The 57,671-nt window shown below is 70.6% G+C and carries 48 protein-coding genes and 1 pseudogene (2 of these 49 running past the window's edge); 39 read left to right on the top strand and 10 right to left on the bottom strand.

The features are described 5' to 3' along the window. Positions 1–248 (bottom strand): annotated as a pseudogene (locus tag ACZ6N8_RS13020) (ice-binding family protein); its annotated part reaches 280 nt to the left of the window's first position; the annotation flags it as partial. A 404-nt stretch (positions 249–652) separates the two neighbouring features. Beyond that, entirely contained in the window at positions 653–1,306 is a 654-nt protein-coding gene (locus ACZ6N8_RS13015) for a class I SAM-dependent methyltransferase (protein ID WP_466009761.1), read from the bottom strand. 124 nt (positions 1,307–1,430) lie between these two features. Here ACZ6N8_RS13015 and ACZ6N8_RS13010 point away from each other — a divergent pair, with 124 nt between their 5' ends. Beyond that, a complete protein-coding gene (locus ACZ6N8_RS13010) occupies positions 1,431–2,186 on the top strand; it encodes an SDR family oxidoreductase (protein WP_466009760.1) in 756 nt (251 codons plus the stop codon). Between the two features lie 9 nt (positions 2,187–2,195). On the opposite strand, the gene ACZ6N8_RS13005 is transcribed toward ACZ6N8_RS13010, so the two are convergent. Both ACZ6N8_RS13005 and ACZ6N8_RS13000 read right to left on the bottom strand, forming a co-directional pair. Further along, on the bottom strand, positions 2,196–4,415 hold the full coding sequence (locus ACZ6N8_RS13005) for a hypothetical protein (protein WP_466009758.1): 2,220 nt from the start codon (positions 4,413–4,415) through the stop codon (positions 2,196–2,198). A gap of 154 nt (positions 4,416–4,569) precedes the next feature. After that, entirely contained in the window at positions 4,570–5,493 is a 924-nt protein-coding gene (locus ACZ6N8_RS13000; protein WP_466009757.1) for an AraC family transcriptional regulator, read from the bottom strand. Positions 5,494–5,574: 81 nt separating this feature from the next. Here ACZ6N8_RS13000 and ACZ6N8_RS12995 point away from each other — a divergent pair, with 81 nt between their 5' ends. The 20 genes from ACZ6N8_RS12995 (at position 5,575) to mmsB (ACZ6N8_RS12900) (ending at position 30,777) form a co-directional block, all read left to right on the top strand. After that, positions 5,575–6,534, top strand: a complete 960-nt coding sequence (locus ACZ6N8_RS12995) for an SDR family NAD(P)-dependent oxidoreductase (RefSeq protein WP_466009756.1) — start codon at positions 5,575–5,577, stop codon at positions 6,532–6,534. 65 nt (positions 6,535–6,599) lie between these two features. Continuing rightward, positions 6,600–7,826 carry an FUSC family protein gene (locus tag ACZ6N8_RS12990; protein ID WP_466009755.1) on the top strand — a complete coding sequence of 409 codons (1,227 nt, stop codon included), beginning with the start codon at positions 6,600–6,602 and terminating at the stop codon, positions 7,824–7,826. A gap of 46 nt (positions 7,827–7,872) precedes the next feature. Further along, a complete protein-coding gene (locus ACZ6N8_RS12985) occupies positions 7,873–8,400 on the top strand; it encodes a hypothetical protein (protein WP_466009754.1) in 528 nt (175 codons plus the stop codon). Positions 8,401–8,472: 72 nt separating this feature from the next. Beyond that, positions 8,473–9,315 (top strand): DUF4097 family beta strand repeat-containing protein, encoded by an 843-nt coding sequence (locus ACZ6N8_RS12980; RefSeq protein ID WP_466009753.1) that lies wholly within the window; start codon positions 8,473–8,475, stop codon positions 9,313–9,315. Between the two features lie 26 nt (positions 9,316–9,341). Further along, entirely contained in the window at positions 9,342–10,298 is a 957-nt protein-coding gene (locus ACZ6N8_RS12975) for an ATP-binding cassette domain-containing protein (RefSeq protein ID WP_466009752.1), read from the top strand. Continuing rightward, positions 10,295–11,083 carry an ABC transporter permease gene (locus tag ACZ6N8_RS12970; protein ID WP_466009750.1) on the top strand — a complete coding sequence of 263 codons (789 nt, stop codon included), beginning with the start codon at positions 10,295–10,297 and terminating at the stop codon, positions 11,081–11,083. Before ACZ6N8_RS12975 ends, ACZ6N8_RS12970 begins: the two co-directional genes overlap by 4 nt. Positions 11,084–11,144: 61 nt before the next feature. Beyond that, positions 11,145–11,372 (top strand): hypothetical protein, encoded by a 228-nt coding sequence (locus ACZ6N8_RS12965; RefSeq protein ID WP_466009749.1) that lies wholly within the window; start codon positions 11,145–11,147, stop codon positions 11,370–11,372. Between the two features lie 561 nt (positions 11,373–11,933). Beyond that, positions 11,934–13,616 carry a ribulokinase gene (gene araB / locus ACZ6N8_RS12960; RefSeq protein WP_466009748.1) on the top strand — a complete coding sequence of 561 codons (1,683 nt, stop codon included), beginning with the start codon at positions 11,934–11,936 and terminating at the stop codon, positions 13,614–13,616. Then, positions 13,613–14,305 (top strand): L-ribulose-5-phosphate 4-epimerase, encoded by a 693-nt coding sequence (locus tag ACZ6N8_RS12955; protein WP_466009746.1) that lies wholly within the window; start codon positions 13,613–13,615, stop codon positions 14,303–14,305. The genes araB and ACZ6N8_RS12955 overlap by 4 nt, the downstream gene beginning before the upstream one ends. A 127-nt stretch (positions 14,306–14,432) precedes the next feature. Next, complete coding sequence (locus ACZ6N8_RS12950; protein WP_364376115.1) at positions 14,433–15,425, top strand: ABC transporter substrate-binding protein; 993 nt, start codon at positions 14,433–14,435, stop codon at positions 15,423–15,425. Positions 15,426–15,613: 188 nt separating this feature from the next. Then, entirely contained in the window at positions 15,614–17,155 is a 1,542-nt protein-coding gene (locus ACZ6N8_RS12945; RefSeq protein WP_466009745.1) for a sugar ABC transporter ATP-binding protein, read from the top strand. Then, positions 17,152–18,222, top strand: a complete 1,071-nt coding sequence (locus ACZ6N8_RS12940) for an ABC transporter permease (protein WP_364376109.1) — start codon at positions 17,152–17,154, stop codon at positions 18,220–18,222. The genes ACZ6N8_RS12945 and ACZ6N8_RS12940 overlap by 4 nt, the downstream gene beginning before the upstream one ends. After that, positions 18,219–19,208, top strand: coding sequence for a galactofuranose ABC transporter, permease protein YjfF (yjfF, locus tag ACZ6N8_RS12935; RefSeq protein ID WP_387113621.1), 990 nt, complete (start codon positions 18,219–18,221; stop codon positions 19,206–19,208). Before ACZ6N8_RS12940 ends, yjfF begins: the two co-directional genes overlap by 4 nt. Positions 19,209–19,234: 26 nt before the next feature. After that, the gene (gene araA / locus ACZ6N8_RS12930) at positions 19,235–20,737 is read left to right on the top strand and encodes an L-arabinose isomerase (protein WP_387113623.1); all 1,503 of its coding nucleotides are present in this window, start codon (positions 19,235–19,237) and stop codon (positions 20,735–20,737) included. A gap of 340 nt (positions 20,738–21,077) precedes the next feature. After that, positions 21,078–23,171: a family 43 glycosylhydrolase gene (locus ACZ6N8_RS12925; protein ID WP_466009742.1), complete on the top strand. Its 2,094-nt coding sequence runs from the start codon at positions 21,078–21,080 to the stop codon at positions 23,169–23,171. 414 nt (positions 23,172–23,585) lie between these two features. Next, a complete protein-coding gene (locus ACZ6N8_RS12920) occupies positions 23,586–24,572 on the top strand; it encodes a LacI family DNA-binding transcriptional regulator (RefSeq protein ID WP_466009741.1) in 987 nt (328 codons plus the stop codon). A gap of 245 nt (positions 24,573–24,817) precedes the next feature. Continuing rightward, the gene (locus tag ACZ6N8_RS12915) at positions 24,818–26,464 is read left to right on the top strand and encodes a glycoside hydrolase family 27 protein (RefSeq protein ID WP_466009739.1); all 1,647 of its coding nucleotides are present in this window, start codon (positions 24,818–24,820) and stop codon (positions 26,462–26,464) included. A gap of 305 nt (positions 26,465–26,769) precedes the next feature. Beyond that, entirely contained in the window at positions 26,770–27,912 is a 1,143-nt protein-coding gene (gene chvE / locus ACZ6N8_RS12910; RefSeq protein ID WP_466009737.1) for a multiple monosaccharide ABC transporter substrate-binding protein, read from the top strand. Positions 27,913–27,991: 79 nt separating this feature from the next. After that, positions 27,992–29,530 carry a multiple monosaccharide ABC transporter ATP-binding protein gene (gene mmsA / locus ACZ6N8_RS12905; protein ID WP_364372072.1) on the top strand — a complete coding sequence of 513 codons (1,539 nt, stop codon included), beginning with the start codon at positions 27,992–27,994 and terminating at the stop codon, positions 29,528–29,530. Beyond that, the gene (gene mmsB / locus ACZ6N8_RS12900; protein WP_364372069.1) at positions 29,527–30,777 is read left to right on the top strand and encodes a multiple monosaccharide ABC transporter permease; all 1,251 of its coding nucleotides are present in this window, start codon (positions 29,527–29,529) and stop codon (positions 30,775–30,777) included. Before mmsA (ACZ6N8_RS12905) ends, mmsB (ACZ6N8_RS12900) begins: the two co-directional genes overlap by 4 nt. Positions 30,778–30,844: 67 nt before the next feature. On the opposite strand, the gene ACZ6N8_RS12895 is transcribed toward mmsB (ACZ6N8_RS12900), so the two are convergent. Then, on the bottom strand, positions 30,845–32,224 hold the full coding sequence (locus ACZ6N8_RS12895) for a CBM96 family carbohydrate-binding protein (protein ID WP_466009735.1): 1,380 nt from the start codon (positions 32,222–32,224) through the stop codon (positions 30,845–30,847). A gap of 222 nt (positions 32,225–32,446) precedes the next feature. Between ACZ6N8_RS12895 and ACZ6N8_RS12890 the strand changes: the two genes are divergently transcribed. The 9 genes from ACZ6N8_RS12890 (at position 32,447) to ACZ6N8_RS12850 (ending at position 42,475) form a co-directional block, all read left to right on the top strand. After that, positions 32,447–33,721: an MFS transporter gene (locus ACZ6N8_RS12890; RefSeq protein ID WP_466009733.1), complete on the top strand. Its 1,275-nt coding sequence runs from the start codon at positions 32,447–32,449 to the stop codon at positions 33,719–33,721. After that, positions 33,718–34,701 (top strand): TolB family protein, encoded by a 984-nt coding sequence (locus ACZ6N8_RS12885; RefSeq protein ID WP_466009731.1) that lies wholly within the window; start codon positions 33,718–33,720, stop codon positions 34,699–34,701. The genes ACZ6N8_RS12890 and ACZ6N8_RS12885 overlap by 4 nt, the downstream gene beginning before the upstream one ends. A gap of 101 nt (positions 34,702–34,802) precedes the next feature. Next, complete coding sequence (locus tag ACZ6N8_RS12880) at positions 34,803–36,329, top strand: alkaline phosphatase D family protein (protein WP_466009729.1); 1,527 nt, start codon at positions 34,803–34,805, stop codon at positions 36,327–36,329. Positions 36,330–36,342: 13 nt separating this feature from the next. Further along, positions 36,343–37,656, top strand: coding sequence for a hypothetical protein (locus tag ACZ6N8_RS12875; protein ID WP_466009727.1), 1,314 nt, complete (start codon positions 36,343–36,345; stop codon positions 37,654–37,656). Between the two features lie 234 nt (positions 37,657–37,890). Further along, complete coding sequence (locus tag ACZ6N8_RS12870) at positions 37,891–38,304, top strand: RlpA-like double-psi beta-barrel domain-containing protein (RefSeq protein ID WP_466009725.1); 414 nt, start codon at positions 37,891–37,893, stop codon at positions 38,302–38,304. Between the two features lie 16 nt (positions 38,305–38,320). Then, entirely contained in the window at positions 38,321–38,917 is a 597-nt protein-coding gene (locus tag ACZ6N8_RS12865; protein ID WP_466009723.1) for a cell wall protein, read from the top strand. A gap of 83 nt (positions 38,918–39,000) precedes the next feature. Further along, positions 39,001–39,867 carry a MauE/DoxX family redox-associated membrane protein gene (locus tag ACZ6N8_RS12860; protein WP_466009721.1) on the top strand — a complete coding sequence of 289 codons (867 nt, stop codon included), beginning with the start codon at positions 39,001–39,003 and terminating at the stop codon, positions 39,865–39,867. Between the two features lie 27 nt (positions 39,868–39,894). Continuing rightward, positions 39,895–41,064: a M23 family metallopeptidase gene (locus ACZ6N8_RS12855; RefSeq protein WP_466009719.1), complete on the top strand. Its 1,170-nt coding sequence runs from the start codon at positions 39,895–39,897 to the stop codon at positions 41,062–41,064. A gap of 64 nt (positions 41,065–41,128) precedes the next feature. Continuing rightward, on the top strand, positions 41,129–42,475 hold the full coding sequence (locus ACZ6N8_RS12850) for an N-acetylmuramoyl-L-alanine amidase (protein ID WP_466009718.1): 1,347 nt from the start codon (positions 41,129–41,131) through the stop codon (positions 42,473–42,475). Between the two features lie 29 nt (positions 42,476–42,504). On the opposite strand, the gene ACZ6N8_RS12845 is transcribed toward ACZ6N8_RS12850, so the two are convergent. Genes ACZ6N8_RS12845 through ACZ6N8_RS12835 form a run of 3 tightly spaced genes read right to left on the bottom strand, consistent with a single transcriptional unit; the run spans position 42,505 to position 46,234 of the window. After that, positions 42,505–43,083 carry a TetR/AcrR family transcriptional regulator gene (locus ACZ6N8_RS12845; protein ID WP_466009716.1) on the bottom strand — a complete coding sequence of 193 codons (579 nt, stop codon included), beginning with the start codon at positions 43,081–43,083 and terminating at the stop codon, positions 42,505–42,507. A 53-nt stretch (positions 43,084–43,136) separates the two neighbouring features. Continuing rightward, complete coding sequence (locus ACZ6N8_RS12840) at positions 43,137–43,832, bottom strand: PH domain-containing protein (protein WP_466009715.1); 696 nt, start codon at positions 43,830–43,832, stop codon at positions 43,137–43,139. Continuing rightward, positions 43,829–46,234, bottom strand: coding sequence for a PEP/pyruvate-binding domain-containing protein (locus tag ACZ6N8_RS12835; protein ID WP_466009713.1), 2,406 nt, complete (start codon positions 46,232–46,234; stop codon positions 43,829–43,831). Before ACZ6N8_RS12835 ends, ACZ6N8_RS12840 begins: the two co-directional genes overlap by 4 nt. A gap of 122 nt (positions 46,235–46,356) precedes the next feature. On the opposite strand from ACZ6N8_RS12835, the gene ACZ6N8_RS12830 reads away from it, so the two are divergent. Together ACZ6N8_RS12830 and ACZ6N8_RS12825 are read left to right on the top strand one after the other, a co-directional pair. Then, positions 46,357–47,016 (top strand): M23 family metallopeptidase, encoded by a 660-nt coding sequence (locus ACZ6N8_RS12830; protein WP_466009845.1) that lies wholly within the window; start codon positions 46,357–46,359, stop codon positions 47,014–47,016. Positions 47,017–47,088: 72 nt separating this feature from the next. Next, positions 47,089–47,319: a DUF2188 domain-containing protein gene (locus ACZ6N8_RS12825; RefSeq protein WP_466009711.1), complete on the top strand. Its 231-nt coding sequence runs from the start codon at positions 47,089–47,091 to the stop codon at positions 47,317–47,319. Positions 47,320–47,388: 69 nt separating this feature from the next. Here ACZ6N8_RS12825 and ACZ6N8_RS12820 read toward each other — a convergent pair whose 3' ends face one another. Together ACZ6N8_RS12820 and ACZ6N8_RS12815 are read right to left on the bottom strand one after the other, a co-directional pair. Then, complete coding sequence (locus ACZ6N8_RS12820) at positions 47,389–48,411, bottom strand: DUF4331 family protein (RefSeq protein ID WP_466009709.1); 1,023 nt, start codon at positions 48,409–48,411, stop codon at positions 47,389–47,391. Between the two features lie 160 nt (positions 48,412–48,571). Further along, complete coding sequence (locus tag ACZ6N8_RS12815; protein WP_466009708.1) at positions 48,572–49,828, bottom strand: family 16 glycosylhydrolase; 1,257 nt, start codon at positions 49,826–49,828, stop codon at positions 48,572–48,574. A gap of 277 nt (positions 49,829–50,105) precedes the next feature. On the opposite strand from ACZ6N8_RS12815, the gene ACZ6N8_RS12810 reads away from it, so the two are divergent. From ACZ6N8_RS12810 to ACZ6N8_RS12780, 7 genes are all read left to right on the top strand, one after another. Beyond that, positions 50,106–50,504 carry a hypothetical protein gene (locus tag ACZ6N8_RS12810; RefSeq protein ID WP_466009706.1) on the top strand — a complete coding sequence of 133 codons (399 nt, stop codon included), beginning with the start codon at positions 50,106–50,108 and terminating at the stop codon, positions 50,502–50,504. Positions 50,505–50,726: 222 nt separating this feature from the next. Next, complete coding sequence (locus ACZ6N8_RS12805; protein ID WP_466009704.1) at positions 50,727–51,398, top strand: maleylpyruvate isomerase family mycothiol-dependent enzyme; 672 nt, start codon at positions 50,727–50,729, stop codon at positions 51,396–51,398. Positions 51,399–51,514: 116 nt separating this feature from the next. Beyond that, positions 51,515–52,693 (top strand): glutathione-independent formaldehyde dehydrogenase, encoded by a 1,179-nt coding sequence (locus tag ACZ6N8_RS12800; protein ID WP_466009702.1) that lies wholly within the window; start codon positions 51,515–51,517, stop codon positions 52,691–52,693. A gap of 533 nt (positions 52,694–53,226) precedes the next feature. After that, entirely contained in the window at positions 53,227–54,774 is a 1,548-nt protein-coding gene (gene mmsA, locus ACZ6N8_RS12795; protein ID WP_364372023.1) for a multiple monosaccharide ABC transporter ATP-binding protein, read from the top strand. Then, entirely contained in the window at positions 54,771–56,069 is a 1,299-nt protein-coding gene (gene mmsB / locus ACZ6N8_RS12790; protein WP_387113665.1) for a multiple monosaccharide ABC transporter permease, read from the top strand. The genes mmsA (ACZ6N8_RS12795) and mmsB (ACZ6N8_RS12790) overlap by 4 nt, the downstream gene beginning before the upstream one ends. Before the next feature lie 51 nt (positions 56,070–56,120). Then, a complete protein-coding gene (locus ACZ6N8_RS12785) occupies positions 56,121–57,224 on the top strand; it encodes a sugar-binding protein (protein WP_357986089.1) in 1,104 nt (367 codons plus the stop codon). A gap of 121 nt (positions 57,225–57,345) precedes the next feature. Next, on the top strand, positions 57,346–57,671 hold the 5' end (the start) of the coding sequence (locus tag ACZ6N8_RS12780) for an ROK family protein (RefSeq protein WP_466009843.1). The gene runs 925 nt beyond the window's last position; the window shows 326 of its 1,251 coding nt (coding positions 1–326); the start codon lies at positions 57,346–57,348; its stop codon lies beyond the right edge, outside the window.

The raw sequence follows: 57,671 nt of genomic DNA, 5'->3' as shown, positions 1-57,671 counted from the left end.
AGTTCCGCCGGGAGATTGGTGAACGGTGTCCGGCCGGCGGCGTCGTTGTAGGCGATGGTCAGGTCGCTCTGGGCCTGGAGGGCGACCGCGTCGCCGAGGTGGACCTCGCCGCCGATGGTCGCCGTGCCGAAGCCCGACGCGGTGTTTCCGGGGAACCTCCCGAGGCTCTGCGCCAGGAAGCTCGGGCCGGTGTTCGTCGGCTCGGCCCCGGCCAGGACCGAGAAGTTGGCGGCCGTCCCCAGGTTCACAGGTGCTTCCTGGGCGATCGCCGGCGTCGAGTTGAACAGCAGCAGGCTCGCCGCGACGGCGGTGGCCGCGGATGCCGCGAGTGCCGGGAGGAGCCTTCGCCGAAGACGCTGATTGGGTTTTGCTGTCACAGAACACCCTCCGTGGGTACTGCTCGCAGGGAGGCGTCAGAAGCCGCGTCCCGCGTTAAGCGGCGTAGATGGCAGACAAGTGCGCTGACCACCACATCACGTCGAGGGGGCTTATACCGCCAAAACGGGGCAATACGGATAATGCTCGGCTCGTTTCCACAGAAGCCTTCACAATCGTCCGCAGTGCACGGTGGCGGAGGGTGGCTCGCGTCCGCGCGGTAGGGACCGCTGGCACGGGCGCCAGGGGTGGCAGCCGAGCCGTCAGGTGGTCGTCCTCAGCGTGGGCCCGCCGGCGCCGGCAGGACCGCGCGTCCCCGGACGCAGGGCGAGGACGGGCTGTTGCTGGTCGCCGGGAAACGGAACCGCAGCAGCTCCTCGATGACGAAGCCCTGTGCCCCGATGGCGGCGACTGTGTCGCGGCCCGTGTGGCAGCCGGCGAAGAGCGTCGGCCACACCGTCGCGTCGACAAGCCGCTGGACCCGCCGCAGACGGCCGGTCCCGTCGGCGGCGACGTGCTCGAAGAACCGCAGTTGACCGCCGGGGCGCAGCACCCGAACGACCTCGGCGAGCGCGACCGCCTGATCGGGTACGGTGCACAGCACCAACGCGACCACAGCCGCGTCGAAGCCGCCGTCCGGGGCGGGCAGCGCCTCGGCCAGACCGTCGACGACAGTGACCGGCACGAGCGCCGTCGACGCCGCGCGCAGGGCCGCGGCGCGCAGGCGTGGCTCCGGTTCGACAGCGAGGACCTCGGTGACCGCGGGCGGATAGTGGGGGAACATCCGGCCGTTGCCCGCACCGATCTCGATCACCCGGCCGGACAGGCCGGCGACCAGGTCCCGTCGGTGCTCCGCCGTACCGGCGCGGTCCATGGCGACGCTGAGCCGCTCGTAGACCCGGGCGAACACGGGGTGGGAAACCGCGGCCATGCCGACCTCCAGTGGTGGTGGTGAACTCCCCGCACCGTTCTCCGGCGATTGTCACGCATCGGCGCACGCTTTCCGTCTTACTGGTCAGGGGGAGGAGGCCCAGTCGAAAGGGAGCGGATCGACCATGAAGATCGTCGTCATCGGGGGTAGCGGCCTCATCGGTTCCAAGCTCGTGCACCTCCTCGGCGCCCAGGGCCACGAGGCGGTGCCGGCGTCGCCGAAGACCGGTGTGAACACGCTGACCGGCGACGGCGTGGCCCAGGCGCTCGCCGGAGCCGACGTCGTGGTCGACGTGTCGAACTCGCCGTCCTTCGAGGACGCCGCCGTGCTGGAGTTCTTCGAGACGTCCACCCGTACCCTCCTCGCCGCGTCGGCGGAGGCGGGGATCGGGCACTACGTGGCGCTCTCCATCGTCGGTTCCGACCGGATCCCCGACGGCGGCTACATACGGGCGAAGGCCGCCCAGGAGAGACTCATCGCCGCCGCTGCGATCCCGTACTCGCTTGTGCACGCCACGCAGTTCTTCGAGTTCCTCCAGGGCATCGTCGACGCCGCCACGGACGGCGACACCGTCCACCTCGCGCCTGTGCTCATCCAGCCGATGGCCGCCGACGACGTCGCGGCGGCGGTGGCCGAGGTCGTGGTGGGGCCGCCGACGAACGGCGTCGTCGAGATCGCGGGGCCGGAACAGTTCCGGATGGACGAGCTGGGCCGCTCCGTCCTCGCCGCACGACACGATCCCCGTTCCGTGGTGACCGACCCCGACGCCCGGTATTTCGGCGCGAGGCTGGGCGAACGCTCGCTCGTCCCCGCCGACGGCGCCCGCCTCGCCGGTACCCGTCTGCACGACTGGCGGGCCCGGACGGCCGGCGGCAGGTGATCCGGTCCGCTACGGCGGCGGGCCGGTCCGCTCGCGCAGGCGCCGCACCAGCTCCCGCACCGCCCGGGCGAACGGCTCGTCGGACTCGCCCGGCCAGTGCCCCTCGATCGGCGGCGGCACGCTGTCGCTGAGCGGTGTCACCACGTCGCGGGGATCGCGCTGGCGGCGGTCCACCGCGTCCGCCGGGTCGCCTGTGGCGGGCGCGAGCGGCGGCCGGTGGGCGGCGAAGATCCAACCGCCGACCGGGTCCGTGTCGCGCCACAGGTTCACCCAGCGCCAGCCGACCCGCCTGCCGATCTCCCGCAGCGCGGCGTCGTCGACGTAGGCGGGGAAGAGCCGCGCGTACAGCCGTCGCAGCGGCGACCCGTGGGTGAGCAGGGCGACCCGGTTGCCGACGTGCGGCGGCAACTGGAGCACCGTCGCGGCGAGCAGGACCGAGCCGTGACTGTGCCCGGTGAGCAGCACCGCGTCCCCGCGACCCACGAGGTACGTGATGCGCCGGGTCAGCTCCGGCACGGCCCGTTCGGAGTAGCAGGGCGGCGCGAACGGGTGGGCGGCCCGCGGCCAGAAGGTGCCGAGGTCCCACAGGACGCCCACGTGCCGCCGGAACGGGACCGTCCGGTACGCGAAGAGACCCCCGACGATCAGGCCGAGGATGATCGCCGCGATCGCCCAGCTGCCGAACGCGATGCCGAAGGTGACAGCGCCGGCCGGTAGCCCGGCGAACCGCTCGACGACGTCACTCGGGAACTGCCCGAGCAGGCCGATGGTGGTGGTGGCCGTGCCGAGGCCGGCGAAACAGCCGTAGGCGACCGCCAGCGGCACCAGCTTCTCGGTGAACCGGGCGCGGGCGATCGCGTCCCGGACCTGCCGCAGTCGGGGCACCGCCTCCGCCGGCGGATCCGGGTAGTCGTCGGCGACGATCGCCGCCGCGGCCCGGCGCCGGGCGCGTCGGGAGACGAGCACGAGCAGGGCCGCGACGACGAGCGTGAGCGCCACCGCGCGCAGAAAACCGAAGATCGCCCAGGTGTACGCCGGGGGAGGGCCGCTGGCGATGCCCTCCCCGGTCGGCAGGTCGCGGTCCAGGAAGTCCGCCGCCCGGTAGACCAGTTCCGCGGAGTACGCCACCGCGACACTGATCCCGGTCGCCGCGATGAAGAGGGCCCCCAGCCCGAACATCGACGTGACGCCCCGCCCGCGGTCGCGGCGCCACAGCAGCACCACGCCGAGGGCGGCCAGCAGCGTCGTCTGCGCCACGAACACGCCGGCCAGCGTCGTGTCGTAGCCGGGAAGCCCGCGCTCGTGGCTCCACGGCTGGGAGCTGGCCAGCGCGTGGACCATGACGACGGCGGTCAGGACGACCGCGACGGTCCGCAGCGCGGAGGTGATCCGGTCGAGCCGGCGGTCGGTGGCGCCCCTGTCGATCAGCGGCGGTGTGCAGAGCAGGCCCACACAGGCGGCCAGGACCACGATGGTGGCCACGGCCAGCCCGATCGTGGTGGCCGTGGCGCCGGTCGCGGCCCGGGCGAGCAGCAGCGTCAGGTCCAGCGTCGCGAACGCGGCGGCGACGTGGATGGAGCGCAGCCGCCCCACGAGGGGCTCGGCGTCCCACTGACCGATGGCGCCGAGGGGAAGGTCGGAGACGTCCCGGTCGGGTGCGCGGAACGCGGCGAACGCCCGTCCCGGCCGGTTGCTGAACCGCCAGACCAGGCCGATGGCGGCCGCCGGGAGCAGCGCGAGCACCGCCAGCCGCAGCCCGACCGGTTGCCCGCCCAACCAGGACAACCAGCTGCGGCCGGCCAGGCAGCGGGGCGAGGCCGTGCACGTCCAGCCGACCAGGTCCAGGGCGACGCCGGAGATGGCGAGCACGTACAGCGCGGTGAGGGTGAGCGCCAGCACCCGGCACAGGGACTTGACCACGGCCTCCGAGCGGGGGTCCGCCGGACGCATCCAGATCGCGACGTTGACAAGCATGAACGGCAGCAGGAAGACAAGCGCCAGGGTGCGGGTCACCGTCCCGGACGGCAGGTCACCCCAGCGGTACGCCTCGAGCGTCACCCCGTGCGCGCCGGTGTCCGTACTCCTGGGTCGTCGCCGGTAGAAGCCTCCGCTGCGGTCGCCCGCGACCTGCGTGATCTGCCGCAGGTCAAGCACCTGGTCGGGGCTGGCGCCGGAGACGCCGTGCACCCGCACCTCCACGACGTCGCCGGGGACGTCCGGCCCGCTCAACCGCGCTGATCCATCAGACATCGCCCCCGACGTGTCCTGAGCGGCATCGGGCAGGTCCTTGCGCCGAGGCCGGGCCACCAACTCCGCGTTCTACCCGACCGGGGCGGCCCCAACCGCCGGCCGGCGGCTGCGCACGCGCTCGCGCCCGGGTCGGCTACCCGGACCGCCCGGAGCGGGCCACCTGCCGGTAGGCGCGCGGTGAGACGCCTGTGGTGCGTTTGAAGGCGACGCTAAGGGCACTCTCCGAGCCGTATCCGACGGCCTGGGCGATGGTGGCGACGGTGTCCGAGCCGCGCCGGATGCGGTCGGCCGCCAGTTCGATACGCCAATTCGTGAGGTACTCCAGTGGGCCGACGCCCACCACCTTCTTGAAGCGGGCCGCCAACGTCGACCGGGAGACCATCGCGGCGCGGGCGAGGTCGTCAACGGTCCACGGTTGCGCGGGCCGGGCGTGCAGCGCCCGCAGTGCCGGGGCGACCACCGGGTCGGCGAGACCGGCCAGCCAGCCGCTTGTGGCCTGTGGGTCACGGGCGAGGTGCAACCGCAGGACCCGGATGAGCAGGACCAGGGCGAGATGCTCGGCGACGAGCCTCGATCCGAGTTGTGTCCGTCGCAGTTCGGCGTCGATCTCGTCGAGGGCCCACCGGACGGCGCCGGCCTCCGGGGTGTCGGCGGGTACGTGGATGACCGGCGGAAGGCTGTCCAGCAGGAGGCTGCGGGCCCGGTCGCCAAGGGTGAACGCACCACCGACGAGGAACACGTCGTCCCCGTCGCCGGTGTGGGCCACGCCGGCGACGGCGGAGGCGAAGACGGTGTGCGCCGGCTCGACCGGTGCGTCGGGGTCGCTGAAGAGCGTGTACGCCACCGGTCGGGTCAGGAGGAAGCAGTCGCCCTCGCCGAGGCTGACCGGGTCGGGGTCGCCGTCGATTCGCAGGAAACACCTGCCGCGACGCACGGCGTTGAACTTCGCCCCGGCCGGCCTGTCGAAGGCGACGGCCCAGCGGCCGCCGGCGACCAGGCCGGCCGAGACATGACTCGTGGCGCCGAGGAGAGCCAGCACCTCTTCGAGCGGATCCACCCCACCTCCTGGACGCTCACTAAAGTATGACGGACTCCAGACTATAGGCGGTCCAGGGCGGCCGTTCGTAGCCTGGCGGGCATGACAGCCAACCAACGCCTCACCACCCCCTTCACCGCCCGCACCACAGCCGCCGAGATCCTCGACGGAGTCGACCTCACCGGACGCCGGATGATCGTCACCGGGGGCGCCTCCGGCATCGGCGTCGAGACCGTGCGCGCCCTGGCCGGTGCCGGCGCCGACGTCACCATCGCCACGCGTGATCCCCGGCGCGCCGAGGCGCTCGTCGAGGAGTTCACCGGGCGGGGCGCGGTCAGGTCGGTCGCGCTGGACCTCGCCGACCTGGAGTCCGTCGACGCCTTCGTCGAGGGGTGGCAGGGTCCACTCGACGTACTTGTCGCCAATGCCGGGATCATGGCGATCCCGACCCGCCAGCTCACCGCGCAGGGTTGGGAGATGCAGCTCGCGACCAACTACCTGGGTCACTTCGCGCTCGCCCTGGGGCTGCACGGCAGCCTGCGGGCCGCGCCGGCGGCGCGGGTCGTGGTGGTCAGTTCCGGCGCCCACCTGGCTACGCCGTTCGACTTCGACGACCCGCAGTTCGAGCGGCGCGCGTACGACCCGTGGGCGGCCTACGGCCAGTCGAAGACCGCGGACACCCTGCTCGCGGTCGGCATCACCCGACGGTGGGCGGTGGACGGGATCACCGCCAACGCCCTCAATCCCGGCTACATCTTCACCAACCTCCAGCGCCACATCGACGACGACACGATGCGCGCCATGGGTGCCATGGACGAGGCGGGCAACCTCGTCGAGGCGGACTACTACAAGAACCCGGCCCAGGGCGCGTCGACCGCTGTGCTGCTCGCCGGCTCGCCCCTCCTCGACGGTGTCAGCGGCAGGTACTTCGACGACAACCAGGAGGCGGCTGTCGTACCCGGCGGGCCGGACGCCACAGGCGGGGTGGCCGCCCACGCGCTTGACCCGGCCGCCGCCGACCGGCTCTGGACGTACGCCGAGAAGGCTGTTGTCACGCGCTGAGGCACGACGCGGCCATCGGCGGCGCGGTCCGGGACTGATCCGGTTACGGCCGGGTACGTGCCGCCATGGTCGATGTCGGTCGGCAGGGAGCGGACGGGGGCACGCCGACCCGGACCGGCCTGGCGGCGAGGCTCACCGGGCTGCGTGAGCGTTCGGTGGTCGAACTGCGGGACCGTGGGCGTCGGGTCCGCGCCATCGGCGGGCTCGCTGTGCAGGCCGGACTTGCCGCGGCGCTGTCCTGGCTGGTGGCGCACGAGCTGCTGCACGTCTCGCAGCCGGTGTTCGCCCCGATCTCGGCGGTGTCGACGCTCGCCGCGTCCGTCGGCCAACGGTTGCGCCGCACCATCGAGCTGGTCATCGGTGTCACGGTCGGGGTGCTGATCGGCGATCTGCTGGTCCTGGTGATCGGCACGGGCTGGTGGCAACTCGCCCTGATCGTCGTCCTGGCCGTCCTGGTCGCGTTGTTCCTGGTCGGCAGCGCGGCGGTGATGATCCAGGCCGGCGCCACGGCGGTGCTCATCGTCGCGCTGAGTCCGTCCGTGCGGGACCTGGAGATCCCCCGCTTCGTGGACGCCCTCATCGGGGGATCGGTGGCGCTGCTGGTGACGGCCGTCCTGCTGCCGCTGAACCCGTTGCGGGTGCTCAACCGGGCGGCCCGTCCGGCGCTGGACCTGCTCACCGCCCAGCTCGACGCGACCGCGTCCGCCCTGCGTGAGGGCGACGTGGCCCGTGCGCGTGCCGCGTTGACCGCGCTGCGGGAGAACACCGATGAGGTGAACGCCCTGATCGAGGCGACCAAGGGCGCTCGGGAGGCCAGCACCCTGTCGCCTGTCAACTGGCATCACCGGCACGGGCCGGTGAGCCGCTACGCCCGAATGGCCGAGCCGATCGACCGGGCGATGCGCAACAGCGGGACGTTGATCCGCCGGGCGGTGACCCTGATCGAGGACGGCGAGCCGGTCCCGGAGCCGATGCCCAGGGCGGTCGCCGACCTGGCCGAGACGGTCCGGCTGCTCAAGCAGCAGTTCGCCGCCGGCGACGAACCCCTGCGGGCACGGGAGGCGGCGTTGCGGGCGGTCTGCGCGGCGGGTGACGCGTACCGCGAGGGCGTCGGGTTCTCCGGCGCCGTCGTGGTGGCGCAGGTCCGGACGACGGTCAGCGATCTGATGGTGGGTACCGGGCTGACCCAGGAGGCCGCTAACCGGCTGGTCCGGCGCGCCTTCGGTGAGCTTCGGCCACCCGCCGCCTCCAGGGACGACGACGGTCTGGCACCACCGGCGGCAGCAGACTGAGCCATAGGGGTTGCACTCTGAGCCAAAGTGGTGCCATGATGGTGCCATGGAGCTGAGGTCGTACGTCGAGAACCTGCGAACCGAATTCGCCGTGGCGGCGGAGGGAGTCGACCCGGAGGCACGGGTGCTGGCCGAGAGGCTCTTCACCCAACTGGAGGCGGCCACCCGCCTCACGTTGCTGGAGGCGCTGTCCGACGCCGCCGACGAGATCACCCGGGAGCTCGCACCGGGGTCGGTGCACGTCCGGCTGCGCGGCCGCGAACCCGACTTCGTGGTGACGCCGGCCAACCCTCCGATCGACCCGGCGAGCGAGGTCACCGAACCACCCCCGATGCCGGCCCCGCTGCTCCCGCCCGAGGGCGACGACGGCGGCACGTCGCGGATCAACCTCCGCCTGCCCGACCACCTGAAGGCCAGCGTCGACGAGGCGGCCAGCCGGGCCGGGCTGTCGGTGAACGCCTGGCTGGTGCGCGCCGTCGCCGGCGCGGTCGCGGCCGGCGGGACAGATCGGCAGCCACCCCGCCGACCGGAGCCGCCCCGCTCCGGCCAGCACTTCACCGGCTGGGCGCGCTGACCCCCGTACCCCCTCTCCTTCCTCGCCGCCCACCGGCGGTGACCTTCGCCGACCACCTTCCGGGAGACCGCCATGCCTGTTTTCGACACGCCAGAGCCGATTTCCGTCCAGATCGAGATGCCGGTGGGGGACGCGTGGATCGCCGCCACCGACCGCACCGACACCGTGGTCCAGGTGCGACCCCGGGACCCGTCGAGCAAGGCCGACGTGAGCGCGGCCGAGCAGACCACGGTCGAGTACGCCGCCGGGAAACTGCTGATCAGGGTGCCCAAGAGCTGGCGCCGCTACGGCTTCGGGTCCGGCCCGTCGGTCGACGTCCTGATCGAGCTGCCCACCGGGTCGCGGCTGCACGCCGAGGCGTCCTGGGCGGCGTTCCGCTGCGAGGGCCGGCTCGGTGACTGCCGCATCAAGACCGGCAGCAGCATCCGGCTCGACGAGACCGGGCCGCTCGACATCGACAGCAGCCACGGCGAAGTCGCCGTCGAACGCGTCGCCGGCTCCGCCCGGGTGAAGGCGTCCTCCGGCAAGGTCCGCATCGGTGCGGTCGACGGCACCACCGAGATCAAGAACTCCTCGGGCGACTGCTGGATCGGCCAGAGCGGCGGGGACGCGCGGATCAACACCGCGTACGGCGACATCACCGTCGACGCGTCGACGGCCTCGGTGAACGCCCGTACCGCCTACGGCAACCTCCGGTTGGGCCAGGTCGTACGCGGAGCGGTCGAGTTGCAGACCTCGTACGGGGCGATCGAGGTAGGCGTCCGCCGGGGCACCGCCGCCTGGCTCGACGTCAGCTCCCGACACGGCCGCGTGCACAACGCGCTCGAGACGACCGACAGCCCGGCGCAGACCGACGAGACGGTCGAGGTCAGGGCGAACACCTCCTACGGCGACATCACGATCCGCCGCGCCTGATCCACCTCCACGAATCGAGGCAACCGATGACCAGATCCCGACCATCCGCGATCAGCGCGACAGGTCTACGAAAGTCCTACGGGGAGAAGGTGGTGCTCGACGGCATCGACCTGGAGATCGCCGCAGGGACGATCTTCGCGCTGCTCGGCCCCAACGGCGCCGGCAAGACCACCACCGTGCGGATCCTGTCCACCCTGATCGACGCCGACGGCGGCGAGGCCCGCATCGCCGGGCACGAGCTGAGCCGGCAGGCCGACGCCGTACGCGCCCTGATCGGCGTCACCGGCCAGTTCTCCGCTGTGGACAACCTGCTCACCGGGCGGGAGAACCTGCGGCTCATGGCCGACCTGTGCCACCTGGACCGGGCGGCCGGGCACCGACGCGTCGAGGACCTGCTCGTCCAGTTCGACCTCGTCGACGTGGCGGGCAAGCCGGCGTCGACGTACTCCGGGGGTCTGCGCCGACGGCTCGACCTCGCGATGACGCTTGTCGGCGAACCGCGCGTCATCTTCCTCGACGAGCCGACGACAGGCCTCGACCCGCGCAGCCGCCGCGCCATGTGGCAGATCATCCGTGACCTCGCCGCCAGCGGCGTCACCATCCTGCTCACCACCCAGTACCTGGAGGAGGCCGACCAGCTCGCCGACCGGGTGGCGTTCCTCGACCACGGGCGGCTCATCGCCGAGGGCACCCCGCGCGAGCTGAAACGGCTCATCCCCGGCGGGCACGTCGTCCTCCAGTTCGCCGACCAGGACGGGCTCGACGCGGCGGCGCGCACCCTCACGGCGTCCACCCGCGACGACGCGGCGCTCACCCTCCAGGTGCCGAGCGACGGCGGGGTCGGATCGCTGCGCTCCCTGCTGGACCAGCTCGACCGGGCCTCGATCAGCGTGGCCGGCCTCGCCGTGCACACCCCCGACCTCGACGACGTCTTCCTCACCCTGACCGGCCAACCCGACCACGAAAGGGCCATGGCGCGATGAGCACCCTCACCCTCGCTGTCCGCGACTCGGGCACGATGCTGCGACGCAACCTTCTGCACATGCGCCGCTATCCCTCGTTGACGCTCATGCTCATCGGCGTGCCGGTGATCATCCTGCTGCTCTTCGTCTACGTCTTCGGTGGCACGCTCGGCGCCGGCCTCGGCCCCTCCGGTGATCGCGGCGACTACGCCAACTACGTCACCCCCGGCATCCTGCTCATCACCGTGGCCAGCGCGGCGCAGGGCACCGCGATCTCGGTCGCCATGGACATGACCGAGGGGATCATCGCCCGCTTCCGGACGATGGCGATCTTCCGGCCGTCCGTCCTCACCGGACACGTGCTCGGCAGCGTCATCCAGACGATGGTCAGCATCGCGGCCGTCACCGGCGCGGCGCTGCTCGTCGGGTTCCGACCCAGCGCCACCCCGCTCGAGTGGCTTGCCGTGTTCGGTGTCCTCACCATGATCACTGTGGCGGTCACCTGGCTCTCGGTCGCCCTCGGCCTGGTCAGCGAGAGCGTCGAGACGGCGAGCAACCTCCCCATGCCCCTGGTGCTCCTGCCCTTCCTGGGCAGCGGGTTCGTTCCCACCGACTCGATGCCGACGGCGGTGCGGTGGTTCGCCGACTACCAGCCGTTCACGCCCGTCATGGAGACCCTGCGGGGCCTGCTGTTCGGCACCGGGATCGGCGCCAACGCGATCCTCGCGGTCGCCTGGTGCGCCGTCATCACGGTGCTCTGCTTCCTCTGGGCCAAGGCCCTGTACAACCGCAGTCGGGCGGCCTGATCCGACGCGCGGCCTCCGGCACCGCGACGGCCCGGCCCGGGAAGGGGTCGGGCCGTCAGCCGTGCCCACCGCGGCGAGCGTGCGTCAGGCGGCGGCCAGAGCCCGGCCCCGACCCGACGCGGCCCGGCTCGTCTGGGTCCGGCCCGGCTCGGCTCGTCTGGGTCCGGCTCGGCCCGGCTCGGCCCGGCCCGGCCCGGCTCGGCTCGGCCCGGCCCGGCTCGGCCCGGCCCGGCTCGGCCCGGCCGGCTCGGCCCGGGCCCGGGCCGGCTCGGCCCGGCTCGACGAATGATCGACACCAGATCGGCGCCCTTGCGGTGTCCGCTTGCCGGGGATGGCGCAACATCGCCGATCTGGAGTCGATCACACCCTGCGGCGGCGCCGCGACAGGCGTCCGGCGGGAAACGTCGAATGTTATCGATAACACCGATCTTCGGCCCGGCCGGGTGGGGCGCGCTTCGCCCTCCGGGGCGCTCGACTCCGAGCCCGGTGGTGTCCGGGCGTCGTTCCATTGATCTGATCACGCCTGAGCGGCGCCCGGTTGATGTTATCGCCCACATCGTCGGTGTCGCGGGTGGCGGTCGTGACTGGACGGTCCTCGTGCGGCTGTGCGGGGACGCTGTGCTCGTCGCCGGCCTACCGACGGGCCGCGTGACTGATCGTCGGTCGGCGATCGGTCCCTGTCGCCGCGTTCCACGACGGGTGCCGGGATGGGGGGTTTTGCGCCGTTCCGGTATCAACGCGCCCGAGTCGATCCGTCCCTGGCGTTCCGTTACGTAGCTGTTGCGGTCAGATGTCTTGACGACGCTGGATGTGAGCGTTAACACTATCCCCGTTAACGGTGGAGGTGAACATGAACCGTGTGGACGGAGCTGACGACCGCTATGTCGTCGGTGTCGACTTCGGCACCCTGTCCGGACGAGCTCTGGTGGTTCGCGTCGGTGATGGTGCCGAACTGGGGACCGCGGTGCACGAGTACGGCGACGGAGTCATCAGCACGGCGCTTCCGGGAGGTCGACCGCTTCCCCCGGACTGGGCCCTGCAGAACCCCGAGGACTACCGCGACGTGCTGCGGTACGCCGTCCCGGCGGCGCTGGCCGCCGCGGGGGTGGACCCGGCGGCGGTGGTCGGCATCGGCATCGACTTCACCGCCTGCACGGTGCTGCCGACCCTCGCGGACGGCACTCCGCTGTGCGAGACCGCCGAGCTTCGCGACAGGCCACACGCCTGGGTGAAGTTGTGGAAGCACCACGCCGCGCAGCCGCACGCCGACCGGATCAACGCGCTCGCCCACGAGCGGGCCGAGCCGTGGATCGGCCGGTACGGCGGCAAGATCTCCGCCGAGTGGCAGTTCGCCAAGGGCCTGCAGATGCTGGAGGAGGACCCGGAGGTCTACCACCGGGCCGAGCGTTTCGTCGAAGCGGCCGACTGGATCGTCTGGCAACTCAGCGGCACCGAGACCCGCAACGTCTGCACTGCCGGTTACAAGGGAATCCTCCAGGACGGCACCTATCCCTCCGAGGGTTTCCTGACCGCGCTCAACCCGGACTTCGGCGACTTCGTGGCCAAGCTGGACGGTCCGCTGCTGCCCCTCGGGGCGCGCGCCGGCGCGCTGACCGCCGAGGCCGCCGCGTGGACCGGCCTGCCGGAGGGGATCGCGGTGGCCGTCGGCAACGTCGACGCGCACGTCACGGCGGCGTCCGCGCAGGCCGTGGAACCCGGCCGACTCGTCGCGATCATGGGTACGTCGACCTGCCACGTGGTCAACGGCGCGCACCTCGCCGAGGTGGCCGGCATGTGCGGCGTCGTCGACGGCGGTATCAGCCCGGGCGCCTGGGGTTACGAGGCCGGCCAGAGCGGAGTCGGTGACATCTTCGGCTGGTTCGTCGAGCACGCGGCCCCGGCCGGCGTCGACTCGCACGAACGCCTCACCGAGCTGGCCGCGAGCCAACCGGTAGGCGCGCACGGTCTGATCGCGCTGGACTGGTGGAACGGCAACCGTTCCCTGCTGGTCAACCACGACCTCAGCGGGATGATCGTCGGCATGACCCTGGCCACCCGGCCGCAGGACATCTACCGGGCGCTGCTGGAGTCCACGGCCTTCGGCACGCGAATGATCATCGAGGCGTTCGTCGAGGCCGGGGTCACCGTGAACGACCTGGTGATCGCCGGCGGCCTCACCAACAACGCGCTGCTGATGCAGATCTACGCCGACGTGACCAGGCGACCCCTGAACATCATCGCCTCCGCCCAGGGGCCGGCGCTCGGCTCGGCGATCCATGCCGCCGTCGCCGCCGGCGAGTACCCGTCGATCCACGAGGCAGCACAGGCGATGGGCCGGGTGCACGAGGCCGTCTACCGGCCGGACCCGGACCGGGCGCGCGCCTACGACGCCCTCTACGCCGAGTACCGGGCGCTGCACGACCACTTCGGACGCGGCGGCGACGACGTGATGCTCCGCCTTCGGGCGATCCGGAACGCCGCGGTCGGCACCGCCACCCCCGCGCACGGGACCGCGCTGGAGGTGGTGGCGTGAACGCCGAGGTGAGTCGACAGATCAGCGCTCTGCGTGAGACCGTCGCCCGGCTGCACGCCGAGTTGACCCGGTACAACCTGGTCGCCTGGACGTCCGGGAACGTCTCCGCGCGGGTCCCCGGCCACGACCTGATGGTGATCAAGCCGAGCGGGGTGAGCTACGACGACCTCACCGCGGACACGATGGTGCTGTGCGACCTCGACGGCGTACTCGTCGAGGGGGACTTCGCCCCCTCCAGCGACACCGCCGCGCACGCCTACGTCTACCGGGTCATGCCGGACGTCGGCGGGGTCGTGCACACGCACAGCTCGTACGCGACCGCCTGGGCCGCGTGCGGGGAGTCGATCCCCTGCCACCTCACCGCGCAGGCCGACGAGTTCGGCGGGGAGATCCCGATCGGCCCGTTCGCGTTGATCGGCGGCGACGACATCGGCAAGGGCATCGTCGCCACGCTCGCCGGGCACCGCTCACCCGCGGTGCTGATGCGCAACCACGGCGTGTTCACCATCGGGCGGGACGCCCGCGCGGCGGTCAAGGCGGCGGTCATGTGCGAGGACGTGGCCCGTACCGCACACCTCGCCCGCACGCTCGGGCAGCCGGTGCCGATGGCGCAGGCGGACATCGATGCTCTTTATGACCGTTACCAGAACGTCTACGGTCAACAACCAGTCGCACCGGCGGGTTCCTGACCGTCCACCGGTCATCCGGGACCTGCCGGTCTGCACCACGACGCACCAGCACGCACCACCCGCGTACGCCGCTTCCGCACCTCGGCGGTTGGCGCGGTCACCCACCACACCCAGCCAAGGAGAACTGATGAGAAAGTTGCGAACGCAGCGCGTCATCGCGGTCCTCGCCAGCGTGCTGCTCGTCGGCGGCGTGGCGGCCTGCGGCAACAGCGACACCGGCGGCGGCGGGTCCAAGGACGACGGCAAGATCACGCTGGGCTTCTCGCAGGTCGGCGCGGAGAGCGGGTGGCGTACGGCGAACACCACCTCGATCAAGGAGTCCGCTGCCGCCGCGGGCATCGACCTGAAGTTCGACGACGCGCAGCAGAAGCAGGAAAACCAGATCAAGGCGATCCGCAACTACATACAGCAGAAGGTGGACGTGATCGCCTTCTCGCCGGTGGTGGAGTCCGGCTGGGACACGGTGCTCAAGGAGGCCAAGGACGCCGGCATCCCGGTCATCCTGACCGACCGCTCGGTGGATTCGGCCGACAAGAGCCTGTACAAGACGTTCCTCGGCTCGGACTTCGTCAAGGAGGGCCGCCTCGCCGGCGAGTGGCTGGTCGAGCAGAAGAAGGGCGCCACCGGCCCGGTCAACATCGTGGAGTTGCAGGGCAACACCGGCGCGGCCCCGGCCAACGACCGCAAGAAGGGCTTCGGCGAGGCGATCGCCGTCAACCCGAACCTGAAGATCATCGCCTCTCAGCCGGGTGACTTCACCCGGGCGGGCGGCAAGCAGGTCATGGAGCAGTTCCTCAAGGCCAACCCGAAGATCGACGTGCTGTTCGCGCACAACGACGACATGGGCCTGGGCGCGCTCGAGGCGATCACCGCCGCCGGCAAGGTGCCCGGCAAGGACATCACCATCATCACCGTCGACGCCGTCAAGGACGGCATGCAGGCTCTCGCCGACGGGAAGTTCAACTTCATCGCGGAGTGCAGCCCGCTGCTCGGCCCGCAGCTGATGGACCTGGCCAAGAAGGTCCACGCGGGCGAGGAGGTGCCTGCTCGGATCGAGACCGAGGAGACCACCTTCACCCAGGAGCAGGCCAAGGAGGCCCTGCCCAACCGTAAGTACTGATCGACGACGGGGTCGCCGCGTTCGCGCGGCGGCCCCGCCGCGTCGCTCCCATACCCGTAACGGACCGGGCCTGGCCCGCGACCACCCCCGTACCACGCCCGCCCGAGCGACCCCCAGGGACGACCGGGCGGGCGCCGCGGGAGCGTAGCGGCCTCTCCGTGCCGACAACCCAGAAGAGGTCTGATGGGATGACGGATAGCCGTCCGGTCCTGACGATGACCGGGATCAGCAAGTCCTTCCCCGGGGTGCGCGCACTCCACGACGTCAACTTCCGGCTCTTCCCCGGCGAGGTGCACGCCCTGATGGGCGAGAACGGCGCCGGCAAGTCGACTCTCATCAAGGTGCTGACCGGCGTCTACGACACCGACGCGGGCGCGATCACACTCGACGGTGACCCCGTGTCGTTCACCGGGCCGATGCAGGCGACCGCCGCCGGGGTGAGCACCGTCTTCCAGGAGGTCAACCTCTGCACCAACCTCTCGGTGGCGGAGAACATCTTCATCGGCCGTGAGCCTCGGCGCCTCGGCGCGGTCCACTGGGGTGAGGTCCGCCGTCGCGCCCGCGCCCTGCTGGCCCGCCTCGACCTCGACCTCGACGTCAGCGCGCCGCTCGGCTCGTACTCCCTGGCGATCCAACAGATGGTCGCCATCGCCCGCGCCATCGACATCAAGGCGCGGGTCCTGATCCTGGACGAGCCGACGTCAAGCCTCGACGCCGGCGAGGTGGCGCAGCTGTTCCGCATCATGCGGCAACTGCGCGACGAGGGCATCGCCATCCTGTTCGTGACCCACTTCCTCGACCAGGTCTACGAGATCGCCGACCGGATCACCGTGCTGCGCAACGGCGGGCTCGTCGGCGAGTACCTCACCACCGAGCTGCCCCAGCTCTCCCTGGTGGAGAAGATGATCGGCAAGGAACTCGACGCCCTGGAGGGCATCGAGGAGCACTCCCGCCGGGACCTGGCCGCGCTTGAGGAGGGCACCCCCCTGGTGGCGGTGTCGAACTTCGGTCGGGCGGGCGCGGTCGAGCCGTTCAGCCTCACCATCCACGCCGGCGAGGTGGTGGGTCTGGCCGGTCTGCTGGGTTCGGGGCGTACCGAGGTGGCGCGGCTGCTGTTCGGCGCCGACCGGACCGACGGCGGTCAGGTCGCGGTCGACGGCACGGCGAGCAGCCTGCGTACTCCCGCCCAGGCCATCGACCACGGCGTCGGCTTCTGTTCGGAGAACCGCCGCGCGGAGGGCATCGTCGCCGACCTGTCGGTCCGCGAGAACATGATCCTCGCCATGCAGGCGGCCCGTGGCTGGCTGCGGCCCATTCCGCGTCGCCGCCAGGACGAGCTGGTCGACAGGTACGTCAAGGCCCTCAACATCCGGCCCGCGGACCCGGAGGTGCCGGTCCGCAACCTGTCCGGCGGCAACCAGCAGAAGGTGCTGCTGGCCCGGTGGTTGATCACCGAGCCACGGCTGCTGATCCTCGACGAGCCGACCCGGGGCATCGACATCGGCGCGAAGACCGAGATCCAGAAACTCGTGACGCAGCTGTCCGACGGTGGCATGGCCGTGCTGTTCATCTCCGCCGAGCTGGAGGAGGTGCTGCGCCTCAGCCACAAGGTGGCGGTGATGCGGGACCGGCAGATGGTCGCGCAGCTCGCCAACGACGACAGCCTCGACGCCGACCGCATCATGCAGACCATCGCCAGCGGATCCCACCGGGAGGAGGCAGACCGATGAACGCCACAATGAGCCGCTACCGGACGATTACCGGTCACCGGCTGTTCTGGCCCGCCGCCGTGCTGTTCGTCATGCTCGCCGCGAACACCATCTACCGCCCCGGGTTCCTGTCCATCGAGCTCAAGGACGGGCACCTGTACGGCTCGCCGATCGACATCCTGCGGTTGAGCGCGCCGCTGATCCTCGTCGCGCTGGGCATGACCCTGGTCATCTCGACCGGCGGCATCGACCTGTCGGTGGGGTCGGTCTGTGCGATCAGCGGCGCGATCGCCTGCATGTACATCAGCAAGCAGTCCGACCAGAACAGCCTCGTCGTGGTGCTGACGGCCCTCGCGATGGCGTTGGGGGTCGCGCTCGTGCTCGGCGCCTGGAACGGGGTGCTGGTGGCCGTGATCGGGATCCAGCCGATCATCGCCACCCTGATCCTGATGGTGGCCGGCCGGGGTCTCGCCCAGCTGATCACCCAGGGCCAGATCATCACCATCAACTCCGAGCCGTTCCGGGCGATCGGGCTGGGCCACCTGCTCACCCTGCCGCTCGCCATCTTCATCGCCCTCGCCGCGGCACTTCTCGTCGCCGCGTTCACACGGCGTACCGCACTCGGGATGATCGTCGAGTCGGTGGGCGGTAACGCCGAGGCGAGCCGGTTGGCGGGCATCCGCTCCGGCCGGGTCATCTTCCTCGCGTACGTGCTCAGCGCCGCCTGCGCCGCGATCGCCGGTTTCATGATGACCGCCAACGTCTCGAGTGCCGACGGCAACGCGGTGGGCCTCTGGGTGGAGCTGGACGCCATCCTCGCCGTCGTCATCGGCGGCACGTCCCTCGCCGGTGGCCGGTTCTTCCTCAGCGGCACGATCATCGGCGCGCTGATCATCCAGACGCTGACCACCACCGTGTACGCAATGGACATCTCGCCGCAGACCTCGCTGCTGTTCAAAGCGGTGGTCGTCATCGCCGTCTGCCTCATCCAGGCGCCGGCCTTCCGGGCCCGGTTCAGTCGCCGCAGGCGCACCGCACCGCCGCCCGCCGCCATCGCCGACAAGCCGAAGGAGCAGGTGCCGGCATGACCACTGGATTGCTCACCCCCGGCCGTACCCGGTTCCGGGTGCCGAGGAGGCAGATACCGGTCCTGGCGACGCTCGCCCTGCTGCTGGTGATGTACGGCATCGGCGTCTCGCAGTACACGGCGTTCTCCAACGTGCAGGTCATCTTCAATGTCTTCATCGACAACGGTTTCCTGCTCGTGGTCGCGATCGGGATGACCTTCGTGATCCTCACCGGCGGCATCGACCTGTCGGTCGGGTCCGTCGTCGCGATGACGGCGATGGTGTCGGCCTGGCTGCTCCAGGAGGGCCTACCGGCGGCCCTGGTGCTCGTCATCGCCCTGCTCATCGGGCCGACGCTCGGCCTGCTGATGGGCTGCGCCATCCACTTCTTCGACATCCAGCCGTTCATCGTCACGCTCGCCGGGATGTTCTTCGCCCGGGGGATGTGCACGTTCATCTCGGGCTCGTCGATCCCGATCACCGACGGGTTCTGGACCAGGATGTCGCAGGAACGGATCGGCGATCCCCGGGGCAACTTCGTCTCGATCAGCGTGTTGATCGCCTTCGTCGTGGTCGCCGTCGCCGCGTACACGCTGGCCTACACCCGGCTGGGGCGCAACGTCTACGCCATCGGCGGCAACCCCCAGTCGGCCCTTCTGATGGGTCTGCCGGTGGGACGGACCAGGATCGCCGTCTACACGATCAGTGGTCTGTGCTCGGCCATCGGCGGGATCCTGCTGTCCTTCTACACCCTCTCCGGCGCGCCGCTGATCGCCGTCGGGATGGAGCTGGACGTCATCGCCGCCGTCGTCATCGGTGGCACGGTGCTCACCGGCGGCGCGGGTTACGTCTTCGGCACGGTGCTCGGCGTCCTGGTCCTGGGCGTGATCCAGACCCTCATCACCTTCGACGGGAGTCTCAACTCTTGGTGGACCAAGATCGTGATCGGCGGTCTGCTCTTCGCGTTCATCCTCCTTCAGCGCCTCATCGGAATCCGTTACAAGTGACCGCCCCTCTCGCGGAAGGCAACTCCATGGCACCACACACCGCACCCGAGATCTGGTTCCTCACCGGCAGCCAGGGCATGTACGGCGAGGAGACGCTCCGGCAGGTCGCCGAGCAGTCCCGTCAGATCGCGGCCGCGCTCGACGACTCGCCGCAGATTCCGGCCCGGGTGGTCTGGAAGCCCGTCCTGACCAACAGCGGCGAGATCCTGCAGGTCTGTCGGGACGCCGCCGCCCAGGGCGCCATCGGGGTCATCGCCTGGATGCACACGTTCTCGCCGGCGAAGATGTGGATCGCCGGTCTCGACGCTTTGCAGACGCCGTTGCTGCACCTGCACACGCAGGCAAACGTCCTGCTGCCGTGGAACGACATCGACATGGACTTCATGAACCTGAACCAGGCCGCCCACGGCGACCGGGAGTTCGGGTACATCCAGACCCGTCTCGGTGTGGCCCGCAAGACGGTGGCCGGGCACGTCAGCGACCCGCGGGTGAGCGCCCGGGTCGGGGCGTGGGCCCGCGCGGCGCTCGGTTGGTCGGCGATGCGGTCGCTGCGCCTGGCCCGTTTCGGCGACAACATGCGCGACGTGGCGGTGACCGAGGGCGACAAGGTCGAGGCGGAGCTGCGGTTCGGGGTGTCGGTCAACACCTACGGCGTCAACGACCTGGTCGAGGTGGTCGGTCAGGTCACCGATGCGCAGGTGGACGACCTGGTCAAGGAGTACGAGGACACCTACCGGGTGGTGCCGAGTCTGGTCGCGGGCGGCGAGCAGCACGACTCCCTGCGGTACGCGGCCCGGCTGGAGCTGGGCATGCGTGCCTTCCTGGACGAGGGCGGGTTCCGGGCCTTCACCACCAACTTCGAGGACCTCGGTGGCCTGCGTCAGCTGCCCGGCATCGCCGTACAGCGGCTGATGGCCGACGGGTACGGCTTCGGTGGCGAGGGCGACTGGAAGACCTCAGTGCTGGTGCACACCCTCAAGGCGATGTCGGTGGGCGTGGACGGCGGTACGTCGTTCATGGAGGACTACACCTACGACCTGACCCCCGGCGAGGAGCTGGTGCTGGGCGCCCACATGCTGGAGGTCTGCCCGACCATCGCGTCGGACGTGCCGAACGTGGAGATCCACCCGTTGAGCATCGGTGGGCGGGAGGATCCGGTCCGCCTCGTCTTCGACGCCGCGCCCGGTCCGGCGGTGGTGCTCGGTCTAGCCGACATGGGGGAGCGCTTCCGGCTGGTGGCCAACGAGATCGACGTGGTCGCGCCGCCGCAGCCGCTGCGCCGGCTGCCGGTGGCCCGCGCGGTCTGGCGGCCGCGCCCCGACCTGCCCGGCTCGGCGGAGGCGTGGATCACCGCCGGCGCGCCGCACCACACGGTGCTGTCCCAGGCGGTGGGTGTGGAGGAGCTGCACGACCTGGCCGAGATGAGCCGCACCGAGCTGGTGGTCATCGACGCCGACACCCGGCCCCGCCGCTTCGCCGACGAGATCCGGTGGAACCAGGCCTACTACCGGTTGGCCCGCGGCTTCTGACCGACGCGGTCGGAGCGCCTCTTCTGACGGGTGGCCCGTCCCTGCCTGCGGGCGGGGGCGGGCCACCCGTTCGCGCGTCCGCAGCACGACCGGGGGTCGACTGTGTTACGCCTTGACTAAGAGCATGTTATCGCTCACAGTCTATAGCCAAGACGGTCGATGTCTTCGGTTGGTCCGGCCCGGCATGCGTCCTCGCCCCTCGGTTCCGGCAGTTCCGCGCCGCAACCGTCGGGCGATCGGTGTTAGCGATCACATGATCGGGTCGTGGTCAGCTCGGTGCCCCGCCCGGTGCCGCGGACGCCGGCCCAGACCGCTCGGTTCGCGTCAGCAGAGGAGGATCATGCTTTCCATCGGTCGGGTTCCCCGCGGTGCGCCACGCCGGCGCGGGTGGATGTCGCGGCTCGTGGCCGCAGCGGCGGCGGTGCTGGTGGGCGGCGCGGTCGCGGCCGTCGCACCCACGGCCGCGTCGGCGGCGACTGTGGACACCAACGCGTGGTACGTGTTGGTCAACCGCAACAGCGGCAAGGGTCTGGACGTGTACAACCAGGCGACAAACGACGGCGCGCGGATCACCCAGTGGTCGCGTAACGACGGCGCCTGGCAGCAGTGGCAGTTCGTCGACTCCGGCGGTGGCTACTACCGGCTCAAGTCGCGGCACTCGGGCAAGGTGCTGGACGTCTACAACTTCTCCACAGCGAACGGCGCATCGATCGTGCAGTGGGCGGACGGCAACGGGACCAACCAGCAGTTCCGGCTGGCCGACTCGGACAGCGGCTACATCCGGTTGATCAACCGCAACAGCAACAAGGCGATGGAGGTGCAGGGCGCCTCGACCGCCGACGGAGGCAACATCGTGCAGTACGACGACTGGGGCGGCAGCAACCAGCAGTGGCAGCTCGTCCCCGTCGGCGGCAGCAACCCGCCGCCGTCGAGCGGCACCTACACCAACCCGGTCATCTGGCAGGACTTCGCCGACGTCGACATCATCCGGGTGGACAACGCCTACTACATGTCGGCGTCCACCATGCACTACTCCCCGGGCGCGCCGGTGCTGCGCTCGTACGACCTGGTGAACTGGGAGTTCGCCGGGCACTCCGTACCCCGCCTCGAGTTCGGGTCGAAGTACGACATGAGCGGTGGCAACGCGTACGTCGACGGGATCTGGGCGTCGACGTTGAACTACCGGCCGAGCAACCGGACGTACTACTGGGCCGGGTGCATCGACTTCGCGCAGACCCACATCTACACCGCGTCCGCCGTCGACGGCACGTGGAGCAAGCACACCACCATCCCCAACTGCTACTACGACGCGGGGATGCTGATCGACGACAACGACACCATGTACGTGGCGTACGGCAACGGCACCATCAGCGTGGCGCAACTGTCCGCCGACGGGAAGTCGCAGGTCCGCGCCCAGCAGGTGTACCAGACGCCGTCGAGCATCGGGACGCTGGAGGGCGCGCGCTTCTACAAGCGCAACGGCGCCTACTACATCTGGCTCACCCGCCCGGCCAACGGCCAGTACGTGCTGAAGTCGACGAACGGTCCCTTCGGCCCGTACGAGCAGCGTCAGGTGCTGCTCAACCTGCCCGGTCCGATCTCCGGCGGCGGCGTGCCGCACCAGGGTGGGCTGGTGCAGACCCAGAACGGCGACTGGTACTACATGTCCTTCGTCGACGCGTACCCCGGTGGTCGGATGCCGGCCATGGCCCCGATCACCTGGACCAGCGACGGTTGGCCAGTGCTCCAGACGGTCAACGGCGCGTGGGGCACCTCGTACCCGAAGCCCAACCTGCCGGCGCCGCCCCGGGCGGTCAAGCCGCTCACCGGCAGCGACACGTTCGCCGGCACCACGCTCGGCCCGCAGTGGGAGTGGAACCACAACCCGGACAACAGCAAGTGGTCGGTGAACAACGGGCTCAACCTGCAGACCGCCACCGTCACCGGCGACCTCTACAAGGCGCGCAACACGTTGACGCACCGCATCCAGGGTCCGACCTCCACCGCCACCATCGAGTTGGACTACTCCACGATGCGCGACGGCGACCGCACCGGCCTGGCGGTGCTGCGCAACTCGTCGGCCTGGATCGGGGTACGGCGGGACAACGGCTCCACGCGTCTGGTCATGCAGAACGGCCTGACGATGGACGGCAGCTGGAACACCACGAGCACCGGCAGCGAGGTGGCGAGCACCGCCGTCTCCGGTGGCCGGATCTGGTTGCGCGCCAACGCCGACATCAGACCCGGCTCCGGCCGGCAGGCCCGTTTCTCGTACAGCACCGACGGGGTGACCTTCACGTCGTTCGGCAACGCCCTGACCCTGGCGAACAACTGGCAGTTCTTCATGGGCTACCGGTTCGCCATCTTCAACCACGCCACACAGGCGCTCGGTGGTGCCGTCACGGTGCGCCGATTCGACCTGACGACACCGTGACACCAGTCACAACCTGATCGGTCGACAGGTCACGAGGACAGCCCTGCGCCCCGTGCGCCGGGTGCGGTCCACGGCACCGCGTCAGACAGTCGCCGGCCTGCTCCTCGCCCTTTCCAGGGGCGTGGAGCGGGCCGGCGCTCCGTTGCCGATCGGGGCGCGGGGCCGGGATGCCGTGTGCGCGACGGGAAGCCCGGCGCACGGCCAGCTCGGACCTTCCGTCCGCGCCGCACGGCCGAACCGTGTCGGAGGCCTTCGCTGGCGTAGACTGTCGGCGATCCAGCGCTGGTCACCTGGGATTCAGCACCGGCGTGGTGGCTGAGCGAGGGGATCGGGCCGGGCCGCTCCAGTCGACGTCGACGGGCTGCGGGCCGGAGACGTAGCGGGGGGAGTTAAATGGCCGTCCACGGTCCCGCGATGACGGACGTCGCTCGTCTCGCCGGTGTCTCCCATCAGACGGTGTCGCGTGTGCTCAACGGGCACCCCAACGTCCGCGAGCAGACCCGGCTGCGGGTGCGCGCGGCGATCGCCGAACTCGGCTACCGCCCGAACGGCGCGGCACGCGCGCTGGTGACCGGCCGGTCGCAGGTCATCGGTGTGGTCGCCCAGAACACGACGCTCTACGGTCCGGCCTCACTGCTTGCCGCGTTGGAGCAGACGGCCGCGGCGGAGGGTTTCGCGGTGAGCGTGGGCAGCGTCCGGAATCTGGACCACCGGTCCATCTCGGCGGCCGTCGAACGGCACCTGTCGCACCGCGTCGCAGGCATCGTGGTCATCGCGCCCGTCGAATCGGCCGGCGAGGCGCTGGAACGACTGCCCAAGGACGTCCCGTTGGTCACTGTCGACGGCGATCCGAGCCGGCCGGTGCCGCTTGTGACAGTCGACCAGGTGGCGGGTGCCCGGGCGGCGACGCAGCACCTGCTCGACGCGGGGCACCGCACCGTCTGGCACGTCTCCGGGCCGTCGGACTGGTTCGACAGCGTCGGCCGGGTCGACGGCTGGCGTGAGGCGTTGGTGGCCGCCGGGATCGACCCGCCGCCGCTGATGCACGGCGACTGGTCGGCCGCGTCGGGTTACCGCTGTGGGCAGATGCTCGCGCGGATGCCGGAGGTGACCGCGGTCTTCACCGCCAACGACCATCTCGCGTTGGGTGTGCTGCGGGCTCTGCACGAGTTCGGTAGGCGCGTGCCGGACGACATCAGTGTCGTCGGCTTCGACGACGTGCCCGAGGCCGCGTACTTCATTCCGCCGTTGACCACCGTCCGACCGGACTTCGACGCGGTGGCGCGGGCGAGCCTGCAGCTGCTGCTGAGGCAGATCGAGTCGGGCACCGGCGGGGCGTTGCGGCAGACCATCGCACCGGCCCTGGTCGCCCGCGCCAGCGTCGCCCCACCACCCGCCTGACCGCGCCCGGGCGCGGTGTGCCCGTATTCGGGTCGGCCATCGTGCCGCTATGGCGTCCGTCGATGAGGGGTCAACCTAGTCGATCGACGTATGACGATTCGATGCGGCGCAGGTATTGAACGACCTGAAATCCCGCCGTAACATGATGGCCGTCTCTGTTAGCGTTAACAACATTGGTGTCCGGCTATCAGTCCACGGGTCAGCGATCCGGTCGCGGGGCGGGGCGCCACCGGCAAGGAGGCTCGATGAACCGCATCACCCGAGGTCGTCGGTGGGGAAGCGTACTGGCGGCGGGACTACTGCTGGCCGGCGCCCTCGTCGGCCTGCGCTCACCGGCCGCGCAGGCGTTGGACAACGGGGTGGCCCGCACACCTCCGATGGGTTGGAACTCCTGGAACTCGTTCGGCTGCAACATCAACGAGGGGCTGATCCGCCAGTCCGCAGATGCGATCGTCAACAGCGGAATGCGGGACCTGGGCTACGAGTACGTAGTCGTCGACGACTGCTGGTTCAACCCGAACCGGGACTCCTCCGGCAACATCCAGGGGGATCCGACGCGGTTCCCCAGCGGGATGAAGGCGCTCGGCGACTACCTGCACGCCCGGGGCCTGAAGTTCGGTCTGTACCAGGTGCCTGTCGACAAGACCTGCGCGCAGTACTTCAACTCCTACCCGGGCGCCACCGGCAGCCGGGGCCACGAGGTGCAGGACGCCCGCCAGTTCGCCGCCTGGGGTGTCGACTTCCTCAAGTACGACTGGTGCTCGCCGGAGGGCAGCATCAACGACCAGGTGGCCACCTTCGCCAAGATGCGGGACGCGCTGGCGGCCACCGGCCGACCGATCGTGTACAGCATCAACCCGAACAGCATCCACGCCAAGACCGGCCCGCAGCGCAACTGGGGCGACGTGGCAAACATGTGGCGGACCACCGAGGACATCACCAACGCGTGGGACACCGGCCAGACCAACGGCTACCCGATGGGCATCCAGAACATCATCAACGTGACGGTTCCGCTGGCCTCGTACGCGCGCCCGGGTGGGTTCAACGACCCGGACATGATGGAGGTCGGTCGCGGCGGCATGAACGACACGGAGATGCGCAGCCACTTCGCGATGTGGGCGATCATGGCGTCTCCGCTGATCGCGGGCAACGACGTGCGGAACATGAACGCCGCGACGCAGGCAATCCTCAAGAACGCCAACCTGATCGCGATCAACCAGGACTCCCTCGGGTTGCAGGGGACGCCTGTGTCGTTCGACGGTACGCGTCGGGTGCTGGCCAAGCGGCTCGCCAACGGTGACGTGGCGGTCGCGCTGTTCAACCAGGGCTCCTCGACGACGACGATCTCGACCACGGCCGCGGCGGTCGGCAAGTCCGGGACGTCGTTCACGCTTGTCGACGCGTGGACCGGCGGCACCAGCTCCAGCAGCGGGACCATCAGCGCCAGCGTCCCCGCGCACGGCACTGTGGTGTACCGGGTCAGCGGTGGCGGCACCACGACCCCGCCCCCGACCACGTCCAGCGCCCTCGCCAGCGTCTCCTCCGGTCGCTGCCTGGACGTCCCGAACAGCAACACGACAAACGGCACCCAGCCGGTCATCTGGGACTGCAATGGCGCCGCCAACCAGAGCTGGACGGTCAACGGGCAGACCCTGCAGTCCCTCGGCAAGTGCCTGGACGCTCCGCTCAACGCCACGGCCGGCGCCAAGGTGCAGATCTGGGACTGCAACGGTGGGGCCAACCAGCGGTGGAGCATCAACACCAACGGCACGATCAGCGCCGCGCAGTCCGGGCTCTGCCTGGACGTCAACAACAACGGCACGGCCAACGGCACCACGGTGATCCTCTGGACCTGCACCGCGGCGGCGAACCAACGGTGGACGCGGCGGTAGCCGGTCGGGTCCGCCGGCCGACCGGGCCCCGGCGGCCCACCTGACCCTCCGGCGGTGCGGGGTGCCCGCGGACGACGACGTCGTCCGCGGGCACCGCTCTGTGTGGGCCCCCCGCGTGCGCCTCGGTGACCTGCGCTTCGCGTCGGTCGGCGCCGAAGTCGCTCTTGCGCTGACGCCTCCGTTACGAGACCGTGACACCGGTATTTCGGATCAAGTGTTGACGCACCCTATGTGAGCGCTAACACTACCCGAAAGGTGACAGTTGGCCCCGGCACTCGGCGGGGGAGTCCAGAGAGGAGAGGCCCGTGGGCAGGAGATTCCTGGTTGCTCTCGGCAGCGCGGCGCTGGCGCTAAGCCTGGCGGCATGCAGTGGCGAGGGCGCCGGCAGTGGTGGCGACAAGAGCGGGGACAAGCCCGCCGACCTGACCATCGGCGTCTCGATGCCGACCCAGACCTCCGAGCGGTGGATCGCCGACGGCAACGCCGTGAAGCAGAAGCTGGAGGCCAAGGGCTACAAGGTCGAGCTCCAGTACGCCGGAGACGACATCCCCACCCAGTCGCAGCAGGTCGACCAGATGATCACCCAGGGCGCCGACGTCCTGGTCATCGCCGCGATCGACGGCACGGCTCTCAACAGCCAGCTGCAGGCCGCCGCCGACGCGAAGATCCCGGTCATCTCGTACGACCGGCTGATCCGCGGCAGCAAGAACGTCGACTTCTACGTCAGCTTCGACAACTACAAGGTCGGCGTCGCCCAGGCCACCTCCCTGCTCGTCGGTCTCGGCCTGCAGAACAAGGACGGCTCGAAGGGCACGGCCAAGGGTCCGTTCAACGTCGAGCTGTTCGCCGGTTCGCTCGACGACAACAACACGCAGTACTTCTTCGGCGGCGCGATGGACACGCTGAAGCCGTTCATCGAGGCCGGCACGCTGAAGGTCAAGTCGGGCCAGACCAAGATCGAGCAGGTCGCCATCCTGCGGTGGCAGCAGGAGACCGCGCAGAAGCGCATGGAGGACCTGCTCACCTCCAGCTACAACGACGGCGCCAAGGTCGACGGCGTGCTGTCGCCGTACGACGGCATCTCTCGGGGCATCATCACCGCCCTGCAGAACGCCGGCTACGGCAGCGCCAGCAAGAAGATCCCGGTGGTCACCGGCCAGGACGCGGAGATCGCCTCGATCAAGCTGATCAACGACGGCGTGCAGAACTCCACGGTCTTCAAGGACACCCGTCTGCTCGCCGAGCAGGCCGTGAACGCGGCCGAGGCGTTCCTGCAGAAGAAGCAGCCGCAGGCCAACGACACGAAGACGTACGACAACGGCGTCAAGGTCGTCCCGGCGTACCTGCTGCCGATCGCGACCGTCTACAAGGACGACATCAAGGCTACGCTGATCGACTCCGGCTACTGGACGGCGGACGAGGTCGCCGCCGGTCAGGCCAAGAAGTAAGCCCGTCGTCGGGCCCGACGGTGACCGTCGGGCCCGACGCCGTGGCGTACCGCGTCCGACCTGACAGAGGACAGTGACCATGGACGACACCATCCTCGAGATGCGCCGCATCACGAAGACCTTCCCCGGGGTGACCGCGCTGGAGGACGTCTCCCTCTCGGTGCGCCGGGGAGAGATCCACGCCATCTGCGGTGAGAACGGCGCCGGCAAGTCCACCCTGATGAAGGTGCTCTCCGGCGTACACCCGACCGGCTCCTACGACGGCGAGATCCTGTTCGACGGCAAGCCCGTGCAGTTCCGGGGCATCCGCGACAGCGAAGCCGACGGCATCGTCATCATCCACCAGGAGCTCGCCCTGGTGCCGTACCTGTCGATCGCGGAGAACATCTTCCTGGGCAACGAGCGGCGCGGTCGCGGTGGGCTCATCGACTGGAACCGGGCCAACGCCGAGGCGGCGCAGCTGCTGGCGTCCGTGGGGCTGCACGAGAACCCGGTGACCCCGGTCATCCAGCTCGGCGTGGGCAAGCAGCAACTGGTGGAGATCGCCAAGGCGCTGTCGAAGAAGGTGCGCCTGCTCATCCTCGACGAGCCGACCGCCGCCCTCAACGACGTCGACTCCGCCCACCTGCTCGACCTGCTGCGGCAGCTGCGCGACAGGGGCATCACCTGCATCATGATCTCGCACAAGCTCAACGAGATCACCGCCATCGCCGACTCGACCACGGTCATCCGGGACGGTCGCACGGTGGAGACCCTCGACATGAAAGCCGGCGAGGTGACCCAGCAACGGATCATCCGCGGCATGGTCGGACGCGACCTGGACAGCTTCTACCCGGACCGGGAGTCGTCCCCCGGCGAGGAGGTCCTGCGCATCGAGGACTGGACGGTGCGTCACCCCGTCCAGGATCGCAAGGTCGTCGAGGGTGTCGGCCTGTCCGTGCGCGCCGGCGAGGTCGTCGGCATCGCCGGTCTCATGGGGGCCGGGCGCACCGAGCTGGCGATGAGCGTGTTCGGCAGGTCGTACGGGCGGGACATCAGCGGCCGGCTCTTCGTGCGCGGGCGCGAGGTGCAGGCCCGTACCGTCGCCGAGGCGATCGACAACGGCATCGCGTACGTCACCGAGGACCGCAAGCGGTACGGCCTCAACCTGATCGACGACGTGCGCCGTAACGTCTCGGCCGCCGCGCTGGACCGGCTGGCCCGGCTGGGCTGGGTGAACGGCAACGAGGAGATCAAGGTCGCCGAGACGAGCCGGCGGGAGATGAACATCAGGACCACGAGCGTCATGGCGGTGGTAGGCAAGCTCTCCGGCGGCAACCAGCAGAAGGTCGTGCTGTCGAAGTGGTTGTTCACCGACCCGGACGTGCTGATCCTTGACGAACCCACACGTGGGATCGACGTCGGCGCCAAGTACGAGATCTACACGATCATCAATCGGCTGGTGGCCGCCGGTAAGGCGGTGATCGTCATCTCCTCGGAGCTGCCGGAGCTGCTCGGGATGTGCGACCGGATCTACACCCTCGCCGGCGGCCGGATCACCGGTGAGGTGCCGGTGGGCGAGGCGACCCAGGAGAGCCTCATGGAGCTGATGACCAAGGACAAGGAGCTCGTCGGATGACAAGCATCAAGACCCCTCCGGCGGAGCGCCCGACGCCCTCGGACAGCACACCCGCCGCCGCCCTGCACACGGGGACGAGCGACCTGCGGGCGTTGGTGTTGAACAACCTGCGGCAGAGCGGGATCTACGTCGCGCTGGTCGTCATCGTGGCGCTCTTCGCGATCCTGACCGACGGGGTGTCGCTGAGCCCCGGGAACATCACGAACATCGTCCTTCAGTACTCGTACATCCTGGTCCTCGCGATCGGGATGGTCATCCTGATCATCGGCGGGCACATCGACCTGTCGGTGGGGTCGGTCGTCGCGCTGACCGGGGCGGTCTCCGCCGTCCTGGTGATCCAGCAGGGCCACCCGTGGTGGATCGGCGTGCTGGCCGCCCTGGCCGTCGGCGTGGCGGTCGGCGCGTGGCACGGCTTCTGGGTGGCGTACGCCGGCATCCCGGCGTTCATCGTGACCCTCGCCGGGATGCTGCTGTTCCGCGGCCTCACCCTGCGGGTGCTCGACAACATCTCGCTGTCGCCGTTCCCGGCCGAGTACCAGCGCGTCGCGGCGGGTTTCCTCAACGGACTGCTCGGCGGCAACGGCTTCGACGCGTTCACACTGCTGATCGGCGCCGTCGCGGTGGCCGGCTACGCGGTGAGCGGGTTCCGCACCCGGGTCGCCCGCATCCGCTACCAGCAGCCTGTCGAGTCGTTCCCGCTGTTCGTCGCCCGGGTCGTCGCGGTCGGCGCGGTCATCATGTACTTCGCCTGGCAGTTGGCGCACGCCCGTGGTCTGCCGATCGTGCTGATCATCCTGGCGGTGCTGGTCCTGGTCTACGGCCTGCTCACCAGGCGTACCGTCTTCGGTCGTCAGGTGTACGCGATCGGCGGCAACCTCTCCGCGGCGGCGCTGTCGGGCGTGAAGGTCCGCACCGTCAACTTCTGGATGTTCGTCAACATGGGCTTCCTGGCGGCGGTGGCCGGTGTCATCTACTCGTCGCGGTCCAACGGCGCCCAGCCGGCAGCCGGCAACATGTTCGAGCTGGACGCGATCGCGGCGGCCTTCATCGGCGGCGCGGCGGTCACCGGTGGCGTGGGCACCGTTGTCGGCGCGATGGTCGGTGGTCTGATCATGGCGGTGATGAGCAACGGCATGCAGCTGATGGGCGTCGACCAGTCGACCCAGTCGGTGGTCAAGGGGCTCGTGCTGCTGGTGGCCGTCGCCTTCGACGTCTACAACAAGCGCCGCGCCGGCTCGGCCCGCTGACGCCGGCACCGCACGTCCGTGCCCCCTGCCCGTCGTTCGGGCAGGGGGCACGCGTCGTGTCAGGCGGTCAGTGGCAGGTGGCGGTGCCGCTGTCGGTGTACGTCTGGCCGGCGACCGGCACGAACTGCCAGTCGTAGCTGCCGGCGTGCAGGGTGAACTTCAGGACCCCGTACGCCGAGCTGTTGCGTGCCTCGCTGTTGGGCTGGACGGTGCCGAAGCCGTAGTGGCTCGCACCGCCCATCCCGGCCACGAAGCTGCGCATGCCCCGGGTGGCGTCGGCCCCGCCGGCCGGGTTCATCGGGGCGAACCGCTCGTACACGTGGTTGTGGCCCCACACCACGACGTCGGCGTTGTAGTCGTAGAGCGCCTGGTACAGCGGGCGTGTCGACGTCGACGGCGCGTGGTTGGAGCTGGACGTGAACAGCGGGTGGTGCCAGTACGCCAGCGTGCACGGCTTGCCGCTGGCGGCCAGGTCCGCGCGCAGCCACTGCTCCTGCGCCGACCCGACGGACATGCTGATGTTGGAGTTCAACGACACGATGTGCCAGTTGCCGAGGTCGAAGGAGTAGTAGCCGCGACCGCTCGGGCCGGCGGCCGTACCGAAGTAGCTGTAGTAGCCGGTCGCGCCCGAGGTGTTGTAGTCGTGGTTGCCGGGCGACGGGCGGGTGCGTGCCTTGTGCCGACCCCAGGTGGGCTCGTAGTAGCTGGCGAACTGCGACGCGGTGCCGTTGTCGTACACGTTGTCGCCGGTGGTGAAGACGGTGCCGGGGATGCTGTCCAGCAGCGCGGCGGTGGCGGTGTCGCCGGAGCCGGAGTTGGCGATGTCGCCGGCGCCCACGAAGACCGGGTCACCTGACGTCGGCGGCGTGGTGGTCCCGGTGGTGACCACCAGTTGCGGCGCGTCCGCTCCGCTCTCGCGGGTGCCGTAGTAGGCGCCGTCGCCGCTGGTCGAGGTCGCGCCGAAGCTGTACGTGCCGTTGCCGGTGACCGCGGCGGTGACATCGACCTCGTACCAGCTGGCGCCGCTGACCGCTCCGATCGAGCCGAGTGTGGCGCCGTCGATGGTCGGCTGGTTGCTCCAGGTGGTGCCGGTCTCCGACCAGGTCGTGTTGGACATCCGCCGGAACGTGCCGCCGGCGTCGCTGCCGTCGTTGCCGCTGATCGTGCGCAGTCGCAGCTTCGCGCCGGTCACCGTGCCGCTGACCCCGCTGACGGTGAAGCGCAGGAACGAGCGCCGCACCGGCGAGTTGTCCACCACGAGCTGCGCGGAGGTGCCGTAGTTGGTGGACGCCGTGTCGCTCTGGACGTAGGTGTCGGCGACCGGCGTGAACGTCACGCTCGCGGCCGAAGCCGCGCCCGCTCCGGTCACGACGACGGCGGCCGTCGAGGCGAGCAGCACCGCGACCACCCCCACCGTCACCGACGGGCGGGGAAATCGAATGTCCATCCAGGACTCCTTCGCTACGGGTGTGAGGCGCAAGGAATGTAGGAAGGCCGATCAGCCGGCGGGCCACGCGCGGGTGAACAGTGCGTCCCGCCAGGCGAACACCTCGGTGTTCGGCGAGCGTTCACCAACCGCACGCCCGGCCGTCACGCGCCCTCCCTTGTGGCCGGTCGGAGCGGTTCCGCACGATGGCTGACCGTCAGCCGTCGATCCGAGGAGATGCTCGTGTACCTGTCGACCGTCTCCCGACCGGTCACCGACCCGCCCGGGCCACGACGCCGACGGATCGCCATGGTCAGTGGCAACGTCGTCGCGTTGGGCACGGTCAGCCTGATCACCGACGTCTCCGCCGAGATGGTCGCCGCCGTCCTGCCGCTCTACCTGGTGCTGGGACTGCACCTGAGCCCGGTGGCGTTCGGTGTGCTCGACGGCGTCCACACCGGCGCCACGGCACTGCTGCGGGTCGTCGGTGGATTCGTCGCCGACCGGTTCCGGCGGCGCAAGCTGATCGCGGGCACCGGCTACGCGCTCTCGGCGGTCGCCAAGCTCGGCCTGCTGCTCGCCGGCCGGTCGGTGCCGGCGATCGGCGCCGTCATCGCCGTCGACCGGCTCGGCAAGGGGATCCGCAGCGCGCCCCGCGACGCGCTGATCACGCTGTCCACCCCACCCGAGGCGCTCGGGCGCGCGTTCGGGGTGCACCGGGCCATGGACAGCGTCGGCGCGTTCCTCGGCCCGCTCGCCGCGTTCGCGGTCCTGCTGGCCGTCGGGCAGTCGTACGACGCGGTGTTCGTCACCAGTTTCTGCGTCGCCGCCCTGGCCGTCGTCGTGCTCGTGCTGTTCGTCAGGGAGCGGCCGTCCGGTGTGCCGACCGACGGGCCGGACGACCCGAGGGTCTCCGTCGGCGAGGCGTTCGGACTGCTGCGCAGCCGGCCGGCGCGCCGCCTCGTGCTGGCGGCGGCGCTGCTCGGCCTGTCCACCATCGGCGACGGGTTCGTATACCTGCTGCTGCAACGGCGCGAGGACCTCGGTCTGCGCTGGTTCCCGCTCCTCGCGGTCGGCACCAGCCTGGCGTACCTGCTGCTCGCCGCGCCCCTCGGGGTGCTGGCTGACCGGATCGGCAGGCTGCCGGTGGTGGTGTGCGGGTACGCGGCGCTCGGCGTGACGTACCTGCTGCTGTCCGGGCCGACGCACGGCTGGCCGGTGCTCGCGGTGACGCTTGCGCTGTACGGCACGTTCTACGCGGCCACCGACGGGGTGCTCATCGCGCTCGCCGGTCCGGTGCTGCCGGCGCGACTGCGGACCACCGGAATCGCCCTCGTGCAGACCGGGCAGGCGCTGGCGTACCTCGTCTCCTCGATCCTGTTCGGCCTGGCCTGGCAGGCGTGGGGGCCGCAGACCGCGGTCCGGGCCGCGGCCCTCGCGGTCGGCGTCGTTCTCGTCGGCACGCTGCTCCTGCTCGCCTCGCCGTCCCGTCCCGCTGCCCGGAGGGTGTCCCGATGACCACGATGTCGACCCGCGCGAAGATCGCCGTGGTGACCGCCTCGGCCGTGCTGCTGGGCACCGTGGCGGCCGGCTACGCCGCCACCGCGGCGGGACCGGCCCGGACCCCGCCACCCGCCACCGGCGAACGGGCCGTCACCCTCACGCCCGGCCCGCGGCTGCTCGCCGTCACCGACCGGTACGTCTCCTCGGTCGCCGCTGCCGACCCGGACGGGCCGCGCACCGTGTCCGCTCTGGAGTGCCTGCGGGTGTACGCCGCCGCCGGCACCGGTGTCTGCCTGCGGCCGGAGACCGCCTGGTCGTACCAGGTCGTCGTGCTCGACTCCGCGCTGCGTCAGACGCGCGCCGTGAGCGTGCCGGGCCTGCCGAACCGGGCCCGGGTGTCGGCGTCCGGGCGGATGGTCTCGTGGACGACGTTCGTCGGCGGTGACTCCTACACCGCGAGCGGCTTCTCCACCCGCACCGGCATCCTCGACACCGTCACCGGTGCGACGGTGCAGTCGCTCGAGGGGTTCGCGATCACGCGGGACGGCAGGGGCTACCGCAACGCGGACATCAACTACTGGGGCGTCACCTTCACCGCCGACGACAACCGCTTCTACGCGACCCTGTCGACCCAGGGACGGCGCTACCTCGTGCGGGGTGACCTCGCCGCCCGGACCGTGGAGACCGTGAAGGAGAACGTCGAGTGCCCGTCGCTGTCGCCCGACGGCACCCGGCTGGCCTTCAAGGAGGCGATCGACGCCGACCCGGCGAAGGGCTGGCGGCTGTCGGTCCTCGACCTGGCGAGCATGCGGGTGACCGCGACGGCCGAGACGTCGAGCGTCGACGACCAGGCCGCCTGGCTCGACGGCGCGACTCTCGCCTACACGCTGCGCGGGAGTGACGGCCGGCCGGACGTGTGGAGCGTCCCGGCGGACGGGTCCGGTACGCCGACGCTCCTGATCCCTGGCGCGGAGTCGCCCTCGCCGCTCACCTGACGGTCAGGACACCTGACCGCCTTGGTGCGGACAGCATCCCGTCATGCCGGATTCCGCGCCATACCCATCGCCGTTCATCGACGTTCCCGAGGCTGTCGACCATGACAAGGTTGAGCCGTCGCATCTTCGTCCTCGGTGGACTCGTGGCTGCCGGCGTCGCGGTGACACCCCGCCAGGGTGCCCGCGCCGCGGTGCCGTACCCCTTCAAACTCGGTGTGGCGTCAGGTGATCCGGCGCCCGACAGCGTGGTCCTGTGGACGCGGCTGGCACCCTCGCCGCTCAACGCCGACGGGCAGGGCGGCATGGCCGATACCGACGTGACAGTCGAGTGGCAGGTGTCCACCACCGACCGGTTCACCTCGCTCGTCGCCTCCGGCTCGGTGGTCGCCCGCTACGCCGACGCGCACTCGGTGCACGCCGTCGCGGGAGGGCTCGCCGCCGACTCCGACTACTTCTACCGGTTCCGCGCCCAGGGGCAGATCTCCCCGGTCGGGCGGACCCGGACGGCCCCGGCCCCCAGCAGCTTTGGCCGCGACCTGGTGATGGCCTTCGCCTCCTGCGCGCACTACGAGGCCGGCTACTACACCGCCTACCGCCGGATGGCCGAGGACAACCCCGGGCTGATCCTGCACCTGGGCGACTACATCTACGAGGGTGGGGTGAACACCTCCGCCGTACGGCAGCACGTCGGCGCCGAGATCGTCTCGCTCGCCGACTACCGCCGCCGGTACGCGCTCTACAAGTCCGACCCGGACCTGCAGGCGGCGCACGCGGCGGCACCCTGGCTCGTCGTACCTGACGACCACGAGGTGGAGAACAACTACGCCAACATGGTCCGCAACGACAGCAGCCCGACGCTTACCGCCGCGCAGTGGACCGCCCGGCGCAGCGCCGCGTACCGGGCCTACTACGAGAACATGCCGCTGCGGCCGGCGTCCGCCGCGAACGGCAACAGCATCCCGCTGTACCGGCGGATCCGGTGGGGGCGGCTCGCCACGTTCCACATGCTCGACACCAGGCAGTTCCGCGACGACCAGGCGTGCGGGGACGGTTGGAAGGTCTGCGCGGACGCCGACCTGGCCTCCCGGTCGTTGACCGGCGCCGCCCAGGAGGCGTGGCTGCTGGACGGGCTGGCCCAGCGCTCCGGCACCTGGGACATCCTCGGCCAGCAGGTGTTCTTCGCCCAGCAGCTCGACGCGGCCGGCGCGTCGAGTATGGACGCCTGGGACGGCTACCGGGCCTCGCGGAGCCGGATCCAGGCCGGCTGGCAGCAGCGGGGAGTGCGCAACCCTCTGGTGCTCACCGGCGACGTGCACCGGTCGTGGGCCAACGAGCTGAAGGCCGACTACGCCAACCCGTCCTCGGCCATTATCGGCACCGAACTGGTCTGCACCTCGATCAGCTCGACCGGCGACGGCAGCGGCAGCACCACCGTCCCGAACGCGGCGGCCAACCCGCACCTGAAGTTCTACTCGGACCGGCGCGGCTACGTGCGTACCACGATCAGCCGCAGCCAGGTCCGCGCGGACTTCCGCGCGGTGAACACGGTGACCGAACACGGCGCGGCGGCGTCCACGGTGCGGTCGTTCGTCATCCTCGACGGCCAGCCCGGCCTCCAGGCCGGATGAAGGAGAGCCAGCCATGACCCCACTTTCCGCACTGCTCGCCGCGTCCCTGCTGGTCCCGGTGCCGGCCCCGATCGCCGTCACCGCCGCGGCTGTCACCTGGACCACCGCGAACAGCGTCGCCACCGGAGACCAGGACCTGCCCGCCATCGCCACGAACCGCGCCGGTCACGTCGCTGTGGTCTGGGAGGACGACCGGGACTCGACCGCACCACAGGACGACACCCACAGCGAGGTCTACCTGCGGCTGTTCCGCGACGGCACACCGGCGTACGAGCTGAAGCTCTCCACCGGCGGCACCAGCGGGGCGGCCTGGCGGCACATCAGCCCCGACGTGGGGCTCGACGACCGGGGCAACGCCGTGGTGGTCTGGGCCGCCGACGGGGACGGCAACGGCGTCTACAACATCCAGTACCTGGTGGTGTCGCCCGCCGGTGCGGTCCTCGGCTCCGGGCAGGCCAACGCGTCCGACGCGGGCCAGCAGATCTGGCCGAAGGTGGCGGTCGACCCGGACGGCGCGCCCACCAACGCCGCCGCGGTGGGCTTCACTGTGGTCTGGGAGGACGTGCAGGGGACCGCCCCCGCGACAGTCAGGGCCGCCGGTTTCACCGCCGCCACCACCAAGGGGTACGAGGTGACGGCCTCGCAGACGACAGGCGCGCACCACAGTCCGGATGTGGCGGTGTCGGCGTCCGGCGAGGCGCTCGTGGTGTGGGAGGAGGACGCCGACGCGAACGGCTCGTACAACATCGGTCTGGCCCGGCTGGCCCGGTCCAACGGCGCTGTGGTGCTGTCCCGACGGACGGCGAACGCGCAGAGCGGCGGGCAGCAGCAGCGGGCCTCGGTGGCGGCGACATTCGCCGGTGACTTCACCGTCGGGTGGGAGTCGGACCACACCGGCACCCGGGGCGTCTGGGCGCGGTCGTTCACCGCCGCAGGCGTTGCCCGGCACGGCGAGGTCCAGGTCTCGACCGGGGCCGGGGCCGTCGCGCCCGGTGTCGGCATCGACGACGAGGACAACGTGGTGGTGGGCTGGACGGTGTCCGGCGCCAACCCGGACGTCTGGGCGCGGGGCGTCAACCCCGACGGCACGTTCGACGGCCGACTGGCCGCGCAGGCGCTGAGCCAGACCACCACGGGTCGGCAGGAGCACCTCGCCGTCGCCGCGTCCCCGTGGGGCGAGGTGAGCCTCTGCTACACCGACGACAACGACGGGAACGCCTTCGACCAGGTGCTCCTCGGCCTCGGGGCGACGAACTCCACCTGGCTCGTCCCGGCCGACGAACTGCGCCGACGAAAGGCTCGGGCCGCCACCGCCCCGGCGGGCTGACCGGGATCGGGGTAACGGGCCGCGTCTCGCGTTCGGAGGCGCGGCCCGTACGCGTCGAGGGGTCACGCCGGGACTCATCCTCGCCCACTCCCGGCCCGGTCCGAGGGGTCGGTACCGCAATAGCGGAGATGTAGAAAACTTTCGATGTGTGCATTGACTTCCGGTGGTTTACTCCACAACAATCATCGTCAATATTTACGTCTGTCTCTTTAAGGTCACGGGAAGGAGGCCTCCATGGCGGCTCTGCAAGGCGAGGTGTCGTGGTTCTGCTGCGGCAGCGCCTGGGGTCCCTGCGGTACCACCGGGGGTGGCGCCTGCGGCACCTGCACCTCGGGCAACTACCAGCACGCCTGGCCGAACACCTCGGACGCCTGCCTGGCCATCACCCGCCCGGACCGGTGCGGGGTCACCGGCATGGCCCGGCGCGGCTGCGGCTTCCGGCACTACACCACGAACCTGTGCACGGGTGCCCGGGTCGGCACCACAATCGCCGACTGCGGCCCCCAGACCGACCTGTTCTGCGGCGAGCGCACATGCTGCGGCTCCGCCTGCGGCAGCAACCGGATCATCGACCTGACGCCCGCCGCGTACAGCGCCATCGCCAGTCTCTCCACCGGGCTGCGCCCCTGCCTGGTCGACACGGTCTGAGAGGGAGGACGCCACGATGAACCAGACCCTGGACCGCCGGCGACTGCTCGCCACCGCGGCGCTCGGCGGCGTCGTCGGCGCCACCGGCCTCGGCTCACTCGCCCCGGAGGCCGCCTTCGCCGCCGAACCGGCGACCATCGAACCGGGCGCGCCCGACCCGAACTTCGCCGAGGGCCGGATCAGCAAGATCTCCGGCAGCATGGTGCTCGTCACCGGTTCCGACACCGTCCTGCACTCGCTGCGGATCACCGACGGCACGAGCATCTGGAAACTGCACCCCACCACCTTCGACAAGATGGCCGTCGGCGACGGGCTCTACGCCCGGGGCGTCCGACTGCCCGACGGCACGCTCGCCGTGGACTCGGTCTGGGTCAACATCGTCAACCTGCACGGGCACATCGCCGCTGTCGGCCGCAACGTGCTGCACCTCGACCACCAGGGCCGGCGGATCGTCGCGCACGTGGTTCCGGACCGGTCCGCCGCCGTCTACAACGGCACCCCGGCGGTCAGCGACCTGTCGCTGCTGCGCGTCGGCCGGCACGTCCAGGTGCTCGGCGCCTGGCACCCGGACACCAACGAGATCGACATCGCCACCGTCTACGCCGCCGCCTAGCCGGCCCGGGCGCGGCGTCCCGAGCGCCGCGCCACGCCGCCGACCGCCGGTCACCCACGTGGGAGGCCCGAGGGGAGAAACCGATGATCAATCTGATCGCGGCGGTGCAGCCGCTTGTCGTGGGCGCGGTGCTGATCTGGTCGGCGCGCGTCAAACTGCTCAGCCCGTACGCCGCCCGGACCGTCGACCGTTCGGCCCTCGGACAGCTCGTCGGCAACCGGCGGGCGCTGCCCGCGTACCGGCTCCTAGGCGGCATCGAGGCCACCCTCGGCGCGCTGCTCCTGCTGCCGCCCGTCCTGCGGGTGGAGGCGCTGGCCGCGACCGGGCTGGCCACCGGCTTCCTGGCCTACCTCGGTTGGGCCCGCCGGGTCAGCCCGAACTCCTCCTGCGGCTGCCTGAGCGCACGGGCCACCCCCGTCTCCGGCCGCGGAATCGCCCGCGCCGGGTTGCTACTGGTGGCCGGCGCGCTCGCCGTGACGACCACCGACGGTTGGCTGCCCGCCCTGACCGGCCGGCCCGTGACCGGCGGCGCCGTCCTGCTCGTCGAACTGGCGGCGGTGGTGGCGCTCTCCCCGGAGCTGGACCGGCACTGGCTGCTGCCGCTGCGACGGCTGCGCGCCGCCCTGACCCACCCGCTGCGCGGCGGCTCCGGCGTACCGCTGCTCGCGTCCGTGCACCAACTCCAGCTCAGCGACGCCTATCGACGGGTGGCGCCGCTGCTGCGCTCCGACGTGCGGGAGCACTGGGACGAGGGCGACTGGCGCTTCGTCGGGCATGCCGCGCGCTACAAGGGTCGACCTGTCACGGCGGTGTTCGCCGTGCCACTGGCCGATCGGGACCCCGACCGGGTGCGGGTCGCCGTCGTCGACGACGTCACCGGTCACACCCTGCTCAGCCTGGCCGGCGCCCCGCCCGCCAGCGGCCGTCGGCTCTCCGTCGCCCCGGCCTGAACCCGCCGCACCGAAAGTGAGGGCACGATGAGACACAGCCGACGACTGGTCGGCGGCGCGGCCGCCGCCCTGTTGATGCTCACCAGTCTGATCGGGGCGACACCGGGCGCCGCCTCGGCGGCGCCCGTCACCTCCACGCTCACCGCCGCGGTGACCGCCAAACTGCTCGGCGCGGCCGAACTGTCCACTGCCGCCACGCGACCGGAAACCCGGGTCACCGTCAGCCGCACCAGCGGCCGGTGGGCGTTCGGCACCGCTGTCGCCCTCGCGCCCCGACAGGAGGACGCCCACCCGACCGGCTCGGTCTTCATCGCCCGGTCCGAGCCCACCGGCTGGCGGGTCGCCTTCGACGGCGAGGCCACCTTCGCCGCGCTGGCCGCCGAATCGCCATTGGTGAGCAACCAGGAGAGGGGCGTGCTCACCGCCACCCCCACTCCGCTCTACGCGGGCGGGGACTTCCGCACCGGAATGGCCCTGCCGTTCGGCGTGGGCCAGACGTGGACGCTCACCAGCGGCCCGCACGGCTGGGGCGGAACCGAGTGGCCGTACAGCTCGGTCGACCTGGCCGGTGGTGACCAGGTGGTCCGCGCCGCCCGCGCCGGCACGGCGTACACGATGTGTCAGGGATGGATCCGGGTCATCCACGACCGGGGCTACTCGACCGACTACTACCACCTGTGGAACAGCATCTCCGTCAACGGCCTCGGCGTCGGCCAGGGCGCCGTGCTGGGCAACACCGGCACCGACGTCACCTGCGGCGGGGCGGCGTACGGCCGGCACGTGCACTTCGGGCTGCGGCAGAACAGCGCGTACGTGCCGATCGCCGACCACGACATCGGAAAGTGGGTGCTGGCCAACGGGTCCGCCGCGTACCAGGGCGGGGCGCGGCACGGTTCGGCCTGGGCCGGCGTCGGCGGCGGCCTGTACAACTACGGCGCGCTCGGCTTCAACCAGGCGGTCGTCGACGCGAACGGCGGCGGGGCGCTCACCCGACGTGCCGGGCCGGGCACCGGCTACGGCTCGCTCGGTTCACTGGGCGACGGCGCGACAGTCACCGTCTCCTGCTCCGCCAACGGGACCTCGCACACCGGGCGGTACGGCACCACGGCGCTCTGGGACCGCCTGAGCGACGGCAGTTGGGTGTCCGACGCGTACCTGTGGACCGGCGTGAACGGTCCGGTCAACGGCTGGTGCTGACGAGTTCGACCGCCGGGGTGGGTGGTCAACCGGCCGCCCACCCCAGTCCTCCCGAGGAGTGCTGATGTCCGTTCGAACCTCCCTGCTCGCCCTGACCACCGCCCTGACCGTCGCGGTCGCGTCACCTGCCGTCGCCGACCCCGGGGGGACGCCCGCGTCGGCCGCCCCGCTGGCCGCCGCGTTCGACACCGCCGCCGCGCGGTACGACGTTCCCCGCGACCTGCTTGTCGCCCTCGGGTACGCCGAGTCGCGGCTCGACCCGCACGGCGGCGCGGCCAGCACGGCCGGCGGGTACGGGCTCATGCACCTGGCCACCGACCGCACTTTGGACGAGGCGGCCACCCTCACCCGACTCAGTCCGGCCACGCTGCGCGCCGACACCGCGGCGAACGTCCTCGGGGCGGCCGCCGTGCTGCGGTCGTACGCCGACCACGCCGGCCTCACCGCCCCGGCCCGCGACGACGTGAACGGGTGGTACGTGCCTGTCGCCAGGTACGGCGGCGCCGCCGAGCCGTCGGTCGCGCGGCTCTACGCGGACACCGTCTACGACCTGCTGCGCGTCGGGATCGCGCCGACGCGTGGTGAGGCGGTGGCCGGTCGGCCTGTCGCGCCGCGCCGGGGCGCCCTGGAGCGGGTCGCGGTGCCCGGCGGGGTCGGCACCCTCAGCACCGACTACGGGCCGGCCGCGTGGGCGCCGGCCAGCACGAGCAACTACACGGTGGCCAGCCGGCCGGGCAGCCACCCCGTGAACCGCGTCGTCATCCACTTCGCGCAGGGCTCGTACGCCGGGACGGTCAGCTGGTTCCAGAACCCGGCCGCCCAGGCCAGCGCGCACTACACCGTCCGCTCCTCGGACGGCGCGGTCACCCAGTCGGTGCGGGAGAAGGACATCGCCTGGCACGCCGGCAACTGGACCTACAACACCCAGTCGGTCGGCATCGAGCACGAGGGGTACGTCGACAATCCGGCCTGGTTCACCGACGCGATGTACCGCCAGTCCGCCACCCTGACCCGCAACCTCACCACGAAGTACGGCATACCCAGGGACCGGGCGCACATCATCGGCCACAACGAGGTGCCCGGCGCCACCCACACCGACCCCGGCCCGAACTGGAACTGGACCTACTACCTGCAACTGGTGAACGGGATCACCGGCATCGGCTCGGGCACGGTGAACACCAGCGCGAGCACCCTGAACGTGCGCTCCGGCCCGGGGGCGAGCTATCCGGTCGTCGGCTCGGTCGCCGACGGCGCCACGGTCTCCATCTACTGCCAGGCGGTCGGCAGCACCGTCACCGGCCCGTACGGCACCACCTCCGTGTGGAACCGGATCGGCACCAACCGCTACGTCTCGGACGCGTACCTGCTCACCGGGTACGACGGGTACATCCCGAACGTGCCGCGCTGCTGACGGCGCGGATCGGCCCCGGCGACCGTCGCTCAGGCGGTCGCCGGTGCGCCGAACAGCAGGTCGAGGTGGGCGTCCAGGGCGTCCAGCGCCTGCTCGGGGGTGTACTGCCCACCCAGCAGGTAGACGCCCAGCCCCTCCATGAGCGCCAGCAGGCCGGCCGCCGCGGCCGCGTCCCTCGTGGGCAGGACGCTGGCGATGAAGCTGGTCAGCTGCGCGGTGTCCGCGCGGAGACCGGGCGCGGCCGACGGTCGTACCGCCGTGTAGGCGAGGAACGCCAACGCCACCCGGCCGTCGTCGCGGGTCCGGTCGTCGAGCGGCAGCAGCGCGGCGATCATCGTCCGGAGCAGGAGCCGGGGGGAGGGGTTCTCGCCCAGCCGCCGCACCGCCTCGGTGACCCGGACCTGGCCGCGCTCGCGCACCACGCTCAACGCGAACGCCATCATCTCGTCCTTGGTCCGGAAGTAGTGCTGGACCATCCCGGCGGACACGCCGGCCGCGGCGGCCACGTGACGCAGGCTCACCGCCTCCAGGCCCTGGTCCGCGGCGACCCGCATCAGCGCGTCCGCGATGAGGGTGCGTCGCTCCTGGTGGTCGACCTTCTTGGGCATGACCTCGATCGTTTCACAGTGGGTGGCCCGGACACCCCGCCCGTGGGCGGCGGCTACCGGCGGGCGGTGTCGCCCGCCGGCGTGCCCCGCGCGCTGCGCAGGAGGCCGTCGGGGTCGTCGGCGTACAGCCGGAGTTCGTTCATCGGCGCGGACCGGCCCTTGGGCAGGTCGAAGGTCAGCGGTTGGCGCAGCAGGACGTCGATGCTCGTCTGGCTGCCGACGGCGAGGTGCAGGACCTGTCGGTCTCCCTCCCGCTCGACCTGGACGGATCTGCTGGAGGGCAGCGAGCGGTAGCGCTTGCGCAGCGCCTCGATGTCCGTCCACGGGATCCAGATGTCGATTCCCGAGCTGACCCGGACCCGCAGGCCGGTGTCGCCGACGACGTGCGGGTGGATCGTCATGCTGGCGAAGAGGCCGATCATCCAGAGCAGACCCCAGACGCCGAGGCCCAGCACGATCCAGCGGGCGGGCCGCCACGGCACGACGTGGGTGACGACGAGGTCGAAGATCGGGATCTCGACAGCCGACAGGACGATGAAGATGACGAGGATGGGCTTGACCACGCCGAGATAGCCGAACGGCTCGTCGCCGGGTTCCAGTGGCAGCGGGCGTCGTCGCGCCCACAGGTGCAGGCTTCGCCACATCGCCGCCTCGGCCGTCGCCGCCCGGCGCAGCAGCTGGCCCACGGTCGTCGCGGTGGGTGGTCCCGGCTCGGTCATCGTCGTCCTCGCGGTAGGGGTGGTGGTCATCCGAGGGTGACCGTTCCGGCGCCGCCGTCGACTGTGACGAGCTGCCCGGTGGTGATCGTCCGGGTGGCGTCCGGCACGCAGATGACGGCGGGGATCCCGTACTCCCGGGCCACTGTGGGCCCGTGGGCCATGATCGCGCCGGTGTCGGTGACCAGCGCGGCGGCGGTGAGGAAGAGCGGGGTCCAACCGGGGTCTGTGGTCGCGGCGACCAGGACGTCGCCTGGTTCGAGGTGGGCGGTGCCCGGGTCGTGCACGACCCGGGCCGGTCCGGTCACCCGACCCGCGGACGCGCCCACGCCGACGAGCGTCCCCTCGCCGGCGGCAGTCGCCGGCAGGACCGTCTCGACGTCGGTGCCGTCGGACAGCAGCGCCACCGGCACCGACCGGCGACGCAGTTCCCGACGGTGCACGGCCCGCCGCGCGGCGACCACGCCGCGCAGATCAACACCCTGGTGTACGACGGAGTGCGCCTCGTCGAGCGTCAGGAACATGATGTCGTCGCTCCGGTCCAGCAACCCGGCGCCGTGCAGGTCGGCCCCGATGATCAGCAGGTGTCGGCGGGTCTCGCGCAGCGGGTACAACCCGGCGAACTTGCCTGCCTCGCGCAGGCCGGCCAACGACCGGGCGCGGCGCAGCAGGAATCCGGCGAGCCTGCCCCGTACCGGGCGCCGGCGGCGGGCCCGGGCGACCAGCTCCTCCAGCGCCGCCTCCGCCGCCACGGCAGCCCGGTGGAAACGTTTGTCGGGGCCCTGCCGCGGATCGGTGACGCGCAGGTAGTTGGCGAGCGCCGCGAAGACGGGCGTGGGGTCTTCGGCCCACCGGGGGACACCGAGGTCGACCTCGGCGACGCCCCGGTGGCCGTACTCGTCGAGGAAGGCGGTCATGCCGATGTCGGGCAGCGTTCCGTTCAGGTGACGCGCGGCCAGCTCGTCCGCCGGGGTGTCCAGCAGGAGTTGACGGTGGTCACCCGCGCCCTGGGCGAGCCGCCACAGCGCCAGGTCCATCTCGATCGTCACGTTGTGCGGCATGCCGGCCAGCACAGCGTGGATCTCGTCCGGGCCGGCGATGCCCTTGAGCAGTGCGGCAGGCAGCGCGGCGGCGAGCATCCCCGCGACGATCGGCCACATGATCGCGTCGGCGCTGTCGTCTGCGTCCTGTGCCTCCCGCACGAAGCGCAGCCGGTCGGCGCTGGTCCGCAGGTCGGTCGGGGCTGCCGAGCGTACCCTCATCTGCTCGACCGCCCGGAACATCCGGATCCGCGCCGTGTCCGGACGGGCCAGGGCCCGCAGGATCCCCACCACCGCGCGCCCGGCCGTCCCCAGCGACGCCGCGCCCTGCCCCGCGCCGCGGCCGGTGCCGCCGCTGACCGGGGCGAATCGCGGATCCGCGAGCACGTGTCGCATCACCGCCTGCGCCCGGGGGCCGAAGTCGACGGCCAGGAGCTTCACCAGCCGCCGGCGGGACGACCTGTCCCGCGCCAGGTCGGTCAGGTCGCCGTAGAGGCGGCCGCCGATGTCGACGATCTCGACCCGGACGCCGAGCGCGGCGAGCATCGCGGTGATCTGCGCCCGCAGGGTCGCCATACCCATCGGCGTCACTGGTCGCAGCATGCCCTGGACGTGCCCGAACTCCAGGTAGACGCGGGGGAGGGGCTTGTCGGTGGCCGGCGGCGCGGGGAACAGGCTGGTGATCGGTCGCGACTGCAGCAGCCACAGCACGTCGTCCGTGTCGATCGCCCACTCCACGTCCTGGGGGCAGCCGAAGTGGTCCTGGAGCCGTTCGCCCGTGCCGCGCAGTTCGGCCAGGTGCGCGGACGTCAGGCAGCCGGTGTCGTCCCTGTCGACGCCGTCGAGGACGTAGTGGTCCACAGTCGTCGCGCCGTCCACCACAGTGGTGCCCAGGCCCGGCGCGGCGTCGACCACCATCTCGTCACGGCGGCCGGTCACCGGGTTGGCGGTGAACAGCACCCCCGCCACCGTCGGGGCGACCATGCGTTGCACGACGACAGCCATCCACACCTGCTGACTGTCGATCCGTCGGGCGTCGCGGTAGGCGGTGGCGCGGTGGCCGTGCAGCGAGTCCCAGCATGTGCCGATCGCGGCGATGACCTCGGCGGCGCCTGTGACGTTCAGGACGGTTTCCTGCTGGCCGGCGAAGCTGGCGTCCGGCAGGTCCTCGGCGGTGGCGCTGGAGCGTACCGCCACCGGGCCGGCACCGAGCCTCTGGTACGCGGCGATGATCTCCGCCTCGGGGAGGACGCCGAGCCGGTGTGCCTCGGCGGTGACGCAGAAGCCCTCGGGGACGCGTTCACCCCGCCGGATCAGTTCGCCCAGCCCGGCCGCCTTGCCGCCGACCAGGTCGACCATCTCGGTGGTCGTCTCGGACAACGCGATCACGTGCACGGGTGCTCCCTCGTTTGCAATACGACTGCATTGCGTTCACCGTAGCTCTTTCACGATGCGACTGCAATGCAACTGCGGTGGTGATCGTCCGACCCGGGGCGGGCGCGTTGCCGGCGTCTGCCATGCTCGGGCCGGTGACGACCGGCCGCCCCACCCGAGCCCGCACCCACCGCCGTCCCCGCGGCCGTGCCGTGCGTGTCCTCCTGGCGCTCGTCGCGGTGGCGGCCCTCCTCGGCATCGCCGTGGTCGTGGTGCCGATGCTGCGACCGGCCGGTCCCCGTCCGCTCTTCCAGATGCCTGTCGCCTGCGGCGAGACGTGGCAGCTCGGCACCTACCCCGGCCACGACGACTACGACGTCGACCTGTTCCCCACCGAGGGCGAGGCCTGGGGTCGCCCGGTGCTCGCGTCCTACGCCGGCACGGTCACCGTGGCAGGCATCAACGGGTCGCTCGGTGGGCGTACCCCGGAGAACCCGCAGGGCCCGCGCGGTCGCGGCGGTGGCTACTGGGTGAAGATCGACCACGGCGGCAAGTGGGAGACGCAGTACCTGCACATGCTCGAACCGCCGCTGGTCGAGGTCGGGCAGAAGGTCGCCCAGGGTGAGCAGATCGGGCGGCTCGGCAGCACCGGCAACTCCGGCGCCCCGCATCTGCACTACGAGCAGCGGCGCGGCTGGGACAAGGTGGAGACCCACTTCGACGGCGCGCCGTCGGGCATCACCACCGACGATCGCGAGTACACGGTCAGGCGGACGAGCAACAACTGCCCGGCCGTCTCCTGAGGACTCCGTTTTGCCCGGCACGACTCGGGGCACTGATCCGGGGGACAGTCCAGACGCAGTGAGGAGCCGGCCATGGCCAAGGGTGACGTCGACACGTACCACGAGGACGGGCAGTGGAAGAACAAGCCGGAGGGCAACGAGCGGGCCAGCAGCACGCACGACGGGAAGGCCGAGGCGCAGGCCGAGGGCCGGGAGATGGCGGCCGACCGGGGCGTCGAGCACGTGATCAAGAAGCAGGACGGCACGATCGGGGAGAAGAACACCTACCCCCGCAGCCGCGATCCCCGCGACATCGCGGGCTGACCGCAGCAGCGGCAGGCGGACCGACCTCTTCGGCGTGACCGAGGGGGTCGGTCCGCTTTCGTGCGCCGGTCAGGCCGGTACCACGTACGGGAACGTGGCGGCGCGGGCGGCCTTCGTGACATCAGACGTGAGGCCGGAGGTCGTACCGGTGTTGAGGACCAGGGAGAACATCACCTCGGGCGCGTTGTCGGCCATCGTGCGCCCGTTGCGACAGGCGAAGCCGAAGGTCGCGGCCGTGCCGACCGTGTACGACAACACGTCCGGGTAGAGCTGGCGGGCAACGCTCCAGCCGTACGCCTGCGGGTCCGGTGCGGTGCCGTTCGCCGCCACGACCCCCGCGACCGCTGTGGCGATCTCCTCTCCGCCGTCGGGCAGGTCCCTGCTGGGGTGCCGGAAGTTGGCGGGATCCGAGAAGTCGGTGTCGTGGGGCCAGAAGATCGGCCACATCATCGGGTGCCCGGCGCGGTTGATCTGCCGCCATCCGCCGGCGTCGGTGGCGAGCAGGGTACGACACCACACGCCGATCTCGGTGCCGTCGCGCAGCAGCGGCTCGTCCTGGGAGACCTCGAGGACGATCGACTCGACAGTCGTGCCGGCGAAGCTGTTCTTGGCCTGGTCGGCCCGCCACGCTGAGCGGTCCACCCGCGAACCGTCCTTGACCGCGCCGTTGATGGTGGCCAGTTCGTCGAGGTCGACGAAGAACGGGTCGGTGATCCGTCCGGCCCAGATCCGGACGTTGCCGCCGGTCGTGATCTCGCCGGTCCGCCCCTCGGCGATGGGGGTGCCCATCGCGGCGTCGTCGCGGGCGTCGGCTCCGGTGAGTTCGTACAGCTGGAGGGCCTGCCTGCCCTCGCCGTCCGGCTCGCCGAAGGCGAAGCGGTAGGTCAGTTCCTCCATCTCCGCGCCGTTGAAATGGATCTTGATTTCGTAACGCGCCTCGGCGTGGAAGCCTCGTTTGATGTCGGCTCTGGTCACCGAGCTGTTGACGTCCATGACGAACACCGTGGAGCGGTCGCCCTCGAAGACGTACAGGTCGTCGATGTAGAGCTGACCGCCCTGGGCGGCGAGGGGGGTGTCGAGATGGTGGGACATGGGCTCACTCCCGGAACGGTCGGATATGGATAATCCGAACATAGGGCGTGAACCGACCTGCGTCGGCGGAATCCGGGTCGCTCCGGTGGCCCGGTACGCCGTACCCGACGGTGGGCCGCCCGAAGCCTCTCGGGCGGCCCGCTCGTCGACGCCGGCGTGGTCAGATGCGAGACCACTTCTGGTTGGCGGCGCCGATGCAGTCCCACAGGTGCAGCTTGCCCCCGTTGTTGGGGTTGGCCTCCCGTACGTCCACGCACTTGTTGGCGCTCAGGTTGACCAGGTCGCCCGCGCCGTTGAGGGTGAATCGCTGGGCCGGGTTGCCGTTGCAGCTGACGAGGTTGACCTCGGTGCCGTTGGCGGTGCCGGCCCAGGCCGGGTCCATGCACTTTCCCATCGCGCGGACGGTCCCGTCGGAGGCGAAGGTCCACGCCTGGGCGGCTGTGGTGTTGCAGTCCCAGATCTGGAGCTTGGCGCCCTCGACCGGGTTGGCGCTCGGGATGTCGATGCACCTACCGCTCTGCGCCCCCCGGATCCGGCTGGTGCCGGGCGCGGGGTCGCCTCCGCCGGAGGTGTAGCTGGACACCCGGACGTAGTCGACGAGCATCTGCTGCGGGAACTGGGTGGAGCCGTCCGGATAGCCGGGCCAGTTACCGCCGACCGCCACGTTGAGGATCATGAAGAACGGGTGGTCGAACACCCACCGGTTGCCGCCGAGCCGGGCGGGGTCGACCCGGTGGTACTGCACCCCGTCCAGGTACCAGGTGATCGCGTTCGGCTCCCAGTCCACCTGGTAGGTGTGGAAGCCGTCGGCGAGCGGAGCGCCGATGGTGCGGCTGCCGGTGATGCCTCCGCTCCCGGAGTAGCCGGGCCCGTGCACGGTGCCGTAGACGGTGTTGGGTTCCCGGCCGATGTTCTCCATGACGTCGATCTCGCCCGCGTCGGGCCACCCGCCGCCGGTGCCGAGCATCCAGAACGCCGGCCAGATGCCCTGACCGCGCGGGATCTTGATGCGAGCCTCGAAACGGCCGTACGTCTGGGTGAAGGTCGCCGCCGTCAGCAGACGGGCCGAGGTGTACTCGCAGCGCCCGTAGTGGCACTGGTAGTTGCCGGGGTTCTCCCGGCGGGCGGTGATGACGAGGTTGCCCTGGCCGTCGTGGACGGCGTTGCTTGTGCTGTTGGTGTAGTACTGCCGCTCGTTGTTGCCCCAGCCGCCGCCGCCGATGTCGAAGCGCCACTTGTTCTGGTCGACGGGGGCGCCGGCGGGGGCGTTGAACTCGTCCTGCCAGGTGATCGGGCCGATGGCGGCCTCGGCGCGGTCGGACTGCGCGGGGACGGCGAGGGCGGCGGCGGTGGTGACGAGGGCGACCGCCGCGAGGAGGAGGGGTCGGAGACGGGGTGCGGGGCGGGCTGTGAACACGGGGGGCTCCTCGGTGAAGAGGGTGGCGGAGGCTGCGCGCCGGAGAGGTGGAGAGCGCTCTCTGAAGCGAAGCATGTCGATATCGTTGCTTTCTGTCAAGAGTGTTTCCAATACGACGACCGTCCGTTACCGCCCGATCGCACCCCTCGATAGCGGTCGAATCGACCCTTCCTATTGCCGTGGAGCGTCCACCCGGGACAGGATGACGAGGTTCGCAGGAAACCTCCCCGTAACCTGCGCGCTGCTGGTCTCTGTCACAAGGAAGTGGGAGTCAGTCATGAGCGACGCGTCGGCGGCACTGGGTGTGCGCCTCTACCCGGACCTGGTCGAGCAAGGTGGCCTGGCCCCCGCGCTCATCGAAACCGCCGCCCGCCACGGCCTCGACCTCGGCCGGGTCACCGCCCCGGAGCAGGGGCGGAGCCGGTTCACCTGCGCCGAGCTGCACTCCGGCCAGGGCGTGGTCTGCGTCAAGCTGGGATCGCAGGCCCGATACTTCATGATCGATCTTCGGGTCGCTGGGGAGATCATCGCGCGCGGCGACGTCATGGACCTGGCACAGGTCGCCCAGGTCGCCTCGGCATGGCAGGCGGGGTTGACGGTCGCCGAGCTCACCGCCCAGTTCCCGTTCATGGAGGAGATCCGGCACCGCCCGACGCCGGTGGCCCAGGTCAGCTGATCGCCGACCCGCACCCGGGGGCACTGTCAGCGAGAACCGATCCGGTCCGTCGGTCCGCCGGGGCATCGTCCCCCGACGATGACATGTCCGGGGTGGACAGTGGTGGCCCCACGCGCCGCGGATCCCCCTCGCGGGGGAGGAGCCGGGACGCCTGTGCCCGGCATACTGACCGGAAGTCCACTTGTCGTGGTGGTGGCTGCGTCCCACGGGGGGAGAATGCCGATGACCGCGTTGTCCGATGGTGTGTCAGGTCCGACCGCCACCGAGATCATGGCCATGATCAGCGATGAACGACGACGAGCCGCTGACCTGATCGACGCGCTCACCCCCGCGCAGCTGGACGCGCCAAGCCTGTGCGGAGCCTGGACCGTCCGGCAGGTGGCCGCTCACCTCGTCGCCCCGTTCGCGGCCCGCCGCCGCTGGTTCCTGCCGATCCTCCTGCGCAGCGGGTTCAACCTGCACGAGGCCAACGCCCGGCTGGCCGAGATGGTCGCCCACCGCCCCGTCGGGCAGATCTCGGCGCTGCTTCGCGAGAACGCCGAGACGCCGTTCCGCGCGCCGCGCGTCGGATACTTCGGCCAGCTCACCGACCTTCAGGTGCACGGGCAGGACATCCGCCGCCCGCTGGGCCTCGCGCACGAGTTGCGTCCGGACCGGCTGCGGACGTCGCTGGACTTCCTGGTGCACCGCCGCGCGCTCGGCTTCTTCGTGTCCCGGGGCCTCACCGACGGGCTGCGGTTCGAGGCGACCGACATCGGCTGGGCGTCGGGGCAGGGGCGGGTGGTCCGGGGCGAGGCGGAGGCGGTGATGCTCGCGCTGACCGGGAGGCCCGCCGTCCTCGCCGAGTTGTCCGGCGACGGCGTCGCGACCCTGCGGGACCGTCTGCGCCACTGACCCCACCAGGGCGGTAGGCGTCCACCGTGCGGCCCGGTCGTGCCGGGACCCAGGTGCGGGCATGAACGGCGCAGGCCGGGGAAGACCTGCCGCCTCCGTGCCGAACAGGGGGTCGGATGAGAGCCGTCGTCTACGCGGACGTCCGGACGGTCGCCGTGCGCGAGGTGCCCGACGCGACAATCGAGGAGGAGACCGATGCGCTCGTCCGGATCACCTCCAGCGCGTTGTGCGGCACCGACCTGCACATGTACGACGGGCGCACCGGGGCCGACCCCGGGTTGGTGCTCGGTCACGAGCCGCTGGGCGTGGTGCAGGAGGTCGGCGGGGCGGTGCAGACCGTCCGGCCGGGCACCCGGGTGGTGATCCCCACCCACCTGTTCTGCGGCACGTGCGTGATGTGCGCCAGGGGGCTGTCGGCGGCGTGTCTGCGGGCGCGGGCCGAGGGGCCGGGCGCGGCGTACGGCTACGCAGGTATGGGGCCGTACCGGGGCGCGCAGGCCGAGCTGCTGCGGGTGCCGTGGGCCGACGCCAACTGCGTTCCCGTGCCCGGGGAGCCGCAGGACGCGTACGAGGACGACTTCGTGCTGCTCGCCGACGCGTTCGTCACCGGATGGCATGCCGCCGCCGCTCTGGCGGTGGTCGAGCCCGGTGACACGGTGGCAGTGTTCGGCGCGGGCACCATCGGTCTGCTCGGCGCGTACTCGGCGCTGCTCCGGGGCGCCCGGGTCGTCTACTGCGTCGACGGTGTGGACGCGCGGCTCGACAAGGCCGGCGAGATCGGGGCGGTGCCCGTCGACTTCCGGCGCGGAGATCCGGTCGAGCAGATCCGCGCCGACCGCGCCCGGTCGGGGCTTCCGCTCGGCGAGGAGAAGCTGGGCGGGGTCGACAAGGTCATCGACGCGGTCGGCTTCCAGGCCCGCGACCGGGAGCGCCCGGAGCAGGAACGCCCCGATCAGGTGATCTCCGACGCGGCCCGGTTGGTCAATCCCGCGGGCGCGATCGCGGTCGCCGGGGTGTACCCGGAGAAGGACCTGCACCCGCGCCCCGGCGCGGACGGCCACGAGAACCTGGTCGCGGCGTGGGGGACGCTGTTCAGCAAGGGGGTCGCGGTGCGGTTCGGCCGTACCCACGACCGCCGCTACACGGTGCTGCTGCGCGACATGGTCGTCGCCGGCCGGGCCCGACCCAGCGTGATCGTGACCCACCACGGCAGCCTCGACGACGCGCCCGATCTGTATCGCCGCTTCGACCGCCGGGAGGATGGCGTGATCAAGGCGGTGCTGCGCCCGAGTTGACCGATCGGATCGCGGCCGACTGCCGCGAATCGGCAGTAACCGGCGTTAAGGTGCGGGATCCCTCTCCTGGTGGCGGGCGTGTCGAGGCGACGGTCGTCGATCCGGTGCCGCCGTAGAGGCGCGGGTCACACATGTGGTCGAGGGTCGCCGTGGCGTCCCGCAGGGGGCGCCGGAGTGGTGTTCCCTTCACGATCGTTCGATTGTGGCGGGCGCGCGGGTACGTCGCTGGTCCTCCGGTCACTGCGGATCACCCCTGGTGGTGGGGCTTGTCAAGGGTCGGGCGGCGTCAACCGCCGCGCCACTGCCATTTGACAACGTTGCCACCCGCGCGGGAAGGTGCCGTGAGTGGCTGCGGGGGCGGCTGTGACGGGCGAAGACAGCGTTACGTCTATATTGCCGGATTGTTACATTTTCAACAGGCCCTCGCCTTGCGGATGGCCGCTCCGCCGCAATACGTTGCCGTCAACAACAAAACCAAGTGAAGGTTCAACCTTCCGGAGGCAACCGATGACGTTGGCGAGGTGGTACGAGCGATGAGCGACGTGCCCATCCTCCTTGAGATGCGTTCCATCACCAAGGAGTTCCCCGGAGTCAAGGCCCTCTCCGACGTCAACCTGGTGGTTCGCGCCGGCGAGATCCATGCCATCTGCGGCGAGAACGGCGCGGGCAAGTCCACGCTGATGAAGGTCCTCAGCGGGGTCTACCCGTACGGCAGCTACGACGGCAAGATCATTTACCAGGGTTCGGAGAGCCGGTTCTCCGACATCCGGGCCAGCGAGAACGCCGGAATCGTGATCATCCACCAGGAGCTCGCGCTCATTCCGGGCATGTCGATCGCCGAGAACATCTTCCTCGGCAACGAGCCGCGCAAGCGGGGCGCGATCGACTGGAAGGCCGCGAACCGGATGGCCCTGGACCTGATGGCCCGGGTCGGCCTCCAGGAGGACCCGGACACCCTGATCAAGGACATCGGCGTCGGCAAGCAGCAGCTCGTGGAGATCGCCAAGGCGTTCGCCAAGGACGTGAAGCTGCTCATCCTCGACGAGCCGACGGCCGCGCTCAACGAGGCGGACTCCCGGCACCTGCTGGACCTGCTGCGCGGCTTCCGCTCGCGCGGCATCACCTCGATCATGATCTCGCACAAGCTCAACGAGATCGAGGCGATCGCCGACCAGATCACCATCCTGCGCGACGGCCGGACCGTGGAGACCCTCGACGTCAAGGCGGACGGGGTCGACGAGGACCGGATCGTGCGGGGCATGGTCGGCCGCGAGCTGAGCAGCCGGTTCCCGGACCACACCCCGAAGATCGGCGACGTCTTCTTCGAGGTCCGCGACTGGAACGTCAGGCACCCGATCTCCGCCGAGCGGCAGGTCTGCAAGAACGAGAGCTTCGTGGTGCGCCGCGGCGAGATCGTCGGCTTCGCCGGTCTCATGGGCGCGGGCCGTACGGAACTCGCGATGAGTGTCTTCGGCCGCTCCTACGGGGTGTACGAGTCGGGCACGATCATCAAGGACGGCAAGGAGATCGTCCTGAAGTCGGTGGCGGACGCCATCGACAACGGGCTCGCGTACGTCAGCGAGGACCGCAAGGCGATCGGCCTCAACCTGCTCGACGACATCAAGTCCTCGACGGTGGCCGCCAAGCTGTCCAAGATCTCGCACCACGGCGTCCTCAGTGAGGTCGAGGAGTACCAGGCGGCCGAGGCGTACCGCAAGGAGTTGCGGACCAAGGCCCCGACTGTCGACGAGAGCGTCTCCAAGCTCTCCGGCGGCAATCAGCAGAAGGTCGTCCTGGCGAAGTGGATGTTCACCGACCCGGACCTGCTGATCCTCGACGAGCCGACACGCGGCATCGACGTCGGTGCCAAGTACGAGATCTACGGCATCATCCAGCGGCTCGCCGACCAGGGGAAGGGCGTCATCGTCATCTCCTCGGAGCTGCCCGAGCTGATCGGGCTCTGCGACCGCATCTACACCGTGTTCGAGGGTGCCATCACGGGCGAGATCGCCCGGGCCGACGCCACCCCGGAAAACCTCATGAAGCAGATGACCTCGACGAAGAAGATGGCCACACGATGAGCCGATTGAAGGACCTTCAGAAGAACCTGTTCGGAGGCACCACCTCCAACGCTCGACAGTTCGGAATGATCTTCACCCTGGTGGCGATCGTCGTCCTGTTCCAGATCCTGACCGACGGCCTCACCCTGCGGTCGGACAACCTGATCGCGCTGTTCCAGCAGAACTCGTACATTCTGATTCTGGCCATCGGCATGCTCATGGTGATCGTGGCCGGGCACATCGACCTCTCGGTCGGCTCGGTCGCCGCCTTCGCGGGCATCCTGGTGGCCAAGTCGATGGCCGAATGGTCGCTGCCCTGGCCCGTCGCCATCCTGTTCGGCCTCGCCATCGGTGCGATCATCGGTGCCTGGCAGGGCTTCTGGGTGGCGTACATCGGGGTGCCGGCGTTCATCGTCACGCTGGCCGGCATGCTGCTCTTCCGCGGTGGCAACCAGTTCATCGGTAACGCCAACACCATTCCGGTGCCCGAGGGCTTCCGGGAGATCGGCTCGGGCTTCCTGCCCGAGTTCGGCCCGAACACCGGCTACAACAACGCGACGCTGCTGCTCGGTCTGGCCGCGGCGGTGGCGGTGGTGTGGCGCGAGATCCAGGCCCGCAAGACCCGTCGGGCCATGGACGCCGACCCGGCGCCGATGTGGATCTCGATCCTGCGGATGGCCGTCATGGTCGGGGTCATCGCCTTCGCCTCGCTGCGCTTCGCCAGTGGCCGCGTCGGCACCAGCTTCCCGATCTCCGGAATCATCCTGGTGGTCCTGGTCATCGCGTACTCCTTCTACACCCGCAACACGGCAGGTGGCCGGCACATCTACGCGGTGGGCGGCAACTCCCGGGCGGCCGAGCTGTCCGGCGTGAAGCTCAAGCGGGTCAACTTCTTCGTCATGATGAACATGTCCGTCCTGGCAGCGCTTGCCGGCATGATCTTCGTGGCCCGTTCGGCGGCCTCCGGACCGCAGGACGGCAACGGCTGGGAGTTGGACGCCATCGCCGCGGTCTTCATCGGTGGCGCGGCGGTCTCCGGCGGTATCGGCACCATCAGCGGCTCGATCGTCGGTGGTCTCGTCATGGCCGTGCTCAACAACGGCCTCCAGCTCATGGGCGTCGGCACCGACCGCGTCCAGATCATCAAGGGTCTGGTCCTGCTGCTGGCCGTCGCGATCGACGTCTACAACAAGAGCCAGGGGCGCTTCTCCATCATCGGGAGCCTGATGCGGCCGTTCCGTCGCGACGACTCCGCCCCACCCGCCTCACCGCCGGACGCGGAGCGCGAGCCCGCCAAGGCAGCGGTGTCCGGCTGACGGCCACCGACCTCTCCACCCGTCTCACATCCAGAAAGGCAAGTCCTCACCATGCGTAAATTCTTCGGCTCGTCGGTGGTGGCCATCAGCGCCGCCGCCATGCTGGCCCTCGCCGGCTGCGGCTCCGGCCGTGACGGCGACAGCGACTCCGGCGGCGAGGCCGCCAAGGGCTTCGCTGCGAACTCCCTGATCGGTGTGGCCCTGCCGGCCAAGACCTCGGAGAACTGGGTCCTCGCCGGTGACCTGTTCACCAACGGTCTCAAGGAGGCCGGTTTCCAGGCTGACGTGCAGTACGCCGGCGCGTCGACCACCGTCGCCGACCAGCAGGCCCAGATCACCGCCATGACCACCAAGGGCGCCAAGGTCATCGTCATCGGCGCGACCGACGCCGCGCAGCTGTCGACCCAGGTCGCCGCGGCGCACGCCGCCGGCGCCAAGGTGATCGCGTACGACCGGCTCATCACCAACACGCCGGACCTCGACTACTACGTCGCGTTCGACAACTTCAAGGTCGGCCAGCTCCAGGGCCAGGCCCTGCTGGACGGCATGAAGGCCAAGAAGCCGAACGGCCCGTACAACATCGAGCTGTTCTCCGGCTCGCCTGACGACAACAACGCCGGTGTCTTCTTCAACGGCGCCATGGACGTGCTCAAGCCGGAGATCGACAAGGGCAACGTCGTCGTCGCCTCGGGTCAGAAGGACGTCAAGCAGACCGCCATCCAGGGCTGGAAGGCCGAGGGTGCGCAGGCCCGCATGGACCAGCTGCTGACCTCGACCTACGGCAACAAGGAGCTGGACGGCGTCCTCTCCCCGAACGACACGCTGGCCCGCGCCATCCTGACCTCGGTCAAGGGTGCCGGCAAGCCGATCCCGGTCGTCACCGGCCAGGACTCCGAGGTCGAGTCGGTCAAGTCGATCGTCGCCGGTGAGCAGTACATGACGATCAACAAGGACACCCGCAACCTGGTGAAGGAGACCATCAACATGGTCAAGGCTCTCCAGGCCGGTGACAAGCCGCAGGTGAACGACACCGAGTCGTACAACAACGGCAGCAAGGTCGTCGACACGTTCCTGCTCCCGCCGGTCGCCGTCACCAAGGCGAACGCCGCCGAGGCGTACGCGAACGACCCGAAGCTCGCACCGCTCACCAAGTAATCACGCGGTAGGCAGCAACGACGATGGGTCCCGGGATCTCCTGTTCCGGGACCCATCGTCGTCCGGGCGCCCCGCACCACCCGGCAGCGACCCGGAAGGAGGTCTGACCGTGAACGAACCCATCCGGTCCAGGCCAGCCGGCGTCGGCCGTAACCCCGAATCCCCACTGCCCTCGGTCCCCGGCGCCAGCCAGGAGGAGATCCGGCGGCAGAACCTCGGTGCCGTGCTGCGCTACGTGCACCTGCACGGCCCGACGTCCCGCGCCGAGCTGACCAGTCGGCTCGGCCTGAACCGCAGCACCATCGGCGCCCTCGCCGCCGACCTGGTCGCCAGTGGCCTGGTCACCGAGGAGACAACCACCACCGCCCGCCGCGCCGGCCGCCCCTCGCTGGTGGTCAGCCCTCGCTCCGACCGGGTGTACGCACACGCCCTGAGCATCGACGCCTA

This window comes from Micromonospora sp. NPDC047521, from assembly GCF_055587305.1.
Note: the sequence above shows the minus strand (reverse complement) of the source record. Positions and strands in the feature narration are given on the sequence as shown.

Bases quoted from the DNA above. Each gene is read 5' to 3' on its own strand.
- ACZ6N8_RS13015 (WP_466009761.1), bottom strand. From the start codon at position 1,306: ATGGCCGCGGTTTCCCACCCCGTGTTCGCCCGGGTCTACGAGCGGCTC.
- ACZ6N8_RS13010 (WP_466009760.1), top strand. From the start codon at position 1,431: ATGAAGATCGTCGTCATCGGGGGTAGCGGCCTCATCGGTTCCAAGCTC.
- ACZ6N8_RS12995 (WP_466009756.1), top strand. From the start codon at position 5,575: ATGACAGCCAACCAACGCCTCACCACCCCCTTCACCGCCCGCACCACA.
- ACZ6N8_RS12990 (WP_466009755.1), top strand. From the start codon at position 6,600: ATGGTCGATGTCGGTCGGCAGGGAGCGGACGGGGGCACGCCGACCCGG.
- ACZ6N8_RS12985 (WP_466009754.1), top strand. From the start codon at position 7,873: ATGGAGCTGAGGTCGTACGTCGAGAACCTGCGAACCGAATTCGCCGTG.
- ACZ6N8_RS12980 (WP_466009753.1), top strand. From the start codon at position 8,473: ATGCCTGTTTTCGACACGCCAGAGCCGATTTCCGTCCAGATCGAGATG.
- ACZ6N8_RS12975 (WP_466009752.1), top strand. From the start codon at position 9,342: ATGACCAGATCCCGACCATCCGCGATCAGCGCGACAGGTCTACGAAAG.
- ACZ6N8_RS12970 (WP_466009750.1), top strand. From the start codon at position 10,295: ATGAGCACCCTCACCCTCGCTGTCCGCGACTCGGGCACGATGCTGCGA.
- araB (WP_466009748.1), top strand. From the start codon at position 11,934: ATGAACCGTGTGGACGGAGCTGACGACCGCTATGTCGTCGGTGTCGAC.
- ACZ6N8_RS12950 (WP_364376115.1), top strand. From the start codon at position 14,433: ATGAGAAAGTTGCGAACGCAGCGCGTCATCGCGGTCCTCGCCAGCGTG.
- ACZ6N8_RS12945 (WP_466009745.1), top strand. From the start codon at position 15,614: ATGACGGATAGCCGTCCGGTCCTGACGATGACCGGGATCAGCAAGTCC.
- ACZ6N8_RS12940 (WP_364376109.1), top strand. From the start codon at position 17,152: ATGAACGCCACAATGAGCCGCTACCGGACGATTACCGGTCACCGGCTG.
- yjfF (WP_387113621.1), top strand. From the start codon at position 18,219: ATGACCACTGGATTGCTCACCCCCGGCCGTACCCGGTTCCGGGTGCCG.
- araA (WP_387113623.1), top strand. From the start codon at position 19,235: ATGGCACCACACACCGCACCCGAGATCTGGTTCCTCACCGGCAGCCAG.
- ACZ6N8_RS12925 (WP_466009742.1), top strand. From the start codon at position 21,078: ATGCTTTCCATCGGTCGGGTTCCCCGCGGTGCGCCACGCCGGCGCGGG.
- ACZ6N8_RS12920 (WP_466009741.1), top strand. From the start codon at position 23,586: ATGACGGACGTCGCTCGTCTCGCCGGTGTCTCCCATCAGACGGTGTCG.
- ACZ6N8_RS12915 (WP_466009739.1), top strand. From the start codon at position 24,818: ATGAACCGCATCACCCGAGGTCGTCGGTGGGGAAGCGTACTGGCGGCG.
- mmsA (WP_364372072.1), top strand. From the start codon at position 27,992: ATGGACGACACCATCCTCGAGATGCGCCGCATCACGAAGACCTTCCCC.
- mmsB (WP_364372069.1), top strand. From the start codon at position 29,527: ATGACAAGCATCAAGACCCCTCCGGCGGAGCGCCCGACGCCCTCGGAC.
- ACZ6N8_RS12895 (WP_466009735.1), bottom strand. From the start codon at position 32,224: ATGGACATTCGATTTCCCCGCCCGTCGGTGACGGTGGGGGTGGTCGCG.
- ACZ6N8_RS12885 (WP_466009731.1), top strand. From the start codon at position 33,718: ATGACCACGATGTCGACCCGCGCGAAGATCGCCGTGGTGACCGCCTCG.
- ACZ6N8_RS12880 (WP_466009729.1), top strand. From the start codon at position 34,803: ATGACAAGGTTGAGCCGTCGCATCTTCGTCCTCGGTGGACTCGTGGCT.
- ACZ6N8_RS12875 (WP_466009727.1), top strand. From the start codon at position 36,343: ATGACCCCACTTTCCGCACTGCTCGCCGCGTCCCTGCTGGTCCCGGTG.
- ACZ6N8_RS12870 (WP_466009725.1), top strand. From the start codon at position 37,891: ATGGCGGCTCTGCAAGGCGAGGTGTCGTGGTTCTGCTGCGGCAGCGCC.
- ACZ6N8_RS12865 (WP_466009723.1), top strand. From the start codon at position 38,321: ATGAACCAGACCCTGGACCGCCGGCGACTGCTCGCCACCGCGGCGCTC.
- ACZ6N8_RS12860 (WP_466009721.1), top strand. From the start codon at position 39,001: ATGATCAATCTGATCGCGGCGGTGCAGCCGCTTGTCGTGGGCGCGGTG.
- ACZ6N8_RS12855 (WP_466009719.1), top strand. From the start codon at position 39,895: ATGAGACACAGCCGACGACTGGTCGGCGGCGCGGCCGCCGCCCTGTTG.
- ACZ6N8_RS12850 (WP_466009718.1), top strand. From the start codon at position 41,129: ATGTCCGTTCGAACCTCCCTGCTCGCCCTGACCACCGCCCTGACCGTC.
- ACZ6N8_RS12845 (WP_466009716.1), bottom strand. From the start codon at position 43,083: ATGCCCAAGAAGGTCGACCACCAGGAGCGACGCACCCTCATCGCGGAC.
- ACZ6N8_RS12840 (WP_466009715.1), bottom strand. From the start codon at position 43,832: ATGACCACCACCCCTACCGCGAGGACGACGATGACCGAGCCGGGACCA.
- ACZ6N8_RS12830 (WP_466009845.1), top strand. From the start codon at position 46,357: ATGCTCGGGCCGGTGACGACCGGCCGCCCCACCCGAGCCCGCACCCAC.
- ACZ6N8_RS12825 (WP_466009711.1), top strand. From the start codon at position 47,089: ATGGCCAAGGGTGACGTCGACACGTACCACGAGGACGGGCAGTGGAAG.
- ACZ6N8_RS12820 (WP_466009709.1), bottom strand. From the start codon at position 48,411: ATGTCCCACCATCTCGACACCCCCCTCGCCGCCCAGGGCGGTCAGCTC.
- ACZ6N8_RS12810 (WP_466009706.1), top strand. From the start codon at position 50,106: ATGAGCGACGCGTCGGCGGCACTGGGTGTGCGCCTCTACCCGGACCTG.
- ACZ6N8_RS12805 (WP_466009704.1), top strand. From the start codon at position 50,727: ATGACCGCGTTGTCCGATGGTGTGTCAGGTCCGACCGCCACCGAGATC.
- ACZ6N8_RS12800 (WP_466009702.1), top strand. From the start codon at position 51,515: ATGAGAGCCGTCGTCTACGCGGACGTCCGGACGGTCGCCGTGCGCGAG.
- mmsA (WP_364372023.1), top strand. From the start codon at position 53,227: ATGAGCGACGTGCCCATCCTCCTTGAGATGCGTTCCATCACCAAGGAG.
- mmsB (WP_387113665.1), top strand. From the start codon at position 54,771: ATGAGCCGATTGAAGGACCTTCAGAAGAACCTGTTCGGAGGCACCACC.
- ACZ6N8_RS12785 (WP_357986089.1), top strand. From the start codon at position 56,121: ATGCGTAAATTCTTCGGCTCGTCGGTGGTGGCCATCAGCGCCGCCGCC.